51 protein-coding genes and 1 other RNA gene (2 of these 52 running past the window's edge) are annotated in these 57671 nt (G+C 61.7%); 15 read left to right on the forward strand and 37 right to left on the reverse strand.

Translation table 11 applies throughout. The features are described 5' to 3' along the window. Positions 1 to 1986 carry the 5' portion of an RHS repeat protein gene (locus tag KI235_RS24585; RefSeq protein WP_212795343.1) on the reverse strand. It extends 732 nt beyond the left edge of the window, so only the first 1986 of its 2718 coding nucleotides appear in the window; it begins with the start codon at positions 1984 to 1986; its stop codon lies off the left edge, out of view. Between the two features lie 168 nt (positions 1987 to 2154). Between KI235_RS24585 and KI235_RS24590 the strand changes: the two genes are divergently transcribed. Together KI235_RS24590 and KI235_RS24595 are read left to right on the forward strand one after the other, a co-directional pair. After that, complete coding sequence (locus KI235_RS24590) at positions 2155 to 2619, forward strand: multidrug transporter (RefSeq protein WP_212795344.1); 465 nt, start codon at positions 2155 to 2157, stop codon at positions 2617 to 2619. Positions 2620 to 2654: 35 nt separating this feature from the next. After that, on the forward strand, positions 2655 to 3479 hold the full coding sequence (locus tag KI235_RS24595; RefSeq protein WP_013694168.1) for an SDR family oxidoreductase: 825 nt from the start codon (positions 2655 to 2657) through the stop codon (positions 3477 to 3479). Positions 3480 to 3597: 118 nt separating this feature from the next. Here the strand turns inward: KI235_RS24595 and KI235_RS24600 are convergent, their stop codons facing one another. The 4 genes from KI235_RS24600 to KI235_RS24615 are packed head-to-tail and all read right to left on the reverse strand — an operon-like array spanning position 3598 to position 8353. Continuing rightward, entirely contained in the window at positions 3598 to 4461 is an 864-nt protein-coding gene (locus KI235_RS24600) for an HlyD family secretion protein (RefSeq protein ID WP_003205330.1), read from the reverse strand. Between the two features lie 10 nt (positions 4462 to 4471). Then, complete coding sequence (locus KI235_RS24605) at positions 4472 to 4672, reverse strand: DUF1656 domain-containing protein (RefSeq protein WP_003205331.1); 201 nt, start codon at positions 4670 to 4672, stop codon at positions 4472 to 4474. Beyond that, positions 4662 to 6866: an FUSC family protein gene (locus KI235_RS24610; protein WP_212795884.1), complete on the reverse strand. Its 2205-nt coding sequence runs from the start codon at positions 6864 to 6866 to the stop codon at positions 4662 to 4664. The genes KI235_RS24605 and KI235_RS24610 overlap by 11 nt, the downstream gene beginning before the upstream one ends. Before the next feature lie 14 nt (positions 6867 to 6880). Further along, positions 6881 to 8353, reverse strand: coding sequence for an efflux transporter outer membrane subunit (locus tag KI235_RS24615; RefSeq protein ID WP_212795345.1), 1473 nt, complete (start codon positions 8351 to 8353; stop codon positions 6881 to 6883). Between the two features lie 344 nt (positions 8354 to 8697). Here KI235_RS24615 and KI235_RS24620 point away from each other — a divergent pair, with 344 nt between their 5' ends. Next, positions 8698 to 9666 carry a LysR family transcriptional regulator gene (locus KI235_RS24620; protein ID WP_003205334.1) on the forward strand — a complete coding sequence of 323 codons (969 nt, stop codon included), beginning with the start codon at positions 8698 to 8700 and terminating at the stop codon, positions 9664 to 9666. A 27-nt stretch (positions 9667 to 9693) separates the two neighbouring features. Here the strand turns inward: KI235_RS24620 and KI235_RS24625 are convergent, their stop codons facing one another. After that, positions 9694 to 9951, reverse strand: a complete 258-nt coding sequence (locus KI235_RS24625; RefSeq protein ID WP_003205335.1) for a hypothetical protein — start codon at positions 9949 to 9951, stop codon at positions 9694 to 9696. A gap of 236 nt (positions 9952 to 10187) precedes the next feature. Between KI235_RS24625 and KI235_RS24630 the strand changes: the two genes are divergently transcribed. The 5 genes from KI235_RS24630 (at position 10188) to KI235_RS24650 (ending at position 18233) form a co-directional block, all read left to right on the forward strand. Next, positions 10188 to 11345, forward strand: coding sequence for an efflux RND transporter periplasmic adaptor subunit (locus tag KI235_RS24630; RefSeq protein ID WP_003205336.1), 1158 nt, complete (start codon positions 10188 to 10190; stop codon positions 11343 to 11345). Continuing rightward, positions 11342 to 14458: a multidrug efflux RND transporter permease subunit gene (locus KI235_RS24635; protein WP_003205337.1), complete on the forward strand. Its 3117-nt coding sequence runs from the start codon at positions 11342 to 11344 to the stop codon at positions 14456 to 14458. The genes KI235_RS24630 and KI235_RS24635 overlap by 4 nt, the downstream gene beginning before the upstream one ends. 9 nt (positions 14459 to 14467) lie before the next feature. Further along, entirely contained in the window at positions 14468 to 15151 is a 684-nt protein-coding gene (locus KI235_RS24640; RefSeq protein WP_003205338.1) for a heavy metal response regulator transcription factor, read from the forward strand. Next, the gene (locus KI235_RS24645) at positions 15138 to 16505 is read left to right on the forward strand and encodes a heavy metal sensor histidine kinase (RefSeq protein ID WP_003205339.1); all 1368 of its coding nucleotides are present in this window, start codon (positions 15138 to 15140) and stop codon (positions 16503 to 16505) included. Before KI235_RS24640 ends, KI235_RS24645 begins: the two co-directional genes overlap by 14 nt. A 231-nt stretch (positions 16506 to 16736) precedes the next feature. After that, positions 16737 to 18233, forward strand: a complete 1497-nt coding sequence (locus KI235_RS24650; RefSeq protein WP_003205340.1) for a sensor domain-containing diguanylate cyclase — start codon at positions 16737 to 16739, stop codon at positions 18231 to 18233. Positions 18234 to 19000: 767 nt separating this feature from the next. Here KI235_RS24650 and lpxC read toward each other — a convergent pair. The 18 genes from lpxC to rsmI form a co-directional block, all read right to left on the reverse strand. After that, a complete protein-coding gene (gene lpxC, locus KI235_RS24655; protein ID WP_003178240.1) occupies positions 19001 to 19912 on the reverse strand; it encodes a UDP-3-O-acyl-N-acetylglucosamine deacetylase in 912 nt (303 codons plus the stop codon). A gap of 112 nt (positions 19913 to 20024) precedes the next feature. Beyond that, positions 20025 to 21218, reverse strand: coding sequence for a cell division protein FtsZ (ftsZ, locus tag KI235_RS24660; RefSeq protein ID WP_003205341.1), 1194 nt, complete (start codon positions 21216 to 21218; stop codon positions 20025 to 20027). Positions 21219 to 21316: 98 nt separating this feature from the next. Then, positions 21317 to 22576, reverse strand: a complete 1260-nt coding sequence (gene ftsA, locus KI235_RS24665) for a cell division protein FtsA (protein ID WP_003205342.1) — start codon at positions 22574 to 22576, stop codon at positions 21317 to 21319. 15 nt (positions 22577 to 22591) lie between these two features. Beyond that, positions 22592 to 23458, reverse strand: coding sequence for a cell division protein FtsQ/DivIB (locus KI235_RS24670; protein ID WP_013694173.1), 867 nt, complete (start codon positions 23456 to 23458; stop codon positions 22592 to 22594). 3 nt (positions 23459 to 23461) lie between these two features. After that, a complete protein-coding gene (locus KI235_RS24675; RefSeq protein WP_003205344.1) occupies positions 23462 to 24427 on the reverse strand; it encodes a D-alanine--D-alanine ligase in 966 nt (321 codons plus the stop codon). After that, positions 24424 to 25884, reverse strand: a complete 1461-nt coding sequence (gene murC / locus KI235_RS24680) for a UDP-N-acetylmuramate--L-alanine ligase (RefSeq protein ID WP_003205345.1) — start codon at positions 25882 to 25884, stop codon at positions 24424 to 24426. Before murC ends, KI235_RS24675 begins: the two co-directional genes overlap by 4 nt. After that, complete coding sequence (murG, locus tag KI235_RS24685) at positions 25877 to 26947, reverse strand: undecaprenyldiphospho-muramoylpentapeptide beta-N-acetylglucosaminyltransferase (protein WP_003205346.1); 1071 nt, start codon at positions 26945 to 26947, stop codon at positions 25877 to 25879. Before murG ends, murC begins: the two co-directional genes overlap by 8 nt. Continuing rightward, positions 26937 to 28148 carry a putative lipid II flippase FtsW gene (gene ftsW, locus KI235_RS24690; protein WP_172681419.1) on the reverse strand — a complete coding sequence of 404 codons (1212 nt, stop codon included), beginning with the start codon at positions 28146 to 28148 and terminating at the stop codon, positions 26937 to 26939. The genes murG and ftsW overlap by 11 nt, the downstream gene beginning before the upstream one ends. A 2-nt stretch (positions 28149 to 28150) precedes the next feature. Beyond that, positions 28151 to 29497: a UDP-N-acetylmuramoyl-L-alanine--D-glutamate ligase gene (gene murD, locus KI235_RS24695; protein ID WP_003205348.1), complete on the reverse strand. Its 1347-nt coding sequence runs from the start codon at positions 29495 to 29497 to the stop codon at positions 28151 to 28153. A gap of 5 nt (positions 29498 to 29502) precedes the next feature. Next, complete coding sequence (gene mraY / locus KI235_RS24700; protein WP_003205349.1) at positions 29503 to 30585, reverse strand: phospho-N-acetylmuramoyl-pentapeptide-transferase; 1083 nt, start codon at positions 30583 to 30585, stop codon at positions 29503 to 29505. Beyond that, a complete protein-coding gene (gene murF / locus KI235_RS24705; RefSeq protein WP_003205350.1) occupies positions 30585 to 31952 on the reverse strand; it encodes a UDP-N-acetylmuramoyl-tripeptide--D-alanyl-D-alanine ligase in 1368 nt (455 codons plus the stop codon). Before murF ends, mraY begins: the two co-directional genes overlap by 1 nt. Next, complete coding sequence (locus KI235_RS24710) at positions 31945 to 33408, reverse strand: UDP-N-acetylmuramoyl-L-alanyl-D-glutamate--2,6-diaminopimelate ligase (protein ID WP_003205351.1); 1464 nt, start codon at positions 33406 to 33408, stop codon at positions 31945 to 31947. Before KI235_RS24710 ends, murF begins: the two co-directional genes overlap by 8 nt. Continuing rightward, the gene (locus KI235_RS24715; RefSeq protein WP_162893922.1) at positions 33408 to 35147 is read right to left on the reverse strand and encodes a penicillin-binding protein 2; all 1740 of its coding nucleotides are present in this window, start codon (positions 35145 to 35147) and stop codon (positions 33408 to 33410) included. Before KI235_RS24715 ends, KI235_RS24710 begins: the two co-directional genes overlap by 1 nt. Further along, positions 35147 to 35440, reverse strand: a complete 294-nt coding sequence (gene ftsL / locus KI235_RS24720; RefSeq protein WP_003205353.1) for a cell division protein FtsL — start codon at positions 35438 to 35440, stop codon at positions 35147 to 35149. Before ftsL ends, KI235_RS24715 begins: the two co-directional genes overlap by 1 nt. Beyond that, complete coding sequence (gene rsmH, locus KI235_RS24725; protein WP_085983271.1) at positions 35437 to 36378, reverse strand: 16S rRNA (cytosine(1402)-N(4))-methyltransferase RsmH; 942 nt, start codon at positions 36376 to 36378, stop codon at positions 35437 to 35439. The genes ftsL and rsmH overlap by 4 nt, the downstream gene beginning before the upstream one ends. Before the next feature lie 2 nt (positions 36379 to 36380). Then, entirely contained in the window at positions 36381 to 36836 is a 456-nt protein-coding gene (gene mraZ / locus KI235_RS24730) for a division/cell wall cluster transcriptional repressor MraZ (RefSeq protein WP_003205355.1), read from the reverse strand. 309 nt (positions 36837 to 37145) lie between these two features. Further along, positions 37146 to 37499: RNase P RNA component class A (rnpB, locus tag KI235_RS24735), an RNA gene on the reverse strand. A gap of 74 nt (positions 37500 to 37573) precedes the next feature. After that, complete coding sequence (gene rsmI / locus KI235_RS24740; RefSeq protein WP_080561008.1) at positions 37574 to 38479, reverse strand: 16S rRNA (cytidine(1402)-2'-O)-methyltransferase; 906 nt, start codon at positions 38477 to 38479, stop codon at positions 37574 to 37576. Positions 38480 to 38670: 191 nt separating this feature from the next. Between rsmI and KI235_RS24745 the strand changes: the two genes are divergently transcribed. From KI235_RS24745 to KI235_RS24760, 4 genes are all read left to right on the forward strand, one after another. Next, complete coding sequence (locus KI235_RS24745) at positions 38671 to 40482, forward strand: penicillin-binding protein activator (protein ID WP_003205357.1); 1812 nt, start codon at positions 38671 to 38673, stop codon at positions 40480 to 40482. Continuing rightward, a complete protein-coding gene (locus tag KI235_RS24750) occupies positions 40482 to 40844 on the forward strand; it encodes a YraN family protein (protein ID WP_003205358.1) in 363 nt (120 codons plus the stop codon). Before KI235_RS24745 ends, KI235_RS24750 begins: the two co-directional genes overlap by 1 nt. A 102-nt stretch (positions 40845 to 40946) precedes the next feature. Then, positions 40947 to 41540, forward strand: a complete 594-nt coding sequence (locus KI235_RS24755) for a phosphoheptose isomerase (RefSeq protein ID WP_007928463.1) — start codon at positions 40947 to 40949, stop codon at positions 41538 to 41540. Then, entirely contained in the window at positions 41537 to 42115 is a 579-nt protein-coding gene (locus tag KI235_RS24760; RefSeq protein ID WP_003178201.1) for a BON domain-containing protein, read from the forward strand. The genes KI235_RS24755 and KI235_RS24760 overlap by 4 nt, the downstream gene beginning before the upstream one ends. A gap of 244 nt (positions 42116 to 42359) precedes the next feature. Here KI235_RS24760 and KI235_RS24765 read toward each other — a convergent pair whose 3' ends face one another. The 7 genes from KI235_RS24765 to rplM form a co-directional block, all read right to left on the reverse strand. After that, complete coding sequence (locus KI235_RS24765; protein WP_003205360.1) at positions 42360 to 42773, reverse strand: ClpXP protease specificity-enhancing factor; 414 nt, start codon at positions 42771 to 42773, stop codon at positions 42360 to 42362. Positions 42774 to 42789: 16 nt separating this feature from the next. Then, a complete protein-coding gene (locus tag KI235_RS24770; protein WP_003178195.1) occupies positions 42790 to 43407 on the reverse strand; it encodes a glutathione S-transferase N-terminal domain-containing protein in 618 nt (205 codons plus the stop codon). 148 nt (positions 43408 to 43555) lie between these two features. Next, on the reverse strand, positions 43556 to 44335 hold the full coding sequence (locus KI235_RS24775; RefSeq protein ID WP_028236659.1) for a cytochrome c1: 780 nt from the start codon (positions 44333 to 44335) through the stop codon (positions 43556 to 43558). Continuing rightward, positions 44335 to 45546 carry a cytochrome bc complex cytochrome b subunit gene (locus KI235_RS24780; protein WP_028236658.1) on the reverse strand — a complete coding sequence of 404 codons (1212 nt, stop codon included), beginning with the start codon at positions 45544 to 45546 and terminating at the stop codon, positions 44335 to 44337. Before KI235_RS24780 ends, KI235_RS24775 begins: the two co-directional genes overlap by 1 nt. Continuing rightward, positions 45546 to 46139 carry a ubiquinol-cytochrome c reductase iron-sulfur subunit gene (gene petA / locus KI235_RS24785; protein ID WP_003205363.1) on the reverse strand — a complete coding sequence of 198 codons (594 nt, stop codon included), beginning with the start codon at positions 46137 to 46139 and terminating at the stop codon, positions 45546 to 45548. Before petA ends, KI235_RS24780 begins: the two co-directional genes overlap by 1 nt. Positions 46140 to 46395: 256 nt before the next feature. Next, complete coding sequence (rpsI, locus tag KI235_RS24790; RefSeq protein ID WP_003205364.1) at positions 46396 to 46788, reverse strand: 30S ribosomal protein S9; 393 nt, start codon at positions 46786 to 46788, stop codon at positions 46396 to 46398. Positions 46789 to 46802: 14 nt separating this feature from the next. Beyond that, entirely contained in the window at positions 46803 to 47231 is a 429-nt protein-coding gene (gene rplM / locus KI235_RS24795) for a 50S ribosomal protein L13 (RefSeq protein WP_003205365.1), read from the reverse strand. Between the two features lie 245 nt (positions 47232 to 47476). Here rplM and KI235_RS24800 point away from each other — a divergent pair, with 245 nt between their 5' ends. Beyond that, the gene (locus KI235_RS24800; protein WP_003205366.1) at positions 47477 to 48517 is read left to right on the forward strand and encodes an NADP(H)-dependent aldo-keto reductase; all 1041 of its coding nucleotides are present in this window, start codon (positions 47477 to 47479) and stop codon (positions 48515 to 48517) included. A 129-nt stretch (positions 48518 to 48646) separates the two neighbouring features. Here the strand turns inward: KI235_RS24800 and KI235_RS24805 are convergent, their stop codons facing one another. Further along, positions 48647 to 49783, reverse strand: coding sequence for an acyl-CoA dehydrogenase family protein (locus tag KI235_RS24805; RefSeq protein WP_003205367.1), 1137 nt, complete (start codon positions 49781 to 49783; stop codon positions 48647 to 48649). Between the two features lie 244 nt (positions 49784 to 50027). Here KI235_RS24805 and KI235_RS24810 point away from each other — a divergent pair, with 244 nt between their 5' ends. Beyond that, positions 50028 to 50924, forward strand: coding sequence for a GlxA family transcriptional regulator (locus tag KI235_RS24810; protein WP_172681420.1), 897 nt, complete (start codon positions 50028 to 50030; stop codon positions 50922 to 50924). 184 nt (positions 50925 to 51108) lie between these two features. Here KI235_RS24810 and zapE read toward each other — a convergent pair whose 3' ends face one another. The 3 genes from zapE to KI235_RS24825 form a co-directional block, all read right to left on the reverse strand. Further along, positions 51109 to 52203, reverse strand: a complete 1095-nt coding sequence (zapE, locus tag KI235_RS24815) for a cell division protein ZapE (RefSeq protein ID WP_003205369.1) — start codon at positions 52201 to 52203, stop codon at positions 51109 to 51111. A gap of 102 nt (positions 52204 to 52305) precedes the next feature. Then, positions 52306 to 53661 (reverse strand): tryptophan--tRNA ligase, encoded by a 1356-nt coding sequence (locus KI235_RS24820; protein ID WP_003205370.1) that lies wholly within the window; start codon positions 53659 to 53661, stop codon positions 52306 to 52308. A gap of 24 nt (positions 53662 to 53685) precedes the next feature. Beyond that, positions 53686 to 54315 carry an alpha/beta fold hydrolase gene (locus tag KI235_RS24825; RefSeq protein ID WP_003205371.1) on the reverse strand — a complete coding sequence of 210 codons (630 nt, stop codon included), beginning with the start codon at positions 54313 to 54315 and terminating at the stop codon, positions 53686 to 53688. Between the two features lie 147 nt (positions 54316 to 54462). Here KI235_RS24825 and KI235_RS24830 point away from each other — a divergent pair, with 147 nt between their 5' ends. Continuing rightward, positions 54463 to 54900, forward strand: a complete 438-nt coding sequence (locus KI235_RS24830; RefSeq protein WP_003205372.1) for a DUF1043 family protein — start codon at positions 54463 to 54465, stop codon at positions 54898 to 54900. A gap of 177 nt (positions 54901 to 55077) precedes the next feature. On the opposite strand, the gene KI235_RS24835 is transcribed toward KI235_RS24830, so the two are convergent. Both KI235_RS24835 and KI235_RS24840 read right to left on the reverse strand, forming a co-directional pair. Next, positions 55078 to 56463 carry an aspartate aminotransferase family protein gene (locus KI235_RS24835; RefSeq protein WP_038859554.1) on the reverse strand — a complete coding sequence of 462 codons (1386 nt, stop codon included), beginning with the start codon at positions 56461 to 56463 and terminating at the stop codon, positions 55078 to 55080. Beyond that, a protein-coding gene (locus tag KI235_RS24840; RefSeq protein WP_028236655.1) for an NAD-dependent succinate-semialdehyde dehydrogenase crosses the window boundary here: on the reverse strand, positions 56460 to 57671 show its 3' portion. Its footprint extends 276 nt past the window's final position; the window shows 1212 of its 1488 coding nt (coding positions 277-1488); its start codon lies beyond the right edge, outside the window; its stop codon occupies positions 56460 to 56462. Before KI235_RS24840 ends, KI235_RS24835 begins: the two co-directional genes overlap by 4 nt.

Consider the following 57671-nt stretch of genomic DNA (forward strand, 5'->3'; position numbering starts at 1 on the left):
CTTTCCAGTCTTGTTAAGCCCGTCGGCGTCCCGAAAAGTCAGCGGGTTATTGCTCACCATCGCGTAGAGGTTCAGCCCATCGATATCTCCCGCGGGGTCTGGATTGAGCCAGCGCTGCAAGCCAGGCATGTAGTAGCGATAGCCGTAGTAATAGAACCCCGTCGCATCCCTTTCCTTCCCCGAATAACGAACCGTCTTGTAACTGGCCTCGACCCCGTCAGCCCCCGCCAGGTACGCGGTCTCGCCGAAGGGATAGAAGTGCTCCCGGCTGATGATTCGCCCGTCCTGGCCAAGCTCCAGGCTGGTCGAACCCAAATGGTCGGTAAAACTGTATCGATAGAGGTCATTGGCCCCCGCAGGTGGTGGGCTTTCCCAGTGCAATATCCGGACGCTGTTGAGCCCACCCTGGGCGGTGATGACCTGGAGTGACTCTCCGGTGCTGCTGTCGGCACGCAGCTCCAGGCCCGGCAAATAACGCACCTCGGCGGCCAAGCTACGGGCGCCGGTTTGCAGCGTTCGCAGCTTGCGCACACGTTGCCCACCGCCGTCGTAGGCATACACTTCACTGTCGTCAAGCCCCGAGTCGCGTTCAATGGACGTGACCGAACTCAACTGGTTGCGCGAGTCCCAGACCAGGAACCGTTCCGCGTACAGTTCCAAGCAGTTGCCCCGCGCATCGAACGCCGCAGCGATTTCGTCCTCCGTGGGCGGAACACCATTGCGGTACGGAAGGCAGCGATTGCTATAGCGAGCCGCTTGGGTTTCCCGACCATGGTTTTGTGCCCCGACGTGAACCAGCGTCAACAGATTGCCGCCTTCGTCGTAGCGGTAGGTCTGCTGGTAATTGCTGACCGCCGCCGGGCCGTTCTGCCTCAGCGAGTCGGGCCCCTGGTTTGCAGAGCCCGCCTCCCAACCGGTGGCTTTGATCAGTTGATAGAGACTGTCGTAGACAAAGCGGCTGATCGGGTCGATGCGCTGGTTGGCAAAGTAGCGGACCGCCAGGGCTGCGTCCTCGATGCTCAACACGTTGCCCATCGGGTCATAAACGTAGCGCAAGTGTTGCTGTACCTGGCCGGAACGCAGGGCTTGGCGCTCCGCCAGGCGCCCGTCCTCAGGGCTGTAGATAAGGGTGGTTTTCACGCCGTTGCCGGCTATTTCTCCCTCGATCTGTCCAAGGGCATCGTAGCGAATATCACTCACCAGCGTCTGCCAATCGCCCTGCCCCGCCAATAGCAGTTGGCTGCCGGACAGCCGGCCATCGAGCGTAAGGCGTTGGCGTTGTCGATTTCCCCGGGCGTCGACTCGCTCCAGCTCATCGCTCAGCGGGCCGACGCGCCACGTCGAAACGGCACCGCTTCCAGGTTCAAGGAGTTGTTCGCGATCGGGTTCCGGCTCCGGCCAATCGGGCAAAGCCGCATCGAGGATGTAACGGCGGTCCTGCATGAGGTTTTCCCCGCTCAAGGCAAACGACGCCAGTAACAACGTACCCGTCGTGTCGTCGTGACGGATCAGTTGGCCATACTGATTTTGGTTCTGATCGCCCTGGCCCGGATATCCGTAGGTCATGCGCTCGGTACACCGACGCGGCATTCCACCACCTTGCTCGAACACCGCCACGGGGCGAAGCGATTCGTCATAGAGCACATCGCGCAGTGTCCCTCGACTGTCCCAGCCCAGCAGTCCTTCCTCGGCGAGCCCCGGCAGATCGGTCTGCCGGCCGGCATCGACGCTGTCCGTGCGCAGCGTGACGCCGGACAACGAATAAATCGCCGAAAGGTTGCTGGGGGCCAATTCGTCACGGTCCTGCATGGCCCACAACCGCGGATCCCACTGTTTCACCGCGCGGCCGGCGAGGTCAAAGAGGCTGCGGTTGATACGCCGCTGCGCCGGGCCGTTCTCCAGGCTGCGGCAGTATTCGACCGAACGAACCGGCCTGCTTCGCGAGTCGACGGCTATCAACGTTGGCGTTCGATAATCCATGCCCATCTGTAGGAATCCCGTGTAGTGCCAGGGTATCGCGGCCCATCTAACCAACGGGTCTGCAAGGCTGCCAACTGTCAGATATGACAGTGACGACCGACGGTGCAGGACCGGTGAATATCCATCGCCCGCTCCCTTCGGTAGGATGTGGCAACGGGAACGGAGGCTTCCACCATGCTTATCGGCGTCTTGCTGGTCATCACCTGGCTCATCCTGCTGTTGCGCTACCCGGCCAGGGCCTTGCCGGTTTCCCTGGCGGCGTTCATCGGGCTGGGACTGGTCGCTGCGTGGGTGCTCTGGCAGGAAAACCGCGAGACCCGGCAATTGGAGCGCCTGGAAATGCGCATCACCTATTCCCCCGGGCAATGCCCCGCCGACCGACCGCTGTCGCTGAACCTGAAAAACACCAATGACGTGCCACTGATCGAACTGCGCTGGCGGGTCGCGGCCTATGCGCCTGGCGACACCATCAACCTGGCCGACACCCCCTACGACGCACCGCGCTACCGAGGCCCCGGCCAATTGCAGGCCGGCGCTGACTGGCAAGACTGCCTGCCGCTGCCGCCCCTGCGTCCGGGTTATCGCCCGCAGACCATGGAGTTTCGCGCCGAGCGATTGCACGGTAGTTTTTCCAACTGATTGCTCTCCCCCACTTTTTGCACAAGGAATGCGCCATGCCTGTTGCGCTGATTACCGGATGTTCCAGCGGCATTGGCCGCGCCCTCGCCGACGCCTTCAAGACTGCGGGTTATCAGGTCTGGGCCACGGCGCGCAAGGTTGAAGACGTAGCGACACTCAGCGCTGCCGGGTTCACCGCCGTGCAACTGGACGTCAACGACGGCCAGGCCCTGGAACAACTCAACGAACGGATCAACCAGCAGCACGGCGGCCTGGATGTGCTGGTCAACAATGCTGGCTACGGCGCCATGGGCCCGTTGCTGGACGGTGGCGTGCCGGCCATGCAGCGTCAGTTCGAAACCAACGTGTTCGCCATCGTCGGGGTCACCCGGGCGCTGTTCCCGGTGTTGCGCCGGGCCAAGGGGCTGGTGGTGAACATCGGCAGCGTTTCCGGGGTACTGGTCACGCCGTTTGCCGGGGCTTACTGCGCCTCGAAGGCGGCGGTGCATGCCTTGAGCGATGCCTTGCGCATGGAGCTGGCGCCGTTCGGCATCCGCGTGATGGAGGTCCAACCCGGCGCCATCGCCTCCAGCTTCGCCAAGAATGCCGGCCATGAAGCCGAACAACTGATCAGCGAACAATCGCCCTGGTGGCCTCTGCGCGACGGCATCCGCGCCCGGGCCAAGGCCTCCCAGGACAACCCGACCCCGGCCCCCGAATTCGCCGCCGCGCTGCTCAAGGCGGTTCAACAACCCAAGCCACCCCGCTTGCAGCGTCTGGGCAATGGCAGCCGGGCATTGCCATTGATGGCCGGCTTGCTGCCCAAGGGGTTGCTGGAAAAAGGGTTGATGAAGCGGTTTGGGTTGGGTGGGTCACTTTGATAAATAGCGGCCACCCCGAAAACTGTGGGAGCGAGCCTGCTCGCGAAGACACCGGCACAGTCAACATCTTTGCAAACTGACCCACCGCTTTCGCGAGCAAGCTCGCTCCCACAAGGGGTCAGCGCTTGTCGTGGGGTTCTACCACCACCGTGCAAGTCATCCCCGCCGCCAGCAGCACCCCGTCGGGCACTTCGTCCAGATGAATGCGCACCGGCACCCGCTGGGCCAGGCGAACCCAGTTGAAGGTCGGGTTCACGTCGGCGATCAGTTCGCGGCTTTCGGGGTTGTCCCGGTCGTAGATGCCGCGGGAGATGCTTTCCACATGCCCCTTGAGCATCTCACCGCTCATCAACTGCAACTGCGCTGAATCGCCGACCCGCACCTTGGGCAATTTGGTCTCTTCGAAGAAGCCGTAGACCCAGAACGAATTCATGTCCACCACGGCCATCTTCGCCTCGCCGATGCGGGCGTAGTCGCCACGGTGCACGTTGAGGTTGGTGACGTAGCCATCCACCGCCGCGCGGACTTCGGTGCGCGACAGGTTCAGCTCCGCGGCTTCCAATTGCGCCTGGGCCTGCTGATAATCGGCCAGGGCCGAGTCGGCGATGTTGCTGGCGTCGTCGCGGTTTTCCCGGGAGATCACCAGGCTATCCAGGTCGGCACGCCGATGGGCGTTGACCTTGCGCATCTCCCAAGTGGCCTTGCGTGACGCCACCAGGGAGCGAGCCTGCTTCACGGCGATGCGGTAATGCTCAGGATCGATGCGCATCAACAGGTCGCCCTTTTTCACCGATTGGTTGTCGCGCACCGGCACTTCGACCACCTCGCCGCTGACATCGGCGGCCACATTGATGATATCGGCCCGCACCCGGCCATCGCGAGTCCAGGGCTCGTTCATGTAATGGACCCACAACGTACGGCCGATCCACAGCGCCAGGGCCAGAACCAACAGCGTCGCCAGCAGGCTGAAAAACTTTCTCATCGCATCGATCTCAACGGTAGACCGTCAGCGCCAGCGCGCCGAACAGACAGGTAAACAGACTCAGGCGCAGCAACGCCGGGTGCCAGAAGAAGCGGTACAGGTCCAGCCCCGACAGGAAGCGGTCCAAGGCCCAGGCCAGGCCGGCAGCGATGAAAAACATCAAGGTCATGGTGGGCATGTACACGCCATGGAAGGCGATCTCACGGGGCATGTTCAAGTTCCTGGGGAAGCGGTGTGGCGTGCGGCATGGCATAGCCGGCCAAGGGCGATTGCGGGTCGAGCAACGAGGTGCGGATGAAATGCAGATAGCTTTTCACCCGGCGCAGGGCCGAGGTGTCGAAATGCGGGGCGAAGGGTTCGTCGGTGGCCTGCACGCGGCCGATGGCGTGGTCCACCGCCACCAGGGCACGCTCCAGATTGCTCTGGCTCGGTTGGCGGAACAGCCGCACCAGCGCCCGCCCCATCACCCGAATCGCCTGGCGCCACGGCTGGCTTTCGGCATACGCCGGATGCACTGGCAGGATCGCCTGTTCCTTGCGCAGCTCGATAATCGCGTGGCCGACCTCCAGCACCACGAACATCCAGCGCAGCAAGTCCCGTTGCACCCGAGGCTGCCCCGCTGCCAGCCCGTAGGCCTGGTGCAGCAAGTCGCGGGTACCACTTTCGAAGCTCGATGCCAGGCCCTTGAGCTTGCCACTGATGGCAAACACCACTTGCTCGCGCAAATCCTGTTCGAGCCGGCGCCACAACCAGCGGCTGTTGGGCGGCAGAATGATTGCCCCGGCCGCGGCACACACCAGCATGCCGAGGATCATCGCGATGTAATCGTTGATGAAGGCGTAGGGGTTGTAGACCGTCAGGTTGTCCGGCACCGAACCGGTGCTGAAAAAGATCAGCAGCCCCAGCCCGACCCCGGCGTATTTCGGCCGCGAGCTGAGGAACGAACCGAGCATGATCACCGGCGCCAGCATCACGCAGAGCAAAGGGAAGCCGTCGATCAACGGGAAGATGAAGAACATCTCGACAAAGCCGATCAACGCCCCGAACAACGTGCCGCAGGCCATCTGGAAAGCCATGCGCTTGGGGTTCGGCGTCGCGGCCGACAAGCCCACGGTGGCGGCGGCGATCATCGTCATGGTCGCGCCGCTCGGCCAGGCCGTGGCGACCCAGTAACTCCCCAGCACCAACAGGATGAAGGCGGCGCGAACACCCGATGCCGTAGCGGCCAGCCAGTTGGTCTGCGGCACGAACGGTTCGTCCCAGCGCTCACGTTCGTGGCTATGATCGGCCAGGGAGGCGTGGGTCAAGGCATAGCCGTGCAAGTCGTCGACGAATCGATAAAGCAGCTCGTAGGCAGTATGGAAATCCAGTTGCTGCCCATCACTGGGCGCCGTTTCCTGGAACAACGCCCGCAGCCGCCGCACCTGGGCCGGCAGCTCGGCCTTGTACTCGGCCAGCGCCGCCGCCAGACGGGCCGCATCGGCATCGGTCAGGGCGCGGCCACTGAAACCGTCGAGCAGCTCGGCCAACGTTTGCAAGCCCGGCTTGATGGCATTGACCACGTGATCCGCCGCACTGCTGCGCAAGCGCTCCAGCAATTGGTGCAAAGCGTTAAAGCCGGTGGTGATACCCATGAATTCGCTGTTCAAGCGACTGAGCCGGCCGTTGCGTCGACGCATGTGCGGGTCTTCGAAAACGGTCACGCTGCGCAGGCTTTCCAGGCCCACCGCCTCGGCAATGAAGCCCACGTTGCGCGCTTCGAATGCCTCCCGCTTGCTGCGCCCACGCAGGCCATCGGTAACAAACAGGGCAAATACCCCAAAGCGCTGGTACAAGGCATTGCGCATGGCGGCACTGGCGGTTTGCGGCAGGATCGCGGCACTGACCAGGGTGGCGCAGAGAATCCCCAGGGAAATCTCCAGCACCCGCCAGACCGCCGCCATGAACGCGCCTTCCGGATGGGCAAGGGCCGGCAGGCCGATCATCGCCGCGGTGTAGCCGGCCAGCACAAAACCATAGGCCCGGAAGTTGCGATAACGCGCTGCCCCTGCCGAACAGAGACCAACCCAGACCGCCAGGCACGCGAGGAACGGCTCGGTGTTCTGGGCAAACAAGGCGATCAGCGCCACCATCACCACCGAGCCGGCCAGGGTGCCGAGGAAGCGGTAGAAACTCTTGGCGAACACCTGCCCGCTCTGGGGCTGCATGACGATGAACACGGTGATCATGGCCGTGCGCGGTTGCGGCAACTCCAGGCGCATCGCCAGCCACAAGGTCAGGAACGCGGCAAACAGGACCTTGAAGATATAGACCCAGGTCACCCCGTCGCTGCGGGCCCAGTCGAAGAAACCCCGGCGCCATTCAAGACGGTACAGCCAGCGTGCGGGGGCGAGTAAAGACGTCACAGGGGAAATATGGCTCACCGTACGCGGCCCAAGTCAGGACTGTCGTTGCCGGCCTCAAGCCCGCCCCCCAACGCCGTCACCAGGTCGGCATGGGCACTCAGGCGCGCCGCCTGCACTTGCTGTTGCACCTGTTGCTGCTTGAACAACAGGCTTTGGGCGTTGAGCACGTTGAGGTAATCGGTAAGCCCACGCTGGAACGCCACCATTGCGATGTCGTAGGTGCGCTGGGCTGCGGCCACCGATTCGGCGGCGAAGGCCTGCTGCTTGTCCATGGATTGGCGGCGGATCAACTGATCGGAAATGCCCTTGAGGGCGTTCACCAGTGTCTGGTTGTAGTGCGCCACGGCGATGTCATAACCCGCCGCCGCCTCGCCCAATTGCGAACGCAAGCGCCCGCCGTCGAAGATCGGCAACGTGATCGCCGGCCCGACGTTGTAGGTGAGCTTCTTGCCCGTCAAGAACTCCAGCGCCCCACCACCGGTGGCCATGTAGCCAAGGCTACCCACCAGGTCGACGTTTGGATAAAACCCGGCCCGGGCCACATCGATGCCCCGGGCCTGGGCCGCCACTTGCCAACGCCCGGCAACCACATCCGGACGTTGGCCGAGCAGTTCGGCGGGCAAGGCCGACGGCAGCTTCAACGGCGCGTCGAGGGCCAGGGTCGGGCGTTGCAGTTGCGTGCCCTCTCCCGGCCCCTTGCCGGCCAGGGCCGCCAACTGATTGCGGCTCAAGGCGATGGCTTCGTCCAGGGCGTCGAGTTGGCGGTGGGTCTCGGGCAGTGGTGCCTGGGCCTGGCTGACTTCGAAATGGGTGCCGATGCCGCCGTCCAGGCGCTTGTGCGCCAGGTCGAGAATCTGCTCTTGTTGGTGGAGGGTCGCGGCGACGATATCGCGCTGGGCGTAGTGCAGCGAAAACTGGATGTAGGCGCGCACGATGTTGCTCTGCAGTTCCAGTTGCGCCTGGCGCGCCTCAGCGACACTGGCATGGGCCAGGTCAACCGCCCGTTCGCTGGCATTGCGCTCGCGGCCCCACAGATCCAGGGCGTAGCTCAAGCCCAGGGCGGCATTGTTGTCCCAGGTCGTGGTGTCGGCCAGTTCGCCCGGGCCATAGAACTGATCGGTGGGCCAGTTATGGCGCTTGAGGGTCGCCTCGCCATTGATCTGCAGCGACTCGGCGGCCTCGGCAACACCGGCCATGGCCTTGGCCTGGCGCACCCGCGCGGCGGCCATGGCCAGGCTCGGGCTGTCCTGCATGGCCAGATCGACCCAGCGATCCAACTGCTGATCGCCATAGGCTTGCCACCATCGGCGGGTGGGCCAGTGGGCGTCGCGAGCCGCCTCGCGGATGGCGGCATCGGTCGCCAATTGATCGGCCGGCATTACCTGGCTTTGCGGCCCTATCCCGCCTGTCCCGATGCAACCGCTGATGGTTAATGTCAGAACCCAAACACTGAGAGTCTTCAGCTCTCTGCTGATGCAACGCGGCACTTGCGCAAAATTCCTGAGATGGAGCATGACGACGAGGATGGCTGCCTGTTAACGCAAAACTTGTGAGAGCGAGCCTTTGTGGGAGCCGAGCTTGCTCGCGATGGGGACGACACGGTTTAACAGCAGGACCGCGTCATCGTTCATCGCGAGCAAGCTCGGCTCCCACAAGGGCTCCCACAGGAATCAGTGACCCAGGATTGACGGTAATTCTAGGCATCGCCCTACCCGGCGATAAGCCGATCTTTCTGTGAATCTTTGTTACCGTTAACGCGATAATCCATTAGTCGGGTCCCGCTGCTCTGTAACTTCGTGTCACAATTTGCCACCTCCCAAGAGAGCCCTCCATGGACACCTTGCAAAACATGCGCGCGTTCAGTTGTGTTGCCGAAGCTGGCAGTTTCACCGCCGCCGCCGCGCAACTGGACACCACCACGGCCAACATCTCGCGCGCAGTTTCCAACCTGGAAGCCCATCTGCAAACCCGCCTGCTCAACCGCACCACTCGCCGCATTGCCCTGACCGAGGCGGGTAAACGCTACTTGTTGCGTTGCGAGCAGATCCTGGCTTATGTCGAAGAAGCCGAAGCCGAGGCCAGCGACGCCCATGCGCGACCGGCCGGGCAGTTGAAGGTCCACACGATGACCGGTATCGGCCAGCATTTCGTGATCGACGCCATCGCCCGTTACCGCAAGACCCATCCGGATGTGACCTTCGACCTGACCCTGGCCAACCGCGTGCCGGACATCCTCGACGAGGGCTACGACGTCTCAATCGTGCTCGCCAGCGAGTTGCCGGATTCGGGCTTCGTCTCCCAGCGCCTGGGGATCACCTACAGCATCGTCTGCGCATCACCCGCCTACGTGAAAGCCAGCGGCTGCCCGCAAAAACCCGGCGACCTGCTCAACCACGCCTGCCTGCGCCTGGTCAGCCCGGTCATTCCGCTGGAAAAATGGGTGTTCGACGGCCCGGAAGGCCAGGAGATGGTCACCATCAACAGCTCACCGTTCCTGGTGAATTCGGCCGATGCGATGAAAACCGCGATCACCAGCGGCATGGGCGTGGGGGTATTGCCGGTGTACGCGGCCATCGAAGGCTTGCGCAACGGCACGTTGGTGCGGGTCATGCCCAACTACCGCTCCCAGGAACTGAACCTCTACGCCATCTATCCGTCGCGCCAATACCTGGATGCGAAGATCAAGACCTGGGTCGAGTACCTGCGAGGCTCGTTGCCGGAAATCCTCGCGGCGCACCAGTCTGAGCTGGCGGCTTACGAATTGAGTGGAAGCCTGGCAGGCGCACGGGTCGCGAACTGAAGTCGCCCCCGTGCGTGAAGGATGATGTCAGCGCTTGCCCATCGAACGACGCGTGCCGGGAGGCGCGGCACCCGGGGTCTTGGTATGGCCATTCTTCGCGCCGTTCTTGTACCACGGCTGCTGGCCGGCGCCCTTGGCCGCAGCCAGTTCACCGGGTTTGAACGGGAATTTGAAGGCTGGGATCGCCGCCTTGGCGTCCTCGGCGCTGGAAACATCGCTGTCGGACAAGTCGGCCTGTTCGCCGCCGGGGAGTTCATCCGCAGGCGAAAGTGTCGGGGAAGTCATGTAAGGCTCCGGGTCATGCATGCAAGTCGGGCCCGAAGGGCGAGCCGCGAAAGGCGGCAGTATACCTGCCCGATATCACAGCGCGCAGGGCAGTTTCATCTGGCACAACCATTCATCCGACAGCAAGCCAGGACAAAACTGACAAGCCTGTCAGTTAGCCGTCACCTTCCTGACCGGCTCGTAACGCTATATAAGAAAGCTCAAACTCCTGTGTCCCGAACCGGCCCTTCATATCCATGCACACCCAGAAGAAAACCGTCCTGCTCGTCGTGTTGTTGGCTGCCCTGGCGGCCCTCGCCCTCTGGTTTGTGCTCAAGCCCGTGACCGCCAAGCCCAGCGCTCCCGCCGCCGTTCCGGTGCGGGTTGTCAGCGTGGTGCAAAAGGATGTGCCGCGCTTTGCCAGCGGCATCGGTACGGTCCTGTCGTTGCACAGCGTGGTGATCCGGCCGCAGATCGACGGCATTCTCACCCGGCTGCTGGTCAAGGAGGGGCAACTGGTCAAGAAAGGTGACCTGCTGGCGACCATCGACGATCGTTCGATCCGCGCCAGCCTCGACCAGGCCCGGGCCCAGCTCGGCGAGAGCCAGGCGCAGCTGGCGGTGGCCCAGGTCAATCTCAAGCGCTACAAATTGCTGAGCGTCGATGACGGCGTCTCGAAGCAGACCTACGACCAGCAACAGGCGCTGGTCAACCAGCTCAAGGCCACCGCCCAGGGTAACCAGGCGGCCATCGACTCGGCGCAGGTGCAACTGTCCTACACCCAGATCCGCTCCCCGGTGAGCGGTCGCGTCGGCATTCGCAATGTAGATGAAGGCAACTTCCTGCGCACCAGCGACACCGAAGGCCTGTTCACGGTGACCCAGATCGACCCGATCGCCGTGGAGTTCTCCCTGCCCCAGCAAATGCTACCCACCTTGCAACGCTTGATCGCGGCGCCCGAGCAAGCCTTGGTCAAGGCCTATATCGGTGCCGACGGCGCCACCGGGGAACTGCTCGGCGAGGGGCGCCTGAGCCTCATCGACAACCAGATCAACGCCAACACCGGAACCCTGCGGGCCAAGGCTGAATTCAACAACGCCGCGCAACGGCTGTGGCCCGGGCAACTGGTGACGCTGAAGATCCAGACCGCCCTCGACAAGGACGCCCTGGTGGTGCCTCCCACCGTCGTCCAGCGTGGGCTGGAGCAACACTTCGTGTACCGGATCAAGGGCGACAAGGTCGAGAGCGTGCCGGTGGTCATGGTTTACCAGGACAGCGACATGCACATCATCAAGGGGGTGAACGCTGGCGATCAACTGGTGAGCGACGGTCAGTCACGGCTCAAGCCAGGCAGCCACATCCAGGTGCTCAGTGATCCGCCCGCCCTGGCCAAGACCACGGAGCCGCAACCGTGAAGGGCCGCGGCTCGGTTTCGGCGTGGTGCATCGACCACCCCATCGCCACGGTGCTGCTTACGTTTGCCCTGGTACTGCTGGGCGTGATCGCGTTTCCTCGCCTGCCCGTCGCGCCGTTGCCAGAGGCCGAATTCCCAACCATCCAGGTTAACGCGCAGTTGCCTGGGGCCAGTCCCGAAACCATGGCCTCGTCAGTGGCGACGCCGCTGGAAGTGCAATTCAGTGCCATTCCCGGCATCACCCAGATGACCTCCAGCAGTGCCCTGGGCTCGACCAACCTGATCCTGCAATTCAGCCTCGATAAAAGCATCGACACCGCCGCCCAGGAAGTGCAGGCGGCGATCAACACCGCCGCCGGCAAACTGCCCAACGACATGCCGAACCTGCCGACCTGGCGCAAGGTCAATCCCGCCGACAGCCCGGTGTTGATCCTCAGCATCAGCTCCTCCCTGATGCCCGGCACCGAGCTGAGCGACTACGTCGAAACCCTGCTCTCGCGTCAGATCAGCCAGATCGACGGCGTAGGACAAATCTATATCTCCGGCCAACAGCGTCCGGCGATCCGGGTCCAGGCCTCGGCCGACCGGCTCGCCGCCATCGGCCTGACCCTGGCGGACATCCGCCTGGCGCTCCAGCAGGCCAGCCTCAACCTGGCCAAGGGCGCCCTGTACGGCGCTTCGAGCATTTCCACCCTGTCCACCAACGACCAGCTGTTCCAGCCTGAGGAGTACGGTGAGCTGATCGTGTCCTACAAGGACGGCGCACCGGTTCACCTCAAGGACATCGCCAAGGTCGTCAACGGCTCGGAAAACGCCTACGTCCAGGCCTGGTCCGACAGCGAACCAGGGGTCAACCTGGTGATCTTCCGGCAACCGGGAGCGAACATCGTCGAGACCGTCGACCGCATCCAGGCGGCCCTGCCCACCCTGCAAGCCATGTTGCCCGCCGCCGTGCAGGTCAAGGTCCTGATCGACCGCACCCAGACCATCCGCGCCTCGTTGCATGAGGTGGAGATCACCTTGCTGATCGCGGTGCTGCTGGTGGTCGCGGTGATGGCGCTGTTCCTGCGTCAGCTCTCGGCGACCCTGATTGTCTCGGCGGTGCTGGGGGTGTCGCTGACCGCCAGTTTCGCCCTGATGTACGTGATGGGGTTCAGCCTGAACAACCTGACCCTGGTGGCGATCGTCATCTCGGTGGGGTTCGTGGTGGACGATGCGATTGTGGTGGTGGAGAACATCCACCGGCACCTGGAGGCCGGTGACGGCATGCGCGAAGCGGCGATCAAGGGGGCTGGTGAGATCGGCTTCACCGTGGTCTCCATCAGCTTCTCGCTGGTGGCGGCGTTCATCCCACTGCTGTTCATGGGCGGCGTGGTCGGGCGCCTGTTCAAGGAGTTTGCCCTGACCGCCACCTCGACCATCCTGATTTCGGTGGTGGTGTCGCTCACCTTGGCGCCGACCCTGGCCGCGCTGTTCATGCGCGCCCCGGTACATCATGCCCACAGCAAGATGGGATTCGGCGAGCGTCTGCTGGGCTGGTACGAGCACGGCCTGCGTCGGGCCCTGGCCCATCAAAAACTGATGATCGGCGTGTTCGGCCTGACCCTGGCGCTGGCGGTGGTGGGCTACGTGTTCATTCCCAAGGGGTTCTTCCCGGTACAGGACACCGGCCTGGTGCTGGGCACCAGCGAAGCCGCCGCCGATGTGTCGTTCCCGGACATGGTCGCCAAGCACAAGGCCCTGGCCGACATCGTCGCCGCCGACCCGGCGGTGCAGACCTTCTCCCACTCCGTCGGTGTCTCGGGCAACAACCAGACCATCGCCAACGGCCGCTTCTGGATCGCCCTCAAGCCCCGGGGCGAGCGTGACGTGTCGGCCAGCGGCTTCATCGACCGGATCCGCCCGCAATTGCTGAAAATCCCCGGCGTGGTGCTGTACCTCAGGGCCGGCCAGGACATCAACCTCAGCTCCGGCCCCAGCCGCGCCCAATATCAATACGTGCTCAAGAGCAACGACGGGCCGAGCCTCAACGCCTGGACACAAAAACTCACCGACAAGCTGCGTGGCAACCCGGCGTTCCGTGACATCTCCAACGACCTGCAACTGGGCGGCAGCATCACCCACATCAACATCGACCGCAGCGCGGCGGCGCGCTTCGGCCTCACCGCCACCGATGTCGACCAGGCCCTGTACGACGCCTTCGGCCAACGGCAGATCAATGAATTCCAGACCGAGACCAACCAGTACAACGTGATCCTGGAGCTCGACACCCAGCAACGCGGCAAGGCAGAAAGCCTGGCGTATTTCTACCTGCGTTCGCCACTGAGTGGGGAAATGGTACCGCTCTCGGCCCTGGCCCGCTTCGATGCGCCGAGCAACGGCCCGCTGTCGATTGCCCACGATGGCATGTTCCCGGCCGCCAACCTGTCATTCAACCTGGCGCCCGGCGTGGCCCTGGGGGACGCGGTGCGCCTGCTCGACCAGGCGAAGAACGAGATCGGCATGCCCGCCGCCATTACCGGCAACTTCCAGGGCGCGGCCCAGGCCTTCCAGAGCTCCCTGGCCAGCCAGCCATGGCTGATTCTCGCCGCGCTGGTGGCTGTGTACATCATCCTCGGCGTGCTCTACGAGAGTTTCGTGCACCCGTTGACGATCATCTCTACCCTGCCCTCGGCCGGCCTCGGTGCGCTGATCATGCTCTGGCTGCTGGGCCAGGACTTTTCGATCATGGCGCTGATCGGGCTGGTGCTGCTGATCGGGATCGTCAAGAAGAACGGCATCCTGATGATCGACTTCGCCCTCGACGCCCAGCGCAACAAAGGCATGGTGCCCCAGGAGGCGATTTTCCAGGCGTGCCTGACACGCTTCCGGCCGATCATGATGACCACCCTGGCCGCCCTGCTCGGCGCCTTGCCGCTGATGCTCGGCTATGGTCCCGGCGCGGAGCTGCGCCAACCCCTGGGCATCGCGGTGGTGGGCGGCCTGCTGGTGAGCCAGGCGCTGACGCTGTTCACCACACCGGTCATATACTTGTGGCTGGAGCGACTGTTCCATCGACCCGCCCATCAGCCAGGGTCGGCGCCGACGGCGGCGCTGGCGAGCACAGACCACTGAGGCAGGGCCATGCGCGTTCTGATTATCGAAGACGAAGAAAAAACCGCGGACTATCTGCACCGCGGCCTGAGCGAACAGGGTTACACCGTGGACGTGGCGCCGGACGGCATCGAGGGGCTGCACCTGGCCCTGGAAACCGACTACGCGGTGATCGTGCTCGACGTAATGCTACCGGGCCTGGACGGCTTCGGCGTACTGCGAGCCCTGCGCGCCCGCAAGCAGACACCGGTGATCATGCTTACCGCCCGGGAACGGGTCGAGGACCGCATCAAGGGCTTGCGCGACGGCGCCGATGACTACCTGGGCAAGCCCTTCTCCTTCCTCGAACTGGTGGCCCGCCTGCAAGCCCTGACTCGTCGCAGCGGCGGCCATGAACCGGTGCAGGTGAGCATCGCCGACCTGTGGATCGACCTGATCAGCCGCAAGGCCACACGGGCCGGCCAGCGCCTGGACCTGACGGCCAAGGAGTTCTCCCTGCTCAGTGTCCTGGCCCGCCGCCAGGGCGAAATCCTCTCGAAAACCGCCATTGCCGAAATGGTCTGGGACATCAACTTCGACAGTGACGCCAACGTGGTGGAAGTGGCGATCAAACGCTTGCGAGCCAAGCTCGATGGGCCGTTCGAACAGAAGTTGCTGCACACCATTCGCGGCATGGGTTATGTGCTGGAGAGTCGCAGCGATGACCGTCCCTGACAGCATCGCCCTGCGCTTGAGCGGCATGTTCACGCTGGTGGCGGCACTGGTGTTCCTGTTGATCGGGGGCGCTTTATACCAGCAGGTCGCCAAGGGCCTGGGCCTGTTGCCCGAAGCCGAGCTCGATGCCCGCTACAGTGTCCTGGAGTCCACCGTTGGCCGCTACGGCACGCCTGAACACTGGGTGAAGATCAACAACAAGCTGCGATTGCTCGGAGAAGAAGACAAGCGCATCCATTTCTGGATCGTCAGCGACGATCCGCGCTTTGAATACGGCAATCCCGATGCGCAGATCCGTGCCTTTGCCCAAGGCGCCCTGGGTAAGCGCGACCTGACCTTGCCCCAACGACACTACCCGATGAAAGTGCTGGTGAGCCAATTCCCGGCCAAGGACCAGCGCCCGCCGCTGCGCTTCATGATCGGCATCGACACCGAGACCTTCTACCAGACCCAGCATCGCCTGCTGGTGGCACTGGTGAGCCTGGCGATTGTCGGTGTGTTCCTGGCTTCGTTGCTGGGCTACTGGGTCGCACGCATCGGCCTCAAGCCGCTGATAAAGCTGTCCGATGAAGCCCGGCGCCTGGCCCCGCCCCGCCTGTCCGGGCGCTTGCAGCTATCGCCCTTGCCGCCGGAGCTGAGTCAGTTCGTCAGTTCCTTCAACGCCACCCTCGACCGGGTCGAACAGGCTTACTCGCGGCTGGAATCGTTCAACGCCGACGTCGCCCATGAATTACGCTCGCCCCTGACCAACCTGATCGGCCAGACCCAGGTAGCACTGACCCGTGGGCGCTCGGCCGAACACTACTTCGAAGTACTGCAATCGAATCTCGAAGAGTTGGAGCGGCTGCGCTCGATCATCAACGACATGCTGTTCCTGGCCAGCGCCGACCAAGGCAGCAAGGCCACCAAACTGACCAGCACCTCCCTGGCCGGCGAAGTGGCCACCACCCTCGACTACCTGGACTTCATTCTCGAAGACGCCCAGGTCCAGGTCCGGGTCAGCGGCGATGCCCAGGCCAACATCGAGATCGCCCATCTGCGTCGGGCACTGATCAACCTGCTGAGCAACGCCGTACAGCACACCGCGCCCGGGCAAGTGATCGACGTGCACATCGAAGCCCTTGGCGACCAGATCACCCTCGCGGTCACCAACCCCGGCGAACCGATTGCCGGCGAGCACCTGCCGCGCCTGTTCGAACGCTTCTATCGCGTCGATGCCTCGCGCAGCAACAGTGGCGCCAACCATGGGCTGGGTCTGGCCATCGTCAAGGCCATCGCACTGATGCATGGCGGGGACGTATTCGTGCGCAGTGACCAGGGTGCCAACACATTCGGGATCCGCTTGCCAGCCTGAGGCCTCCACAAGGTTCGATCTTTTCCAGCATTGAATGCTGGGCGAAAGCCAACTCGATCAGAATCGACAGACCGCAGCCTTCGGCAGCTCCTACCCATTTATTGCGCAAACACTGATTGCCCGCCCTCACCGATCCAAGCACAATCAGCAAAAGGCCAGCATCTGGTTCATTGCCGGTTTGCAATCCTTTGGGACGGATCCCAGCCACATCACAATGCAGACATCGGACCCATGAGCGCGCGCAGTGCGACACCCGGCAACACCCCGCCTTCGATACGTTCAGAACGGGTACTCGTACTGGCCAGTTCGCTGGTTGTCATTGCCATCCTGAGCATCGTGACTTTCCTGCTGATTCGCGAACATGCCGCCGCACAACAGGCAGCAACACGTGCGGCGAACAATATCGTGCAACTGATTGACGCCGACGTGCTGCGTAACGTGGAGCTCTACGATCTGTCGCTGCAAGGTTTGGTCTCGGCCGCCAAACGCGAAGACCTGAAAGACGTTTCGCCGGCGATTCGCCATCTGGCGCTATTCGACCGCGCCACCGCCGCCCCCTACAAAGGCGACATCCTGCTGCTGGACAAACGCGGCGATGTGATCGCTGACTCCGCCTCGATCACGCCACGTATAGGCAACTATGCCGATCGGGAGTATTTCCAGTCCCATATCCAAGATCCGAACCCGGGCATGATGATCAGCCGCCCGTTCCACTCCAGAAGTCATGGGCATGAATGGCGCATCAGTTTCAGCTATCGATTGAGCGATGAACGGGGTGAGTTCATGGGCGTGGCCGAGGCTGCGATGCGCCTTAGCTACTTCAACCAATTGTTCAAGAGCCTGAACATTGGTCATGGCGGCACGGTCAACCTGGTCAGCCGCGACGGTATCCTCCTGGCACAAGAGCCCCCCTTGGCCGAAGACCTGACAGGCAAGGACTTCAGTCACCGACCGAATTTCATGCGAATCCTGCGCGAAGGCAATGGGAGCTTCACCAGCATTTCCGGCCAGGATCAGAAGCCGCGCCTGTACACTTTTTCCCAGGTGGGCAACCTGCCATTGATCGTCGTGGTGGCGCTCTCCTCTCAAGAGGTGTTCGCGTCATGGCAACGCACGGCATTGCTGGTCAGTGGCGCCACTGGCGCACTCTGCATCGGTTTGCTCTGGCTCACCTGGCTGCTGCGCCGCGAATTGCGACGCCGCTACAGAGCTGAACGGGAATTGGCTCAACTGGCATCCGTCGACTCCCTTACAGGACTGGCCAACCGACGAACACTGGACGAGACGTTGCAACAGGAATGGCTGCGTGCCCAACGTTCGGGGCAACCGTTGTCTGTGCTGATGATCGATGCCGATCACTTCAAGGCATTCAACGACCGTCATGGCCATCAACGGGGTGATGAGGCCTTGCGAACCTTGGCGCAGTTGATCAGCAAGCATGTCCGTCGCCCTGCCGACCTGGCAGCGCGCTACGGTGGTGAAGAGTTCTCGGTTGTGCTGCCCGAGACCACCACCGCTGGCGCGTTCACCATGGCCCAGAACATTCGCGAAGCAGTTGAACAGTTGCTGCCTGTGGCCGAGGGGGAAGCGCCGATGACGGTCAGTATCGGCATCGCCACTTGGGTAAACGGGCCGTATGGCGAGCTCCAACAACTGTTGTTCGCGGCGGACAAGGCGCTGTACCAGGCCAAGTCCAGTGGGCGAAATCGTGTGGTTTGCGCGATGTGACGCTTTCCCTGTGGCTGTTCACTTAGTGTGTATATCCGTTGCTGCGGTAACGGCCACTGGCGGTTCCGCTCTTGCAGCGGCTCACTTTTGAGAAGCCCGGAAGCCGGCCCAGTCAAAAGTAAGCAAAACGCTCATGCCCCACCACTTGGTGCCTCGCTTAGGCTCGGCATGCCTGAACGAAGGCATTGCTCCGTGGGCCGCCGCGAAGGGCCATCCATGGCCCAGCGCGGCTAACGGGGCGCCCGAGATCAACGTCCACCGCGAGGCGGCCTAACAGCCGACCTGGTTCTTGATGGGGAGCGCGTTTCCCCTGTGGGAGCGAGCCTGCTCGCGATGGCGGTGGTTCAGTCACATGGATGCTGGGCTTGCCGGCCTCATCGCGAGCAAGCTTTGCTCCCACAGATCTGACAGGTGTACGACCAGGAGAGCCAGGTCGGCTGTTAGGCCGCCTCGTGGTGGACGTTGATCTCGGGCGCCCCGTTAACCACACGGACCCACGGAGCAATGCCTTCGTTCGGGCACACCGAGCCTAGGCGAGGTGCCGAGCCTAGGCGAGGTGCCGAGCCTAGGCGAGGTGCCGAGTGGTGGGGCAAAGCGCTTTTGGTTACTTTTGGCTGGTCCGGCTCCCGGCTCTTCCAAAAGTGACCCGCCGTAAGGGCGGAACCATAAGCCGCCGTTACCGAAATAACGGATATAAACACCAAGAAAGCGCCCATAAAAAAAGGCCACCCAAAGGCAGCCTTCAAAAACTAGAGAGGTTTTTTTGCCTACACGGCCGCAACAGGGCGCATGTAGGAGATTGGTGCGGTGCTGGCGTCTTCGAACGTCACGACTTCCCAAGCATCTTTCTGCTCAATCAACTTGCGCAGCAGCTGGTTGTTCAGTGCATGGCCGGACTTGAAGCCCTTGAACTCACCAATCAGGCTATTGCCCAGCAGGTAGAGGTCGCCGATTGCATCGAGAATCTTGTGTTTGACGAATTCGTCTTCATAGCGAAGGCCGTCTTCGTTCAATACACCATCGGAATCGACCACGATCGCGTTTTCAACACTGCCGCCGAGTGCGAGGTTGTGCTTGCGCAGGTACTCGATGTCACTCATGAAACCAAAGGTACGGGCGCGGCTGACTTCTTTTACGAACGAAGTGCTGGAAAAATCCACGCTTGCACTCTGGGTGCGGTCACGGAAAACCGGGTGATCGAAATCGATCTCGAAGCTCACCTTGAAACCTTCGAAAGGGACGAAAGTGGCGCGCTTGTCGCCGTCTTCCACTGTCACTTCCCGCAGGATGCGGATGAACTTCTTGGCGGCATCCTGCTCTTCCAGGCCTGCCGATTGAATCAGGAATACGAAGGGTCCGGCACTGCCATCCATGATCGGGACTTCGGACGCGGAGAGCTCGACGTAGGCGTTATCGATGCCCAGGCCAGCCATGGCCGAGAGCAAATGCTCCACCGTATCCACTTTGGTGTCACCGTTGACCAGAGTGGTCGACATAGTGGTTTCACCAACGTTTTCCGCGCGAGCAGGAATCTGCACCACAGGGTCGAGGTCGGCACGACAAAACACAATGCCGGTATCGATAGGCGCGGGCTTGAGGGTCAGGTAGACCTTCTCGCCGGAGTGCAAGCCGACACCTGTGGCACGGATAATATTCTTCAGGGTGCGTTGTTTAATCATGGCATGGGCCGCTTCAGCGCAAATTGCGAACTGGTATCAACAAAGGCTGGCGATGATAGCAGACCAGACCTTTGCTGAACACCAATCACCCGTATCCCCCTGATACATTTCATCAATCGGCCTGACGACGCAGGAAAGCCGGGATGTCCAGGTAATCCAGATCGTCTTGCGGATTCATCTTCGCGGCAGTCGCTGTACCGGCCTGGGCCTGGTTGCGCATGACGGTCGGACGGTCCAGGTCACGGTAGTTCACCGCAGGCGCTTCCTGACGCGAAGCCACTTGTTGTTGCGGTTGCGAAGCCATGGAGGTGTGAACGGTGTTGTCGATGACCTTCACAGGCTTCTCGATTTTCGCGCCCAGACCGGTGGCAACTACGGTAACGTGCAACTCGTCGCGCATGTCCGGATCGATAACGGTACCGACCTTGACCATCGCGTGCTCGGAAGCGAAGGCTTCGATGATGCTACCCACGTCGGAGTACTCACCCAGGGACAGGTCAGGACCGGCGGTGATGTTCACCAGGATGCCGCGTGCACCTTGCAGGTTCACGTCTTCGAGCAACGGGTTGCGGATGGCCGCTTCGGTGGCCTCGCGTGCACGGTTCGGACCGCTGGCGCAGCCAGTGCCCATCATCGCCATGCCCATTTCGCTCATGACAGTCCGTACGTCGGCAAAGTCGACGTTGATCATGCCTGGACGCTTGATGATGTCGGAGATACCGCGAACGGCACCGGCCAGCACGTCGTCAGCCTTGGCGAAAGCCGACAGCAGGCTTGCGTCTTTACCCAGGATGGTCAGCAGCTTCTCGTTGGGAATGGTGATCAACGAGTCGACGCTTTCAGACAGCAGACGGATACCTTCGTCGGCGATCTGCATACGCTTGCGGCCTTCGAAAGGGAACGGACGAGTCACCACCGCAACGGTGAGGATCCCCATTTCCTTGGCCACTTCGGCGATGATCGGCGCCGCACCAGTACCGGTGCCGCCGCCCATGCCCGTGGTGATGAACACCATGTTGGTGCCTTGCAGGACTTCTGCGATGCGCTCACGGTCTTCAAGAGCGGCCTGACGACCGACTTCCGGGTTGGCGCCGGCGCCCAGGCCTTTGGTCACGCCAGTGCCCAATTGCAGGATGGTCCGCGCGCCGATGGATTTCAGCGCTTGGGCATCAGTGTTGGCGCAGATGAATTCAACGCCTTCAATGTTGCTCTTGACCATGTGGTTGACAGCGTTGCCGCCGCCACCGCCGACACCGATTACTTTGATAACCGGGCTAGCGGGGATGTTGTCTACGAGTTCGAACATTTTCCCTCTCCTTTCATTCTCTAGTTTTTTCGCCTACTGCGTTTGCTGCGTCTTCCAGCGCCAAGCCTGAAACCTGCCGCGTGAAGCTTTGAAACTGTTTAAAAGTTGCCTTTGACCCAAGCCTGGAGCCGCTCGAACAGCGGAGCCTTCGGCTCGTCGCTGCTGTAGCTGTCGCGGCTGCCGATGCCTGAGAACGAAATCCCGTCGGACTGCTTCTGCAGGCCGTACATCAACAGGCCCACGCCGGTGGAATAGATCGGGTTGCGGACCACGTCATCCAGGCCCTTGACGCCATGGGGCACGCCCAGGCGCACCGGCATGTGGAAAATCTCTTCGGCCAGCTCGACCGCGCCTTCCATCTTCGACGTACCGCCGGTCAGCACGATGCCGGCCGGGATCAGGTCTTCGTAGCCACTGCGACGCAGTTCGGCCTGGATCAGCGTGAACAGCTCGTCGTAACGCGGCTCGACCACCTCGGCCAAGGCCTGGCGCGACAGCTCGCGCGGTGGACGGTCGCCAACGCTTGGCACCTTGATGGTTTCGCCGGCACCGGCCAGCTTCGCCAGGGCACAGGCGTAACGGATCTTGATTTCCTCGGCGTACTGGGTCGGGGTGCGCAACGCCATGGCGATGTCGTTGGTCACCTGGTCACCGGCAATCGGGATCACCGCCGTGTGGCGAATGGCGCCTTCGGTGAAGATCGCGATGTCGGTGGTGCCGCCGCCGATGTCCACCAGGCACACGCCCAGCTCTTTCTCGTCGTCGGTCAGCACCGAGTAGGCCGAGGCCAGTTGCTCGAGGATGATGTCGTCGATTTCCAGGCCGCAGCGGCGCACGCATTTCTCGATGTTCTGCGCAGCATTCACCGCACAGGTCACCACGTGGACCTTGGCTTCCAGGCGCACGCCGGACATGCCCAGGGGCTCACGCACGCCCTCCTGGTTATCGATCACGTAATCTTGCGGCAGGGTGTGCAGCACACGCTGGTCGGCCGGGATCGCCACGGCCTGGGCCGCGTCGAGCACGCGCTCAAGGTCGGCGGAGCTGACTTCGCGATCACGAATGGCCACGATACCGTGGGAGTTCAGGCTGCGGATGTGATTGCCCGCCACGCCGACGAACGCCGAGTGGATCCGGCAACCGGCCATCAGCTGCGCCTCTTCGATGGCGCGCTGGATCGATTGCACGGTGGACTCGATGTTCACCACCACGCCTTTTTTCAAGCCACGGGACGGGTGTGTACCGATCCCGACGATGACCAGCGTGCCGTCGTCCGCGACTTCGCCTACCAGCGCCACCACCTTGGAAGTGCCGATATCGAGACCGACGATCATTTTCCCGCTTTGCACGTTTGCCATGGGTCCTGCCTCTTCTTAATTCTTCGCGACGGCGGGTACGGCCGTCGTGGGCGCTACAGGTTCCCGCCAGCCAACAGCCAGGCCGTTGGCGTAGCGCAGATCGATGCGCGCAATGTTCGTAATCTGTTCTTTAAGCGTCTTGTCATAGATGGCGATGAAGCGGCGCATCTTTTCCACCAGGTTGCCGCGACCGAGCAACAGCTCGATGCCCGGCCCCGAGCTACCCGCGCCAGTGGTCAGGAACCAACTGCCGCGCTCACGCAATTCCAGGCGCGCGATGGAGAAGCCCAATGGCCGCAACATCTGGCTCAACACCTGGTATTGCTGCATCACTTGCTGCTGGGCCCGCTGTGGGCCGAACAGTTGTGGCAAATGTTCATAGTTGGCCAGTTCCCGCGGCGTAAACGCCTGGCCCTGGTTGTTCAACAACGACTCGTCGCCCCAACGGGCCACCGGCAATTGCTCTTCCAGGCGGATCGACACCTGGTCAGGCCACACCCGGCGGACTTCGGCGTGGGCGATCCAAGGCATCTGCTCCAGTTCCTTGCGCATGCCCGCCAGGTCGATGGTGAAGAAACTCGACGCGACGAACGGAGCGATCCGCTGCTGCACGGCCTGCTGGCTGATGTAGCTCAGGTCGCCCTGGACGTTGATCCGGGCGATCGGCCGGTCGGCATAAGGCAGCAACCGTTGCGCGCCTTCATACGTACCGAACCCCAACGCCACCAGCAGCACCGGCCAGAACAGGCTCTTGAGAAAGCCAAAATTGGCTTTCGGCAAGCGCGCCGACATCGGCTCTTTGGCCACCATTCGGCTGGCACCCCGCGGCACCGGCTTGCGACCGGGTGCGGATGGCTGATGACGAAGCGATGCGCCTTGCATGGCTTAACCTCTTGGCTCTTGATGGCCGACACTGGCGGCCAGGATCGACACCACCAGTTGCTGGAAATCCAGACCGGCGGCGCGCGCCGCCATTGGCACCAGGCTGTGGTCGGTCATGCCAGGCGCGGTGTTGACTTCCAGGAACCAGAACTGCCCATCGGCGTCCTGCATCACGTCTGCCCTGCCCCAACCGGCGATACCCAGCGCCTCACAGGCCTTGGCCGTGAGGTCCATCAGTTCTTTTTCCTTGGCGGCGTCCAGCCCGCAGGGAATGCGGTACTGGGTATCGTTGGCGACGTACTTGGCGTCGTAGTCATAGAACGTGTGGGGCGTGCCCAGCGCAATCGGAGGCAATACCTGGTCACGCAGGGTGGCGATGGTGAACTCGGGACCGGTGATCCATTGTTCGACCAACACTTGCGAATCGTAGGAACTGGCGTCTTTCCATGCCGCGGTCAACTCAGGCAGCGAATTCACTTTCGCCATGCCGATACTTGAACCTTCATGGGCCGGTTTGACGATCAAAGGGAAGCCCAGTTCCGTGGCCGCCGAAATACAATCGGCCTCGGATGCCAGCACGGCGTGACGCGGCGTCGGAATGCCGAGACTGTGCCAGACCTGCTTGGTGCGCAGCTTGTCCATCGCCAGGGCGGAAGCCAGGATGCCGCTGCCGGTGTAGGGAATGCCCAGGCATTCGAGCAGACCTTGCATGCTGCCGTCTTCACCACCGCGACCATGAAGGATGATGAATGCGCGGTCGATCTTTTCGCTCAGCAGGCGCTGCAGGAAGTCGTCGCCCACGTCGATGCCGAATGCGTCGACACCGGCGCTTTGCAGGGCTTGCAGCACGGCATTGCCGGACTTGAGGGACACCTCGCGCTCGGCGCTCTTGCCGCCGAACAGCACGGCAACGCGGCCGAAGGCTTTCGGATCAAGGGTCGAGACCAGGTTGGCGTAGGCAGCAGTCATTTCAGTTTCCCCTCGCTGGAAGCCACGATTGCCCCGGCGAATAACGGACTGTTCAACAGTTTCGGAGCCAGGCCCCCAATGTCACCGGCACCCTGGCACAGCAGGATGTCGCCGGCGCGCAGCAGCGGCTTGACCAGCGGCGCGAGGTCCACGCCGCGTTCGATGTAGATCGGGTCCAACTGGCCGCGCTGGCGAATGCTGTGGCACAGCTGGCGGCTGTCGGCCCCCGGGATCGGCTCTTCACCGGCCGGGTAGACTTCCATCAACAGCAACACGTTGGCGTCGGCCAGCACCTGGACGAAATCGTCATACAGGTCGCGGGTGCGGCTGTAGCGGTGTGGCTGGTAGACCATCACCAGGCGGCGTTCCGGCCAGCCACCGCGCACGGCCTTGATTACCGCCGCGACTTCGGTCGGGTGGTGGCCGTAGTCGTCCACCAGCATCACGTTGCCGCCGTCCACCGGCAGTTCGCCGTAGACCTGGAAACGTCGGCCCACGCCCTGGAACCCGGACAGGCCCTGGACGATGGCTTCATCACTGACGCCTTCGTCGGTGGCGATGCAAATGGTGGCCAAGGCGTTGAGCACGTTGTGGTTGCCGGGCATGTTCACCGACACATCCAATGGCTCGCGATCAGGGCGCAGCACGGTGAAGAACGTCTGCATGCCTTGCTGGCGCACGTTGATGGCGCGCACGTCGGCTTCTTCGCCGAAACCGTAGGTCATGGTCGGACGCTTGATCAGCGGCAGGATTTCGCGCACCACTGGGTCGTCCAGGCACACCACCGCCAAACCGTAGAACGGCAGGTTGTGCAGGAACTCGACAAAGGTTTTCTTCAGTTTGTTGAAGTCGCCGTCGTAGGTCGCCATGTGGTCGGCGTCGATGTTGGTGACCACCGCCACCAGCGGTTGCAGGTGCAGGAAACTCGCATCGCTCTCGTCGGCTTCGGCGATCAGGTAGCGGCTGGTGCCCAGTTGGGCATTGGTGCCCGCGGCGTTCAGGCGACCGCCGATCACGAAAGTCGGGTCCAGGCCACCGGCCGCGAACACCGAGGCGATCAGGCTGGTGGTGGTGGTCTTGCCGTGGGTACCGGCGACGGCGATACCGTGGCGATAGCGCATCAGCTCGGCCAGCATCTCGGCCCGTGGTACCACGGGGATACGGCGCTCCAGGGCGGTGGCGACTTCCGGGTTGGAGGTGTTCACGGCACTGGAAACCACCAGCACGTCGGCATTGGCGGCGTTCTCGGCACGGTGGCCGATAAAGATCTGCGCGCCGAAGGATTCCAGGCGCTCGGTGACCGGGGAGGCCTTCAGGTCGGAACCCGAGACCTGGTAACCCAGGTTCAGCAGCACCTCGGCGATCCCGCACATGCCCACGCCGCCGATACCGACGAAGTGGATGCGGCGGATACGGCGCATTTCCGGTTGCGGCATGGCTTTGCGATTCTCAACCATGGGCCACCTCCAGGCAGGTATCGACCACTTGGGTCGTGGCATCGGGTTTGGCCAGGCGGCGGGCGGCGCGGGCCATGTCTTCAAGTCGTTGCGGCTGCATCAAAACCTCTGTCAGGCGGGCGGCAAGATCCGCGGCGCCAGTCGTTCTTTGCGGCATCAGGAAGGCAGCGCCTTCACGGGCCAAATAATCGGCATTACGGGTCTGGTGATCGTCGATGGCGTGGGGCAAAGGCACCAGCATCGAAGGCAGACCGGCGGCAGCCAGTTCACTGATGGTCAGCGCGCCTGCGCGGCAGACCACCAGGTCGGCCCAGCCATAGGCTTGGGCCATGTCTTTGATGAAAGGCTGCACTTGCGCCTCGACGCCAGCGGCGCGGTAGCGCTCGGCGGTCACTTCATCGTGGTTTTTGCCGGCCTGGTGAAACACTTCCGGGCGCAGTTCGGGGGCGATCTGCGACAGGGCTTCGGGCAGCAATTTGTTCAACGGTTCGGCCCCCAGGCTTCCGCCCAGGACCAGCAAACGCGCCTTGCGTCCAGCCAGGGCCGGGCGCGGTGTATCGAAAAACAGCTCGGTACGCACCGGATTACCGGTGGTGCGGCGGCTGCCCGACAGGGTAAAGGTGTCGGGAAAGGCTTCACAGACCCGGGCGGCCAACGGCACCAGTAACCGATTGGCGGTACCGGCCACGGCGTTCTGCTCGTGAACGATCACCGGCACACCGGCCAATTTCGCCGCAACACCGCCGGGACCGGTCACATAACCGCCAAACCCCACCACGCACACCGGGCGCAACCGACGGATGATCGCCCGCGCCTGCCAGACCGACTTGAGCAGCATCAGCGGCGCCTTGAGCAACGACAACTTGCCCTTGCCCCGCAGGCCGCTGGCGTCGATCCGGTGCAGCTCAAGACCAGCAGCTGGCACCAGTTCGTTCTCGATGCCCCGTGGCGTGCCCAGCCAGTGCACGGTGTAGCCGCGCGCCTGGAACTCCCGGGCACAGGCCAGCGCCGGGAACACGTGCCCGCCGGTACCGCCCGCCATGATCAGCACGTTAGCGCCCATGAGTCGGCTCCTCGGCGAAGTCGCTCTCCTGGAATTCCATCTCTTCGCTGCCCAGGTGGGTTCGACTCTCCCATTCGATGCGCAGCAACAGGCCGAGACAGGCACAGCAGATCACCAGGGAGCTGCCGCCATAACTGAGGAACGGCAGCGTCAGGCCCTTGGTCGGCAACAGGCCGACGTTCACGCCGATGTTGATCAGGAACTGGCCGATCCACAGGAACGACAAGCCATACGCCACGTAGGCGGCAAAAAACTGCTTGGCCTTCTCGGCCCACAAGCCGATGTACATGCCGCGCACGCAGACGAATACGAACAAGGCCACGGTGCACAAGGACCCCACCACGCCCAGCTCTTCGGCCAATACCGAGAACACGAAGTCGGTGTGGGCTTCCGGCAGGTAGAACTGCTTCTGCACGCTGTTGCCCAGGCCTACGCCCAGCCATTCGCCGCGACCGAAGGCGATCAGCGCCTGGGTCAATTGATAGCCGGAACCGAACTGGTCGGCCCACGGGTCGGTGAAAGTGATCAAACGTGCCATCCGATAAGGCTGCGCCTGGACCAACACGGTCACGGCCGCCACTGCCAATGCCACCATCAGGATGAAACGGAACAGCCCGACGCCACCCAGGAACAGCATCGCCGCCGCCGCGCCCATCATCACCACCGTGGCGCCGAAGTCCGGCTCCATCAGCAGCAGGCCCGCCATCGGCAGCAGCACGATGAACGGCTTGAAAAAGCCCATCCAGCTCTCGCGCACTTCTTTCTGGCGACGCACCAGGTAACCGGCGAGAAAAATCACCACGAAGACCTTGGCGATTTCCGAAGGCTGCACGTTGAAGAAACTGAAGCCGATCCAGCGCATGGAGCCGTTGACCTCGCGGCCAATGCCCGGCACCAGCACCATCACCAACAGGCCGAAGGCACCGAGCAGCATCATCCAGCCCAGGCGCTGCCAGGTGGCGATCGGTACCATCATGGTGACGATGCACGCGCCCAGGCCGATCACCAGGTAAACCAAGTGGCGGATCATGTGGTAAAGCGTGTTGCCCGACTGCACGGCGGCCACTTCCGACGACGCGGAGGTGATCATCACCAGGCCAAGGCCCAGCAAGGCCAGGCAACCGGCGAGCATCGGGAAATCCAGGTCGATGCCGCGCCCGGTGATCAGCGGCGACGGGTACGGCTTGATGATATTCATCAGGCTCATGCCAAGTCCTCCGCGGCCCGGGCGAACAACTGCCCACGCTCTTCATAGTTCTTGAACATGTCGAAACTGGCGCAGGCCGGTGACAACAGCACCGCATCGCCCGGGTGCGCGAGAGCGCGGCATTGCTGCACCGCCTCGTCCAGCGAACCGACCCGAACCAGCGGCACGGCGTCGCCGAGGGCCTGGGCGATCAATTCGCGGTCACGGCCCATCAGCACCACGGCACGGCAGTTGGCCGCCACCGGGTCGCGCAGGTCCTTGAAGTCGGCGCCCTTGCCGTCGCCGCCGGCGATCAGCACGAGCTTGCCTTCGATGTCCGCGCCCAGCCCTTCGATGGCCGCCAGTGCGGCACCGACATTGGTGGCCTTGGAGTCGTTGTACCAGGCCACGCCGTCCAGGTCGCGCACCCACTGGCAGCGGTGCTCAAGACCCGCGAAAGTGCGCAGGGCCGAAAGCATGGCGTCGAACGGCAGGCCGACCGCATGGCCCAGGGCCAACGCGGCCAGGGCATTGGCCTGGTTATGGGCACCACGAATCTTCAGTTCGCGCACCGGCATCAGGTTCTGGAATTCGAAGGCCAGGTATTTCTCGCCATTCTCTTCGCGCAGCCCGAAGCCTTTGAAGTCCGGCACGCCCAGGCCGAAGGACCAGCAGGGCATGCCTTCGCCCAACAACGGACGAGTCAGGGCGTCCTGGCGGTTGAACACCACTTGCCGGGCACCACGGAAGATCCGGTGCTTGGCCAGGTGATAAGCCGGCAGGCCGCTGTAGCGGTCCATGTGGTCTTCGCTGACGTTGAGCACGGTCGCCACTTCGGCGCCCAGGTGGTCGGTGGTTTCCAGCTGGAAGCTCGACAGCTCCATCACGTACAGCTCGACGTCGTCACTGAGCAGGTCCAGTGCCGGGGTACCAAGGTTGCCGCCCACGGCGACGCGCTTGCCGGCCGCCGCGGCCATCTCGCCCACCAGGGTGGTGACGGTGCTCTTGGCATTGGAACCGCTGATGGCGATGATCGGCGCCTTGGCGTTACGCGCGAACAGCTCGATGTCGCCGGACAATTTCACGCCACGGGCAGCGGCCGCCTGCAGGGCCGGAGTCGCCAGGGCCAGCCCGGGGCTCACGTAGAGCTCGTCGGCGCGGCACAGGAATTCGACGTCCAGCTCGCCACAACGCACGTCCACCTGCGGATAGTCACGGCGCAGCGTGGCCAGCTCAGGTGGATTTTCCCGCGTATCGGCGACGGCAAACGACACGCCCCGGTTCGCCAGGAAGCGAACCAGGGACATGCCGCTCTTGCCGAGGCCGACAACGATGCGGAAGTGGTCAGAAGCGATCAGGGACACTCGTTCTACCTCAGCTTCAGGGTGGCAAGGCCGATCAGCACCAGAATCACGGTGATGATCCAGAAACGGACGATCACGCGCGGCTCGGGCCAGCCCTTGAGTTCAAAGTGGTGGTGGATCGGCGCCATGCGGAATACGCGGCGGCCGGTCAATTTAAAGGAAGCAACCTGAATGACGACTGACAGGGTCTCCATCACGAACACACCGCCCATGATGAACAGGACGATTTCCTGGCGCACGATGACAGCGATGGTGCCCAGGGCCGCGCCCAGCGCCAGCGCGCCGACGTCGCCCATGAAGACTTGTGCCGGGTAGGTGTTGAACCACAGGAAGCCCAGGCCGGCACCGATCAGCGCACCGCAGAACACGATCAACTCGCCTGCCCCCGGCACATAAGGGATCAGCAGGTACTCAGCGAATTTCACGTTACCCGACAGGTAGCAGAAGATCCCCAGCGCACCGCCGACCATGACCGTGGGCATGATCGCGAGGCCATCAAGGCCGTCGGTGAGGTTGACCGCGTTGCTCGAACCGACGATCACCAGGTAGGTCAGCACGATGAAACCTGCGCCCAGCGGGATGCTGTAGTCCTTGAGCATCGGCAGGATCAGGGTGGTCTCCACCGGCGAGGCGGCGGTCATATAAAGGAAGATCGCCGCGCCGAGGCCGAACACCGACTGCCAGAAATACTTCCAGCGGCTTGGCAGCCCACGGGAGTTCTTCTCGATGACCTTGCGGTAGTCGTCGACCCAGCCGATGGCGCCAAAGAGCAAGGTCACCAGCAGCACGACCCAGACATACCGGTTCGCCAGGTCGGCCCAGAGCAAGGTGCTGATGCCGATGGACGATAGGATCAGCGCGCCGCCCATGGTCGGGGTGCCGGATTTGGACAGGTGCGATTGCGGGCCGTCGTTACGTACCGACTGGCCGATTTGCAGGTTCTGCAGGGTGCGGATCATCCACGGGCCCAGGAACAGCGACAACGACAGCGCGGTCAGCACACCCAGGATCCCGCGCAGGGTCAAGTACTGGAAGACCGCGAAGCCTTTGTGGAACTGTTGCAGGTACTCCGCTAGCAGCAGCAGCATTAATGTTTCTCCGTGGAGGCGCCGCACAGCGCCGCGACGATGTTTTCCATCGCTGCGCTGCGTGAGCCCTTGATCAATAAGGTGGTGTTCGGATCCTGCTCGGCGCCCAGGGCCTGGATCAGTTCGGCCTGAGTGGTGAAATGCCGTGCGTGCTCGCCAAACGCGGCGACCGCATGGGCCATCATCGGGCCGACCGCATACAGCGCGTCGACCTTGCCGCGCGCATAGGCACCGACGTCGTGATGCCCCTGTTGCGCCCACTCGCCCAGTTCACCGATATCCCCCAGCACCAATACGGTACGGCCGGAGAAACCGGCGAGGATATCCACGGCCGCGCACATGGACGACGGGTTGGCGTTATAGGTGTCGTCGATCACGCGCATACCGTTGCTGGCCAGTTGCGCGACGGAGCGCCCCTTGACTGGCTGCACGGCGTTCAACCCGGCGACGATGCCCGGCAGCGACACGCCCAGCGCATGGGCGGCAGCCGCCGCGGCCAGGGCGTTGGCAACGTTATGGGTGCCAAGCAGGTTCAACTGCACCCGCTCGGCGCCATCCGGGCTGTGCAGGTTGAAGGCCGGGCAACCGCGAGCATCGCGGTCCAGGTCGCTGGCGTAGAAATTCGCGGCGAGATTGCTCAGGGCAAAGGTCAGCACCTTGCGCTCGCCCGCCCGGGTCTTCCAGATTTCGAAGGCCTTGTCGTCGAGATTCAGCACGGCGACGCCATCGGCATCCAGCCCCTCGATGATCTCGCCCTTGGCCTCGACGATTTTTTCCGGGCCGCCGAACTCGCCGACGTGAGCAGTCCCGGCGTTGTTGAGCACCGCCACATGAGGCTTGGTCATGCCCACGGTGTAGGCAATCTCGCCGAGCCGCGAAGCGCCCAGTTCGATGACCGCGGCGCTGTGTTCCGGCGCCAGCTCCAGCAGGGTCAGCGGCACCCCAAGGTCATTGTTCAGGTTGCCGCGAGTCGCCAGCACCGGACCACGGGTGCGCAGAATGCTGGCCAGCATTTCCTTGACCGTGGTCTTGCCGCTGGAGCCGGTGATGGCTGCGACCGGGTTGCCATATGCCGCGCGGTTCAGCGCACCGAGCTGGCCCAGGGCCTGGCGGGTGTCGTTGACGAGCAATTGCGGCAGCGTGCTGTTGGTCACTTCGCGCTCGACCAGGGCCGCGACCGCACCTTTGGCGGCGACCTCGTTCAAGTAATCGTGACCATCGAAGCGCGGCCCAGCCAGGGCGACGAACAATTGCCCCGGCGCGATCGCCCGACTGTCGATGCTGACGCCGTCGAACGTGGCGTCCGCGGCGATGAGGCGCGCATTCAGAGCGCTGGTCAGTTCGCTGAGCTTCAGGGCCTTAAGCATGGGCCACCTCCCACGCGGTCAGGGCATGATCGGCTTCCACCAGGTCGGAGAAAGCATGGCGTTCGCCGTTGATTTCCTGATAGTCCTCATGACCCTTGCCGGCCAGGACGATGACATCGTCCGCCGAGGCACTGGCGATCAACTGGGCAATAGCCTGGCCGCGACCAGCCACGAAGGTGACGTTATCCACAGCCATAAAACCGGCGCGGATGTCGTCGAAAATCCGCTGCGGGTCTTCGGTACGAGGGTTGTCGTCGGTGACCAGCACGCCGTCTGCCAGCCGCTCCACCACCTCGGCCATCAGCGGACGCTTGCCGCGATCACGATCGCCACCGCAGCCGAACAGGCACAGCAACTTGCCCTTGGCGTGAGGACGCAGGGCCGTGAGAACTTTTTCCAACGCGTCGGGGGTATGGGCGTAATCGACCACCACCAGTGGTTGAGTCCCACCGCCCAAACGCTGCATGCGACCGGCCGGGCCCTCGAGCTTCGGCAAGACCTTGAGAATTTCGTCCAGCGCGTAGTCCAGGCCGAGCAAGGCACCGATGGCCGCCAATACGTTGCTCAGGTTGAAACGGCCGAGCAAGGTGCTGCGCAAATGGTGCTCGCCCTGGGGCGTGACCAAGGTGGCGCGCACGCCTTCGTCATTGAATTGCGCCTGGCGTACATAAAGATAGGCGCCGGCATCTTCCAGGCTGTAGGTGATCAACCGCGACTCGCGCTTTTCGGCAGCCAGTTGCCGACCGAATTCGTCATCGAGGTTGATGACCCGGCACTTCAGGTCATTCCAGGCAAACAGCTTGGCCTTGGCTTCACCGTAGGCCTGCATGGTGCCGTGATAATCCAGGTGATCCCGGGACAGGTTGGTCAACACCGCGACATCGAACGCCAGCGCGGTCACACGGCCCTGGTCCAAACCATGGGAAGAGACTTCCATCGCAACGGCCTTGGCACCAGCCTTTTTCAGGTCCGCCAGGGTCGCTTGCACGGCAATCGGGTTCGGCGTGGTGTGCAGTCCGCTTTCCAGCGCGCCATGGAAGCCGTTGCCCAGGGTCCCGACAATGCCGCAATGCTGGCCGAGCAGGTCGAGGGCCTGGGCCACCAGTTGGGTCACGCTGGTCTTGCCGTTGGTGCCGGTCACGCCCACCAGGTTCAGGTGACGGCTCGGGTCGCCATAGAATCGCCCGGCGATGTCCGACAGCTGCGCCGCCAGGCCCTTGACCGGAATCAGCGGAACGTCGGTGATCGGCAGCACTGTCGCGCCTTGCACTTCATAAGCCACGGCAGCCGCGCCACGCTTCAGGGCATCGGCAATATGGTCGCGACCATCGAAACGGGCACCCGGCACCGCCAGGAACAAATCCCCGGCGCGGACATTGCGGCTGTCCAGGGCCAGCTCACGAATCAGCAGATCGTGACCGGCGTGGGCAAAAATCTTGTTCAGGCTCAGGGACATCAGCCACGCCCTCCTTCGGCTTTCAAGGGAACGACCGGTGCGGTATTGGCCTGCTGGGTCGGCGGCAGGTTATCCGGGGTAATGTTCATCAGGCGCAGGGTGCCGGACATCACTTTGCTGAACACTGGCGCCGAAACCAGGCCACCGAAGTAGCCTGCCTTGCTCGGTTCATCGATGACCACGACGATGGCATAGCGCGGGTCGCTCATCGGGCCGAAGCCGGCAAACAGCGAACGGTAGGAGTTCTCGGCGTAGCCTTTGGTGCCCACGGAGGTCTTACGGGCCGTACCCGATTTGCCTGCCACGTGATAGGCCGGCACCTGGGCGCGATAGACACCGCGCGGCGCCTCGATCACCTGTTGCAGCATGCCCTGCATGGTCTTGGCGACGTTCTCCGGGATCACTTGGGTGGTCTGCGGCGCCTTGTCGGTCTTGATCAGGGTCAGCGGGGCGATACGGCCATTGTTGGCCAGCGCAGAGAACGCGTGGACCAGTTGGATCGCCGTCACGGAAACACCATAGCCATAGGACAACGTGGCGGTTTCAGCCTTGCGCCAGTCACGGTAGTTCGGCAGGTTGCCGACACGCTCGCCCGGGAAGCCCAGGCCGGTGTCCTGGCCGAGGCCGATTTTCTGGGCCAGGCGATAAATCGTCTCACCGCCGATATCGAAGGCGATCTTGCTCATGCCCACGTTACTGGAGTTGATCAGGATGCCGGTCAGGTCGAGCACCGGGCCTTCGGTCTTGGACACGTCGCGGATGGTGTACTTGCCGATCTGCAGGGTGCCCGGGTACACCTCGACGGTGTCGCTCGGTTTCCAGCGCCCGGTTTCCAGGGCGGCGGCCATGGACACGGCTTTCATGGTCGAACCGGGCTCGAACACGTCGATCATCGCGCGGTTGCGCATCATCGCCGGTTGCAGGTTGCGACGGTTGTTCGGGTTGTAGGTCGGCTGGTTGACCATCGCCAGGATCTCGCCGGTCTTCACGTCCATGATCACCAGGCTGCCGGCCTTGGCACCGTTCTCGACGATGGCATTGCGCAGCTCACGGTTGGCCAGGTATTGCAGGCGCAGATCAATGGACAACGCCAAGGGCTTGCCGGCCTTGGCGTTTTTGGTGACTTGGACATCCTTGATCAGCCTGCCGCGCCGGTCCTTGATGACCTGGCGCTTACCGGCGACCCCGGCGAGCCATTCGTCATAGGCCAGTTCGACACCTTCGCGCCCTCGGTCATCGATGTCGGTAAACCCGACCATGTGGGCCGTGACTTCACCAGCCGGGTAGAAACGCCGGAACTCTTCAATGCCGTAGACACCGGGTACTTTCAGGTCGAGCACGCTCTGGCCCTGCTCGGGCGTCAGGCCGCGCACCAGATAAATGAATTCCTTGTTGGCCTGGGCTTCGAGGCGCTCGGCCAGGGCCTTGGGATCCTGCCCGAGGGCCGCGGCCAGTGCCGGCCATTTTTCCTTGGCCAGCTGCATTTCCTTGGCGTTGGCCCACAAGGTGGTCACCGGGGTGCTCACGGCCAGGGGTTCGCCATTGCGGTCGGTGATCAAGCCTCGGTGAGCCGGGATCGGAATATGCCGGACACTGCGCGCATCGCCCTGACCCTTGAGGAAATCACGGTCGACGACCTGCAGGTCGATGATGCGCCACGAAATCGCCGCCACCATGATCCCGAGCAAACCCAGGACCAGACGAAACCGCCACGGGAACAGCGCCCCTTCGAGTTTCATCATGGCGCCACCATCTGCACTTCGGCGGCGCCGGGAATGCGCATTTTCAGCTGCTCGGTGGCCAATACTTCGATACGGCTATGGGCGGTCCAGGTGCTCTGCTCCAGGATCAACCGGCCCCATTCGGCCTGCGCCTTGTCGCGCACGCTCAGCTCGTTGTAAAGGGAATTGAGAAGCTGCCGGTTCCAGTGCGCGCTATAGGACACGCCGATGGCCGACACGAGCACGCCGATAAACAGCAGCAGCATGAAAAAGCTGCCGCCGGGCAGTGGCTTGGCGAAGAGCTTGCTCACCGCAACTTCTCCGCGACACGCATGACGGCGCTACGGGCACGTGGGTTGGCCTTGAGTTCAGCCTCGGAGGCGAACTGCGCCTTGCCATGGATCTTGATTTTTGGCACGAAGGCTTCGAAACGCACCGGCAGGTTGCGCGGCAGGTTATCGGCTTCGCCCTTGGTGAGTTTGCGCATGAACAGCTTGACGATGCGGTCTTCCAGGGAATGGAAGCTGATCACCACCAGCCGACCGCCAATCTCCAGCGCTTCAAGCGCCGCTTCGAGACCGACTTCCAGATCGCCCAGCTCGTTATTGACGTGGATGCGCAAGCCCTGGAACGCACGGGTCGCCGGGTTCTTGCCCTTTTCCCAAGCCGGATTGGCAACTTTCAGCACCTCGGCCAGGTCGCCGGTGCGCTCAAATGGCTTGATGTCGCGCCGCTCGACCACGGCACGGGCCATACGGCCGGAGAAACGCTCTTCACCGTATTCCTTGAAGACGCGAGCGATTTCTTCCACCGGAGCAGTGTTGACGAATTCGGCGGCGCTGATGCCACGGGACGGGTCCATGCGCATGTCCAGCGGGCCGTCATTGAGGAAACTGAAGCCGCGCTCCGGGTCGTCCAACTGCGGCGAAGACACGCCCAGGTCGAGCAGCACGCCACTGACCTTGCCGGCTAGGCCACGCTCGGCGACTTCCGAAGCCAGCTCGGCAAAGCTGCGTTGCACAATGACAAAGCGGCCGTCTTCGGCCGCCAGCGCTTGCCCGGTGGCAATCGCTTGAGGATCCTTGTCGAACCCCAGCAACCGACCACCCGGACCGAGCTTGCTGAGAATCAACCGGCTGTGTCCGCCACGCCCGAACGTACCGTCCAGATAGCAGCCATCAGGACGTACGGCGAGAGCCTCGACGGCTTCGTCAAGCAGTACGGTGATGTGGTTAAAGCCGCTATCAATAGTCACAGGATCAAATCACGCAGTTCATCAGGCATGGCGCCCGGTTGTTGAATAGCAGCGAGGTCAGCGGCAGAAACCGCATTCCAGGCATCTTCGTCCCACAGCTGGAACTTGTTCAGTTGGCCCACCAGCATCGCGCGCTTGTCCAGCTTGGCGTACTCGCGCAGGCGCGGTGGAACCAGGAAACGACCGCTGCCATCGAGTTCGAGGTCGACGGCATTACCGATCAGCAAGCGTTGCAGACGGCGATTTTCTTCACGCAACGAAGGCAGTGCGCGCAGTTTGGTTTCGATGATTTCCCACTCATCAAGAGGGTAAACACACAAACATGGGTCAACGGCGTCGATCGTGACGATTAACTGCCCCGAACTTCGCGAAACGAGCTCGTCACGATACCGGCTCGGCATGGCGAGACGGCCTTTTGCATCGAGACTGATAGCGTTAGCTCCGCGAAACACGTCTGCGTTTCTCCACTTTTTGGCGTTTTACCTTCAAAAAAACCCACTTCATGCCACTTTCCGCCACTTGCGCACACTATAGGAATGCGCCCACCGCACCGTCAAGGCGCGGATTGAAGGAAAAGCCTTATAGATCGGAGATTTAGGAGCGTTTCAGGAGGGGTAACAAGAATCTGACGTAGGAATTTTCGCCTCAACCCGAATGAGCACAGGAAGCTGCGCGCACAAGTTAAAGTGATTTATTAAGAGTAAGATTTTTTTGGTATTAGGAACTGCGTCTGCCAGTGATTCCGGCAGGGAGGGAAAAAGGTGGAGAGTCGATCTGTAAGCCGGGTTCTGTCTTGAACAGTCATTCGTCTACGATGGCCATCACTGGACATCTTTAGCAACCTACCCGGTCCCAGCGCGGGCCACGCCTTGGGACCCTATTTGGTCTTGCTCCAAGTGGGGTTTACCTAGCCACGAACTGTTGCCAGACGTGCGGTGCGCTCTTACCGCACCTTTTCACCCTTACCGGCGCCGAAGCGCTTAGGCGGTTATTTTCTGTGGCACTTTCCGTAGGCTCACGCCTCCCAGGCATTACCTGGCACTTCGCCCTATGGAGCCCGGACTTTCCTCCCCCCCCTAATTCTCATAGAGGGCAGCGACTGTCCGATCGACTCTCCGCCGCGAAGGTTAACGGTAGAGCGCTTGAAGAACAAGCGCTAAAAGCCTTGGGCCAGCCCTGCGTCCCGCTTTCACTGATCCTTCTGTTTTTCCAGTGCGACCTGGTACAGCACATTCTTGCGCTCGCCAGTGATCTGCGCCGCAAGGGCCGCAGCACGCTTGAGCGGCATTTCTTCGAGTAGCAGGTTCAGGATGCGCATCGCTTCGCTGCTGACAGCGTCTTCACTTTCCGGGGCTGTCCACCCGGCCACCAGCACGACACACTCGCCGCGCTGCTGGTTGCTGTCGCTTTCGACAAACGCCCGCAGCTCTGCCAACGGCAACCCCTTGAGGGTTTCGAAGGTCTTGGTCAACTCACGAGCCAGCAACGCCGGGCGCTCGGCGCCGAACACCAGCTCCATGTCTTGCAGGCATTCCAGAATGCGGTGCGGCGCCTCATAGAAGATCAGCGTGCGTGGTTCTTCCTTTATAGCCTCCAGGCGCGCCCGTCGCCCCACCGCCTTGGCTGGCAGGAAACCCTCGAAGATGAAACGGTCCGACGGCAGACCCGCCGCCGACAGCGCTGCGATCAATGCACAAGCCCCTGGCACCGGCACCACGCTGATGCCCGCCGCCCGGGCCTGGCGCACCAGATGATAGCCAGGGTCGGAAATCAGTGGCGTACCGGCATCGGAAATCAGCGCGACGTTATCGCCCGCCAGCAGCCGGGTAATGAAACGACTGCCTTCATCCCGTTCATTGTGTTCATGACAGGCCGCCAACGGCGTGGAAATGCCGAAATGCTGCAGCAGGCGCTGGGAGTGACGCGTGTCTTCGGCTGCGATCAAAGCAACTTCCTGCAGGATTTTCAGCGCCCGGGCACTGATATCGTCCAGGTTGCCGATGGGCGTCGCCACCACATAAAGCGAGCCGGCAGCGGAATTCAAAGCACCTGGAGCAGTCAAGACACATACCTCATGATCGGTAAAAACCGCCATTGTAGCGTGTAGCGGCGGTCTCGGCTGTTCGTCCTTGAGCGACGACAGTGCAGGACGCTCTGACGGCCTTTTGTGTTGCCCCGCACTCTTTGAAATACCTAAATTGATCGATTCACACCACTAACATCGCGCCCCGGCCAGTGCTTGGGTACAATTCGACGCTAATTTGATCTCGTATCAGGAACACTTACATGATCGCTTGCCTGCGGCTGCTCTCCGCCCTCTGCCTCGCTGCCCTCCTGGCGGCTTGCGCCAGCTCGCCCTCGTCCAGCCTTGGCGAACTTCCACGCACCCCGGATGCCAGTATCGAGCAGTTGCTCGAACAGGCCACTCAAAGCAAAAATCCGGAAAAAGCCGCCCTGCTGCGCCTGAGCGCTGCCGACCTGGCCTACCGTCAGGGCAATGCCGGCCAGTCCGCACAGATCCTGCAACAAGTGCCGATGGAACAACTCAAGCCCGGCCAGCAGATTTTCGCCAGCACGCTGTCGGCTGAACTGGCGATGACCCGCAACCAGCCCAAGGCGGCACTGACCGCCCTGAGCCACCCAAGCCTGCAACACCTGAGCGAAATGCCGGTGGAGCAACAGGTTCGCACCGGTACCGTCCGCGCCCGCGCCCTGGAGGCCGATGGCCAGACCCTGGCCGCCGCCAAGGAGCGCATTTTCATCGCGCCCCTGTTGGAAAACGACGCTGCGGCAAAAAACCACGAAGCCATCTGGTCGTTGATCGCCTCGCTGCCCACCGACCAGTTGCAGCCAAGCTCCAACGACGACCTTGGCGGCTGGCTGAGCCTGGCCCAGGCCGTCAAGACCGCCGGCACCCTGGAACAACAGCAGGCGGCCATCGACCACTGGCGCGAACAGAACCCGAAGCACCCTGCCGCCCTGCAACTGCCGACACCCCTGGTCAAGCTCAAGGAGCTGGCGAGCCAGCCGCTGAGCAAGATCGCCCTGCTGCTGCCACAGAATGGCCAGTTGGCTGCGGTTGCCAAGGCCTTGCGTGAGGGCTTCATGGCCGCGCACTACCAGGCCCAACAGGCCGGTCAGAAGCCGCCAAGCATCCAGTTCTATGACAGCTCCAGCCTGACCTCCATGGACGAGTTCTATCGCAAGGCCCAGGCCGACGGCGTGCAACTGGTAGTCGGACCGCTGGAAAAACCCCTGGTCAAGCAGATCAGCACCCGCCCGCAACTGCCGATCACCACCCTGGCGCTGAACTACAGCGAAGGCGAACAAGGGCCACCGCAACTGTTCCAGTTCGGCCTGGCCCCCGAGGATGAAGCCCGCGAAGTCTCCCGTCGCGCCCGCGCCGATGGCCTGCATCGCGCCGCCGCCATGGTACCGAAGGGTGAATGGGGCGATCGCGTCCTGAAAGCCTTCAGCCAGGACTGGCAGGCCAATGGCGGCACCATCATCGCAATCGAACGGGTCGACCAGCCGGTGCAACTGGCCCAGCAGATCGCCGACATGTTCCAACTGCGCCAGAGCGAAGGTCGCGCCAAGAGCCTGCAAAGCACCGTCGGCACCACGGTCGCGGCCCAGCCGTCCCGTCGCCAGGACATCGAGTTCATCTTCCTGGCCTCGACGCCGCAACAGGCCCAGCAGATCAAGCCGACCCTGAACTTCCAGTACGCGGGTGATGTGCCGGTCTACGCGACGTCTTCAGTGTTCAGCGCCAGCGGCGACCAGAACCAGTACAACGACATGAGCGGTATCCGCTTCTGCGAAACCCCTTGGCTGCTCGACGCCAATGACCCGCTGCGCAAGCAGGTCACCGCACAGTGGCCACAGGCGGGTAGCAGCCTGGGCCGGTTGTACGCGATGGGTGTAGACGCCTATCGCCTGGCACCACGCCTGGGCCAGCTCAAGACGTTGCCGGACAGCCGCATCGAAGGCCTGTCGGGCAGCCTGGCAGTGTCTCCAACCCAGCGCGTACAGCGTCAACTGCCTTGGGCCGAGTTCGTCAATGGCCAGGTGCAGCGCCTGCCGGATACCCAGCGCTGATGCCCGACCGATCACGCCAGCAAAGCGGACGGGATGCCGAGGGCCAAGCCCTCGCGCATCTCCAGCAACAAGGCCTGCGGCTGGTGGCGCAGAACTGGTTGTGCAAACGCGGCGAGCTTGATCTGGTCATGCTTGACGGCGATACAGTAGTATTCGTCGAAGTCCGCTACAGAAAAAATACTCAATGGGGTGGCGCGCTCGACAGCATTGACGAGCGCAAGCGCCAGAAGCTGGTTTTCGCCGCGCAGTATTTTCTGCAACGCGAGCCTCGCTGGGCCGATCATCCCTGCCGCTTCGACGTGGTTGCCATCGACAGCAACGCCGCCCAGTTGAACTGGCTGCAGAACGCCTTCGACAGTTGAGCGCCCATGCCGAACCGGACACCTTCACCTAACTTTTTTGCTCTTTGCTTTGCGCGCCGCACATGTTTGTGCCGATAAGCCGCGCTACTTAAGGTCACACAGATGGACATGCAATCGCGAATTCGCCAGCTTTTTCAGGCCAGTATCGACACCAAGCAACAGGCGATGGACGTACTTGCACCGCACATCGAGCAAGCCAGCCAAGTGATGGTCAACGCCCTGCTCAACGAGGGCAAGATGCTTTCGTGCGGCAATGGCGGCTCGGCCGGCGACGCCCAGCACTTCTCTTCGGAACTGCTCAACCGCTTCGAACGCGAGCGCCCGAGCCTGCCGGCGATCGCCCTGACCACAGACAGCTCGACGATCACCTCGATCGCCAACGACTACAGCTACAACGAAGTATTCTCCAAACAGATCCGCGCCCTGGGCCAACCCGGCGATGTGCTGCTGGCGATTTCCACCAGCGGTAACTCGGCCAATATTATTCAAGCGATCCAGGCCGCACATGATCGCGAAATGATTGTCGTAGCATTGACCGGTCGTGACGGCGGCGGCATGGCGTCCCTGCTATTGCCAGAAGACGTCGAGATCCGCGTACCGGCCAATGTCACCGCACGTATCCAGGAAGTCCACCTGCTGGCGATCCACTGTCTTTGCGACTTGATCGACAGCCAACTGTTCGGGAGTGAAGAATGACCCCTAATCGCCTAGGCCTTCTGGCCCTGACCCTGTGCCTCGGCATCAGCGGCTGCACATCGGTGGTTAACGCCAGCCGGGAAAAGCCGATTGAAGACGATCGCGGCACCCGCACCTTCGGCAGCAAGATCGACGACTCCCTGATTGAAACCAAGGTCGGCGTGAACATTGCCAAGGCCGACCCGGACCTGGACAACAACTCGCACATCGTCGTCACCAGCTTCAACGGCGTCGTACTGCTGGCCGGCCAGACCCCACGCGCCGACCTCAAGGCCAAGGCCGAACAGGAAGCCAGCGCCGTGCAACGGGTCAAGACCGTGCATAACGAACTGCAGGTCCTGCAACCCTCCTCGCTGCTGGCGCGCCAGAACGACGCCTGGCTGACCACCAAGATCAAGACCCAGATGCTCACCGACGCCAGCATTCCCGGCTCGCGTATCAAGGTAGTGACTGAGAATGGCATTGTCTATTTGCTGGGGTTGTTGACCAAGAAAGAGGCTGCGCAGGCGACCAACTTGGTGCAGGGTGTGTCCGGGGTGCAGAAAATCGTCAAGTTGTTTGAGTACATTGACTGATATAAATGCAGGTACAAGAACGGCGCTTTTTCCTGGAAAGGAAGGCGCCGTTTTTTTATCGCTTCGTTTTGGTTGGTTGGTTGGTTGGTTGGTTGGTTGGTTGGTTGGTGTGTATATCCGTTACCGCAGAAACGGATATACACACCAACCATGACACAAAAAAAATGCCCACATCTCACGATACGGGCATTTTCTTAACCAGGTCACCAAGCTTTCAAACAGCCTGTATCTGGCACATATCTCCCTACTTCACCACTTTCAGACTCGGCCGCCCGCTAGGACGCGGCGGCTCGTCATCCGGTGGCGGCAGGTCATCATCCGGCTCGAACTCTTCTTCGCCATCAAGCGGCGCTTCCAGCTCAAACACCATGCCCTGGCCATTCTCCCGAGCATAAATCCCCAGGATCGCAGCAATAGGCACGTACAAAGTGTGCGGCACGCCACCGAAGCGCCCTTCGAAGCTGACGGCGTCGTTATCCATATGCAAGTGACGCACAGCGGCTGGCGACACGTTCAAGACAATTTGCCCGTCATTGGCAAAACCCTGCGGCACCTGCACCGACGGAAACTCGGCGTTGACCAGCATGTGCGGGGTGCAATCGTTGTCCACAATCCACTCGTAGAGCGCGCGGACCAGATAAGGTCGACTGGAGTTCATAGCGGCTCCCTAAGCCTTAGCGCATGTCACGTTCGACGCCAGACAGACTCGCCTGGAAAGCCTCACGCGCGAATTGGCGCTCCATATAATCAAGCAGCGGCTTGGCAGGCCGCGGCAGTTCGATACCCAGAATCGGCAAACGCCAGAGTATGGGCAATAGGCAGCAATCCACCAGACTTTGTTCCTCACTGAGGAAAAACGGCTTATCGACGAATAGCGGCGATACGCCAGTCAGGCTTTCACGCAATTCCTTGCGTGCCACGACCCGCGCCGGCTCCTTGGTCCGAGAATCCAGGATCAGATCCACCAACCCGCACCAGTCACGCTGGATGCGATGGATCAGCAAACGGCTGTTGGCCCGCGCGACAGGGTACACCGGCAGTAAAGGTGGATGCGGATAACGCTCATCCAGATATTCCATCACCACGGTCGACTCCCACAACGCCAGGTCACGATCGACCAGTGTGGGCAGGCTGCCATAAGGGTTCACCTCGATCAGCTTCGGCGGCTGACGGCCCGCTTCGACGTAAATGATCTCGGCGCTGACACCCTTCTCTGCCAGTACGATGCGTACCCGGTGGGAATAGTGGTCGGCGGGGTCGGAGTAACAGGCCAACCGATTGGTCACGCCCATGGCGATCCTCCTCGCTTGTTGAAATTATCGAAAAACGGAAAAACGAGCGCGCCCAGAGGGCATCTCCCGTAACACCTGGCTGGCCAGGCTCGTTACATTAGAGACGCCCTTGGGCGCGCACGATTAACAGCAACGGCTTACAGCTTTATCAATGCACGTCTTTCCAGTATTCACGCTTGAGCAGGTAAGCGAATACGAAGAAGAACGCCAGGTACAGCAATACATAGGTACCGATGCGCTGATGCTCCAGCTTCACCGGGTTGGCCGAGTAGGCCAGGAAGGTCACAAGGTTCTTGACCTTCTCGTCGAACTGCTCCGGAGTCAGGCTGCCGGTGTTCGGCAATACAGTCAGCTGGTCGCAGGCTTCATGAGTCAAAGCGGTGCCGGTCAGCGGATCGAATTGCTTTTTACCGCCCTCAACGATCTGAACCTGTTTGCAGCCTACCACCTGGCGCCCTTGGAGGCCGACCAGTACGTTAGGCATGCCGACGTTCGGGAAGACCTTGTTGTTCACGCCCCATGGACGCGCAGGATCTTCGTAGAACGAACGCAGGTAACCGTAGAGCCAGTCAGTACCACGCACACGCGCCACCAGGGTCAGGTCTGGCGGCGCGGCGCCGAACCAGGTCTTGGCGTCTGCCGGCCGCATGCCGATCTCCATGTGATCACCGATTTTGGCACCAGTGAATATCAGATGGCTCTGCATGATATCTGCGGGGATATCCAAATCTTTGGCTACGCGCTCATAGCGCTGGAACTTCGTGCTGTGACAGCCCATGCAATAGTTGGCAAATGTACGCGCACCATCTTGCAAGGCGGCCTTATCAGCGACGTCAATTTCAACCTTTTCAAGCTCAGGCTCAAGCGTGTTGGCAAAAGAGACAGCAGGAAGCACAGTCAGAATCAAAACTGCAAATAACTTTTTCATCAGCCAGTCACCCTTTCCGGAACCGGTTTGGTCTTCTCGAGCCTGGTGTAGAACGGCATCAGAATGAAGTAGGCGAAATACAGGAACGTGCAGACCTGCGAGAGCAGCGTACGCTCCGGCGTCGGAGCCAGCACCCCAAGCACACCCAGGATCACGAACGAGATGCAGAATACCCAAAGCCAGATCTTGCTCAGCCAGCCTTTGTAGCGCATCGACTTGACCGGACTGCGATCCAACCACGGCAAGACGAACAGCACGGCGATGGCTGCGCCCATGGCGATAACACCCATCAGCTTGTCCGGAATAGCCCGAAGGATCGCGTAGAACGGCGTGAAATACCAAACTGGAGCAATATGCGCAGGCGTCTTGAACGCGTTCGCCTGCTCGAAGTTCGGCTTCTCGAGGAAGTAACCACCCATTTCCGGGAAGAAGAACACGATGGAGCAGAAGATGAACAGGAAGACCACCACGCCGACGATATCTTTCACGGTGTAGTACGGGTGGAAGGCGATGCCATCCAGCGGTACGCCGTTCTCGTCCTTGTGCTTCTTGATGTCCACGCCATCCGGGTTGTTCGAGCCAACTTCGTGCAAGGCCAGGATGTGCAACACCACCAGGCCGAGGATCACGATCGGCAGCGCGACCACGTGCAGGGCGAAGAAGCGGTTCAGGGTAATGCCCGAGATCAGGTAGTCACCACGAATCCACTGGGTCAGGTCGTCACCGATGACCGGGATCGCACCGAACAGCGAGATGATCACCTGGGCACCCCAGTAGGACATCTGGCCCCACGGCAGCAGGTAGCCCATGAAGGCCTCGGCCATCAGCGCCAGGTAGATCAGCATGCCGAAGACCCACACCAGCTCACGAGGCTTCTGGTACGAACCGTAGAGCAGGCCACGGAACATGTGCAGGTAGACCACGATGAAGAACGCCGAAGCGCCGGTAGAGTGCAGCAGACGCAGGATCGAGCCGTACTCGACGTCGCGCATGATGTATTCGACGGAAGCAAACGCTTCTTCCGCCGACGGGGTGTAGCTCATGGTCAGCCAGACACCGGTAACGATCTGGTTGACCAGAACGAGCAGCGCCAGGGAGCCAAAGAAGTAGAAGAAGTTGAAGTTCTTCGGAGCGTAATACTTGCTGAGATGGTCTTCCCACATTTTGGTCGCGGGAAAGCGCGCATCAACCCAATCCATGAATTTGCTCATCACGCTTTCTCCGTATCGACGCCGATGACAATGATGTCGTCGGTCTCATAGGAATGCGGGGGAACTGGCAGGTTCAGAGGTGCAGGCTGCGACTTGTAGACGCGACCAGCCAGGTCGTAGTGGGAGCCGTGGCAAGGGCAGAAATAACCACCGACCCAGTCCTTGCCCAGATCGGCAGGAGCCACTTCAGGACGGAACGTTGGCGAGCAACCCAGGTGCGTACAGATCCCGATCAGCAGCAAAACCTCTGGCTTGATCGAACGCGTTTCAGGATTGACGTACTCCGGTTGGACCGAGTTCTTGGAGGAAGGGTCGGACAACTGACCCTCGATCTTCTTCAGATTCCCCAGGATTTCCTCTGTACGGCGGACGATGAACACCGGCTGGCCGCGCCACTCAGCAATCATCTGCTGGCCTGGCTCGATCTTGCTGACATTCACTTTCACCGGTGCACCTGCGGCTTTCGCCTTGGCACTGGGAAACCATGACCCCACGAACGGGACCGCAGCCCCCACCGCTCCTGCAGCACCCACCACGGATGTGGCTGCTACCAGGAAGCGACGCCGGCCTGCATTCACGCCGTCATTGCTCATTCAGTCCTCTCCCATCAGCTTTGTGGCCTGTTAGATCAGGCGTCTACTAAGTAAAAATCTGAACTTATAAAAATTTTGCCGAATGGTAATGAAAAGCCCCAATTCTGACAAGGTAATTACCAAGCGGCCAAACCGCCAAGCCTTGTAGTATAGGGGCTCTACGAATGTGGCAAGTTGTCACAGAGCAATTCTTTTGCCCATAAAAAAACGCCCAGCTCCGTGAGGAACTGGGCGCCTTTTGAAAGCGGAAGCGAAATTAACGCTTCGAGTACTGCGGACGCTTACGCGCTTTACGCAGACCGACTTTCTTACGTTCAACTTCGCGAGCATCGCGAGTTACGAAGCCGGCTTTGCGCAGAGCACCACGCAGAGTCTCGTCGTAATCCATCAGGGCGCGAGTGATGCCGTGGCGGATTGCGCCAGCCTGACCACTTACACCACCACCGATAACAGTGACGTAGATGTCGAATTTTTCGACGGTCTCGGTCAGTTCCAGCGGCTGACGAACTACCATGCGGGCAGTTTCGCGGCCGAAGAAGTTATCCAGGGAGCGGTTGTTGATGGAGATGTTACCAGTGCCCGGACGCAGGAAAACGCGTGCGGTTGCAGTCTTGCGACGGCCAGTGCCGTAATTTTGAGTCGCCGACATAATGAACTATTCCGTTAAAACTTCAGTTCTTGGGGCTGCTGAGCAGTATGAGGGTGAGCAGCGCCCGCATAAACCTTCAGCTTACGATACATGTCGCGACCCAGTGGGTTTTTAGGCAGCATGCCTTTAACCGCGGTCTCGATCACGCGCTCAGGGGCTTTGGCGATCAGCTTTTCAAAGTTGATCGACTTGATGCCGCCAGGAAAACCGGAGTGGGAGTAGTACATTTTGTCAGTGGTTTTAGCGCCAGTAACACGTACTTGCTCAGCGTTGATCACGACGATGTAGTCACCGGTGTCAACGTGAGGGGTGTACTCAGGCTTGTGCTTGCCACGCAGACGGCTCGCGATTTCGGTGGCCAGACGACCCAGGGTCTGACCAGCAGCGTCGACGACAAACCAGTCGCGCTTTACTGTTTCCGGTTTAGCAGTAAAAGTTTTCATTCTTTATAGCCTCAGGGGCCGCCCTGTAAATTAGACGGCGGATCTTACTGAATAGTGCGTACTTTGACAAGTCAAAGGCAGCCGGATACAGACGCTTTCGGGGGCTCGGGTCGGCGCGTCCGTTCAACGGCAAGATTCTTCGGCGGCGGCGCATCACTTCCACTGCAGAAAGAGGTGCGCAATTATGCAGATTGCGAAAAATATTTCAACCTGCTTTTATGATTGTTTTGCCCAAGGAGTTCCCGATGGACTATCGCCCGCTAGGCCGTACCGACCTGAACGTGAGTGCCCTGTGCCTCGGAACCATGACCTGGGGTGAGCAGAACAGCGAGGCCGAGGCCTTCGCCCAGATCGAACGCGCCAAGGCTGCCGGCATCAATTTCATCGACACCGCCGAGATGTACCCGGTGCCACCCAAGGCCGAAACCTACGCCACCACCGAGCGCTACATCGGCAATTACTTCAAGAGTCGCGGCGATCGTGCCGACTGGATCCTGGCGAGCAAGATCGCCGGCCCCGGCAACACCATCGACTACATCCGCGACAAGAACCTCAAGCACAACCGCCGCCACATCGTCGAAGCCGTGGACGCCAGCCTCAAGCGCCTGCAGACCGACTGGATCGATCTCTACCAGCTGCATTGGCCGGAGCGCAGCACCAACTTCTTTGGTCAACTGGGCTACCAGCACAATGCCGACGAAACGTTCACCCCGCTGGAGGAAACCCTCGAAGCCCTGGACGAACAGGTTCGCGCCGGCAAGATCCGCCATATCGGCCTGTCCAACGAAACGCCGTGGGGCACCATGAAGTTCCTTGCCCTGGCCGAGGCCCGTGGCTGGCCGCGGGCGGTGTCGATCCAGAACCCGTACAACCTGCTCAACCGCAGCTTCGAGATCGGCCTGTCGGAAATCGCCATTCGCGAGCAATGCGGCTTGCTGGCTTATTCGCCGCTGGCGTTCGGCTTTCTGTCGGGCAAATACGAAAACGGCGCACGGCCAGCCAAGGGCCGCCTGACGCTGTACAGCCGCTTCATGCGTTACTTCAACCCGCAATCGGAAGCGGCGTGCAGCCGTTATGTGGCCCTGGCCCGCGAACATGGCCTGGACCCGGCGCAGATGGCCCTGGCGTTCGTCACCCGGCAGCCGTTCGTGACCAGCAACATCATTGGCGCCACTACGCTGGAGCAACTGGACAGCAATATCGCCAGCTTCGACCTGAAACTGTCGGATGAAGTGCTGGCGGGGATCGAGGCGATTCACAAGGATCAGCCGAACCCGGCGCCTTGATCCGTAGGCCTCATCGCGAGCAAGCTCGCTCCCACAGGGGTTCGATGTTGATCACAAAATAGCGATCAGACACGACTCCCCTGTGGGAGCGAGCTTGCTCGCGATAGCGGACCCAAGCTCACCACTGCATCAAAGCGACCGCGCAATGATCTCCTTCATGATCTCATTGGTCCCGGCATAGATCCGCTGCACCCGCGCATCCGCCCACGCCCGGGCAATCGGGTATTCCCACATGAAGCCGTAGCCGCCATGCAACTGCACGCACTCGTCGAGCACCTTGCATTGCAGGTCGGTGCCCCAGTACTTGGCCATCGCCGCCGTCGGCACGTCCAGCTTGCCTTGCAGGTGCAATTCCAGGCAACGGTCGACGAAGACCCGGCCGATCTGGATTTCGGTGGCCATTTCCGCGAGCTTGAAACGGGTGTTCTGGAAGTCTGCGATGGATTTGCCGAACGCCTTGCGCTCGCGGGTGTAGTCCAGGGTCCATTGCAGCGCCGCTTCGGCCGAAGCCAGGCCGCCGATGGCGACGGTCAGGCGCTCCTGGGGCAGCTCCTGCATCAAGTAGGCGAAGCCCATGCCGGCCTGCCCGAGCAGGTTCTCCTTCGGCACGCGGACATCCTGGAAGAACAGTTCCGACGTGTCCTGGGCCTTCATGCCGACTTTTTCCAGGCGCTTGCCCTTTTCAAAGCCCGGCGTACCCGCCTCCACCAGGAACAGGCTGGTGCCCTTGGCGCCGGCCTTCGGATCGGTCTTGGCGACCACGATCACCAGGTCTGCCAGGAAGCCGTTGGTGATGAAGGTCTTCGAGCCATTGATGACATATTCATCGCCGTCCAGCACCGCCGTGGTCTTCACCCCTTGCAGGTCGGAACCGGCGCCCGGCTCGGTCATGGCGATGGCCGTGACCATTTCGCCAGACACCAGCTTCGGCAGGTACTTATGTTTCAACGCTTCGCTGCCGTAATGCAGGATGTACGGTGCGACGATGTCGGAATGCAGCGAGAAGCCAATCCCTGTCAGCCCCAGGCGGCCGATCTCCTCGATCACCACCGTGCTGTAGAGAAAATCTGCGTCCAGCCCCCCATAGGCTTCCGGGAGGTGCGAGCACAACATGCCCGCCTCCCCTGCCTTGTTCCAGAGCTGGCGATCGACATGCCCCTGTTTTTCCCACTGGCTGTGGTACGGCACGGCTTCTTTTTCAAGGAAGGTTCGTACGCTGTCGCGAAACAACTCGTGCTCGGGACTGAACAGTGTTCTTGGGATCATGGCGCACCTTTGGTTATTGTTGGGCGTGGTTATCCGACAGAGCCTAAGCCTGCAGGGTACGACAGGACACTGGACACATCCGACAAAAAATAAGACGATCCAGCCGTCTGTTGACCACTTTCCCCTATAAAAATAAAGATGAATTATGTCTATGCACGCCTCCACGCCCTTGCGGCGCGTCAGCATCCTGGCAATCGACCGGGTCTTCGCCTCCACCCTCATGCAAGCCAAGGATTTTTTCCACCTGGCCAGCCTGCGCTATGGCAAACAACTGGGCCACGGCCTGACGCCGGCGTTTGAAACCCGGCTGGTCAGCCCCGATGGCAAACCGGTGAACAGCTTCAGCGATGTGATCATGCCGGTGGACGGCGGCCTGGAAAACACCGATGTCATCATCCTGCCGGCCTTCTGGGACGATTTCGCCACCCTCTGCCAACGTTATCCCCAGGTCCTGCCTTGGCTGCGCGAACAACACGCGCGCGGTGCGGTACTCTGCGGCGAAGCCACCGGGGTGTTCTGGCTGGCGGAGGCCGGGCTGCTCGACGGCAAGGAAGCCACCACCTACTGGCGTTTCTTCAATGCCTTCAAGGAGCGCTTCCCCCAGGTATACCTGAACCAGGACAAGCACCTGACCGACGCCGACAACCTGTTCTGCGCCGGCGGCACGACCTCAGCCTGCGACCTCTACATTTACCTCATCGAACGCTTCTGTGGCGCCAACGTCGCCCAGGCCGTGGCGCGGGACATCCTGTATGAGGTGCAACGCAGCTATTCGCCTGGGCGGATCGGCTTCGGCGGGCAGAAACTGCACCAGGACGTGATCATCCTGCAGATCCAGCAATGGCTCGAAGAGCACTTCGCCGATAAATTCCGCTTCGAGGACGTTGCCCGGGAACATGGCATGAGCATCCGCAACTTCATGCGCCGCTTCCAGACCGCCACTGGCGACAAACCGCTGCATTACCTGCAACGGCTGCGGATCGAAACCGCCAAGGGCCTGCTCTCCGGCAGCCGCAAGAGCATCAAGACCATCAGCTATGAAGTCGGCTACGACGACGCGAGCTTTTTCGCCCGGCTGTTCCGGCAACATACCGACCTGTCGCCGAACCAGTATCGGCAGCAGTTCCAGCAGGCGGCGTAGCCCGAGGGCTTGGCAACGATCCACTGTGGGAGCGAGCTTGCTCGCGATGGCGGTGGTTCAGCAGCACTGATGTTGACTGACACGACGCCATCGCGAGCAGGCTCGCTCCCACAGGCTCAGATGGGGAATATGCACATACAAAAAAGGCCCGCAATCGCAGGCCCTTTTTTGTGCTCCGAATCCCCTACGGCTTATGCGCCCGCGCCAGGAATTCGTGGGACTGCATCTCCAGCAAGCGACTCAAGGTCCGCTGGAATTCGAAGGTCAGGCGACCGCCGGTGTAGAGGTCCTTGAGTTCGACTTCGGCCGAAATGATCAGCTTCACGTTACGGTCGTAGAACTCGTCGACCATGTTGATGAAGCGACGGGCGATGTCGTCGGTGGTGACGCTCATCTGCTCGACGTTGCTCAGCAGCACGGCGTGGAAGATCTTGCCCAGTTCGATGTAGTCGTTCTGGCTGCGAGGGCCGTCGCACAGTTCGCGAAAGTCGAACCAGGCCACGTCATCGCACGTACGCACAGCGCGGATTTCGCGATTTTCGATGACCAATACATCATTTTCCACAGCCTGGGTGCATTCCGGCGTCAGGGCGCGGAAGCTCTTGCGCAGGCTCTCCTGGGCAGCGGCATCCAACGGGAAGTGGAACAGCTCCGCTTGTTCGAGGTGACGCAGGCGGTAGTCGACGCCGCTGTCGACGTTGACGATTTCAGTGTGTTCCTTGATCAGCGCGATGGCCGGCAGGAAACGCGCCCGCTGCAGGCCGTCCTTGTACAGGCCGTCCGGCACGATGTTCGAGGTGGCGACCAGGGTCACGCCGTTCTTGAACAGCTCTTCCATCAAGGTGCCGAGGATCATGGCGTCGGTGATGTCGGAAACGAAGAACTCATCGAAGCAGATCACCCGGGTCTCGTCGGAAAAACGCTTGGCGATGATGGTCAGCGGGTTCTTCTCGCCGCCCAGGGTCTTCATTTCCTCGTGCACGCGCTTCATGAAGCGGTGGAAGTGCGTCCGTGTCTTCTCCTTGAACGGCAACGCTTCGAAGAAGGTGTCCACCAGGTAGGTCTTGCCACGGCCCACGCCGCCCCAGAAATACAGGCCCTTGACCGGTGTCTGGTCTTTTTTGCCGAACAGTTTGCCCAACAGGCCGGGCTTGTTGTTCGCCGCCGCGACCAGGTCGTCGTACAGGCGTTGCAAATGCCGCACCGCCGTTTCCTGGGCTGCGTCGTGGAAGAACTCCGGGCGTTTCAGATCAGCTTGATATCGTTCTAGGGGCGTCATATTCGTTAGCAAGGCAACAAAAACGGGCCGTCACTGTAGCGACGGCCCAGAGGAATGGCAATCGGCCCTTATTCGGGCCGATGGTCGGGTGACGTGCCCGGATCAGTCCTGGGCAGGCGTCAGGGCAACGCGCAACGCATCGATGGCTGCATCCCGGGCGGCGCTGTTGGCGAAGGCCGGGCTGTTCGCCACGCACTCGCCTTCGAGCCAGACGCTGAAACTCAGGTCGTCGCTGCGTAAGTCCAAGGGCTGGCCGGACTGCAATTGCTTGGTCACCTGCCCTGCGGTCTTGCCGTCGGCAAAATTGTTCGACAGCAACAGTTGCTCGCCGTCGGCGGCCAGTAGACGGAAGCGGAAACTGCCGTCGTCTTCGCGGAAGCTGACGAAGCGTGCTGCCTTGGCGGCTTTTTTCTTGGTGCTGGCGGCCACCTGGACCTGGCTGACAAACGAACGCAGGCCAACGGCCTCGCGCAGTTCGTTGAGGAACGGCGTCGCCACGGCCCGGGCTTTTTTCGCGCCCAGTTGCAGGATGTCTTCAAGGTCCGATGGACGCTCGATGAACTGGTGATAACGCTCGCGCGCTTCACCCAGCTCGCTGTCGAGCAATTGGAACAGGCGGTTCTTGGCTTCGCCCCAACCCAGGCCTTGCAGCAGTTCGCTGCGGAACTCGGCGGACTGTTCGGCAGTGGCGAAGGCCTGGAACAGGGTGAACAGGTGCGAATTGTCCGGATCCTTGGCTTCGCCCGGGGCACGCGAGTCGGTAACGATCCGCGAGATCGCGTCCTTCATGTCCTTGGCGCTGCTGAACAACGGGATGGTGTTGTCATAGCTCTTGGACATCTTGCGGCCATCGAGGCCCGGCAACGTGGCGACGCTTTCCTCGATCAGCGCCTCGGGCATGGTGAAGAACTCCTTGCCCTGGCCGAACAGATGATTGAAGCGCTGACCGATGTCGCGGGCCATTTCCACGTGCTGGATCTGGTCGCGACCGACCGGCACCTTGTGGGCGTTGAACATCAGGATATCGGCGGCCATCAACACCGGGTAGCTGTACAGCCCCATGGTGATGCCGGCGTCCGGGTCTTCACCGGCCTCGACGTTCTTGTCCACCGACGCCTTGTAGGCGTGGGCACGGTTGAGCAGGCCCTTGGCGGCGACGCAGGTCAGCAGCCAGGTCAGCTCCGGGATCTCGGGAATATCGGACTGGCGATAGAACGTCACGCGGTCCACATCCAGGCCGCCGGCCAGCCACGTGGCGGCGATTTCCAGGCGCGAACGCTGGATACGCAGCGGGTCATCGCACTTGATCAGGGCGTGGTAGTCGGCCAGGAAGTAGAACGAATCGGCGTTGCTGTCGCGGCTGGCGAGGATCGCCGGACGGATGGCGCCGGCATAGTTGCCCAGGTGCGGGGTGCCGGTGGTGGTGATGCCGGTCAGGATACGGGTACGCGTCGTCATGGGTTATCGCTTGTCAGACTGCTGTCAATTCGAGAGGCGCGGCAGGATCAGATCCTTGAGATCGGTCAGCTTGCCATGAAAAAAGTGTCCGCATTCTGCCACTTTCAGCAGCTCATGGGGACGTTGGAGCGTGTCGGACCATTCGTAAACCAGTTGCGGATCGACCACTTCGTCGGTTTCCGGCTGGATCACCGTCAACTCGCCGCTCATCGGCAAGGGCGACTGCTCGTCCAGGCGCATTACCGCCGGGGCCACCATGAACAGGTGCTTGACCGGTTGACCCTGGGCTTCCAGGCGCCCGCCCAGGCTGGCGGCGACAAAGCCGCCAAAGGAAAAACCGAACAGGGTCAGAGGCAATTGCGGGTATTTTTCCCGCAGCCATTGGGCGACCGCCTGGGCGTCATCCACTTCGCCAGTGCCCATGTCGTGACTGCCGGCACTGGCCCCCACGCCACGATAATTGAAACGCAACGTAACCAGGCCAGCATCGCGGGCAGTGCGTTGCAGGGTCGAGACCACTTTGTTGAGCATGGTCCCGCCCTGCACCGGGTTCGGGTGGCAGATCAGCGCCAGGCCACGGGGGGCCTCGTTGTCCAGGTACAAGGCTTCCAGTTGGCCCACCGGGCCATCGATGACTACAGGGGTTTCGCGCATAAGCAAGGGAAAGAACTCCGTGACCTCGAATTGGGTCGACTCGTCTAGCTAAAGTCTGTGCCTGGCATGATTGCGATGTTCTTCGCGGTATACAGCGCAGGTCCGAGCCGTTAACGTAAAGCAAAGCCGTTTATAGAGGAAGGACTCGTGGAACACTCGCTCTTAGTTTGGTTGTTGCCGACTCTTGCCCTGGTTGCCGGTGTCGCCATTGGATTCCTGCTTGCCCGACTGCTGCCCAACGCGGTGCCCAACAGCACGCAACGTCAGCTGGACGACATCCAGGAACGTTTCGACAGTTATCAGAATGAAGTGGTCACTCACTTCAACAGCACCGCTTCTCTGGTGAAAAAACTCACCCAGAGCTACCAGGACGTCCAGGATCATTTGTCCGAGGGTGCCAATCGCCTGGCCCTGGACGAGCAGACTCGCCAGCGCCTGCTGGCCGCCCTGCAAGCCGATGCGGCACAGACTCCACGGGAACGCCTGACCCCACCGAAAGGGATCCAGGAACCGCCGCGGGACTACGCCCCCAAGGCCCCGAATTCACCCGGCATGCTCGATGAGCATTACGGTTTGAAGAAGTAATCGCCAAGCCACAACCAAAAGCCCGCCCGATCACATGATCGGGCGGGCTTTTTTATTGCCTCAGGAAAATCCCCCCTGTGGGAGCGAGCCTGCTCGCGATGAGGCCAGCACATCCAACATTACCGTCTCAGGCAGACCGCTATCGCGAGCAGGCTCGCTCCCACATTTAAAGCGGGCTTAAGCCAACACCTCACCCGCCACCTGATCGATAGCCCCTTTGGTGATGTCGACGATCAGGTCCGCATCCTCGCGAGTCAGGATCAGGGGCGGGGCGAAGCCCAGGATGTCGCCGTGGGGCATGGCACGGGCGATCATGCCGCGTTCCAGGCAGGCGGCCGAGACCTTCGGGCCGACTTTCAGTGCCGGGTCGAATGCCGTGCGCTGTTCACGGTCGGCCATGAACTCCACCGCCGCCAGCATGCCGTCACCACGCACCTCTCCCACCAACGGATGACCTTCAAGGGTTTCACGCAGGCGACGATTCAGGTAGCCACCCACGTCCTCGGCGTTGGCCGTGAGGTTTTCCCGTTCAAGAATGTCGAGGTTCGCCAGTGCCGCCGCCGCGCAAATCGGGTGCCCGGAATAGGTCCAGCCATGGCCCATGGCCCCTTCGGCCTGGGAGGCTTTTTCAATCACGCTCCAGACCTTTTCCCCGATGATCACCGCTGACAGGGGCGCATAGGCACTGGTCAGGCCTTTGGCGGTGGTGATCAGGTCCGGCTTCATGCCGTAGCGCTGGCTGCCCATCTTCGAACCCAGGCGGCCGAACGCGCAGACCACTTCATCGGCAATCAGCAGCACGTCGTATTTTTTCAGCACGGCCTGGATCGCATCCCAATAACCGGCAGGGGGAACGATTATGCCCCCGGTGCCCATCAACGGTTCGCCAATGAACGCCGCCACGGTATCCGGGCCTTCGGCGAGGATCATTTTTTCCAGCTCATCAGCGCAATACCGGACGAAGGCCGCTTCATCCATGCCCGTCGGGGCCTTGCGATACCAGTGTGGGCACACGGTGTGCTTGACCCCTTCGACCGGCAGGTCGAAATGCTGGTGGAAGGTCGCAAGCCCAGTGAGGCTGCCGGTCATGATGCCCGAGCCATGGTAGCCACGGTCCCGTGAAATGATTTTCTTCTTCAGCGGCCGGCCCAGTACGTTGTTGTAGTAGCGCACCAGCTTGACCTGGGTTTCGTTGGCATCGGAGCCGGACAAACCGTAGTAGACCTTCTTCATCCCTTCCGGCGCCCAGTCCATGATGCGACTGGACAGCTCGATGATCGCCTCGCTCGAATGGCCGACGTAGGTGTGGTAGTAGGCCAGTTCCTTGGCCTGTTTATAGATGGCGTCAGCCACCTCGGTGCGGCCGTAACCGATGTTCACGCAGTAGAGGCCGGCAAAGGCATCGATGAACTCACGGCCTTCATGGTCGCGAATGCGAATGCCTGACGCACTCTTGATGATCCGGCCCCTGAGCGCGCCGCTGGCGTGGTCGTGGGCGTGGGTCGAGGGGTGCATGAAATGCGCACGGTCTTGTTCGAACAGCGTGTTGAGTTCTTGGCTCATGCGGGCTCTCCTGGGAACTGGCCTTGATGGTGCAGGCAAAAATATTTGGTTTCGACAAAGGGCTCGAAGCCCTCGCTGCCACCCTCGCGACCGAGGCCCGAGGCTTTCATGCCACCGAAGGGAATCGGGTGGCCGGTGAACTTGACGCCGTTGACCGCGACCATGGCGTGGTCGAGACGGCGGATCAGCGGATAAATGAGGTCCAGGCGATTGGAACAAATATAGGCCGCCAACCCATACTCGGTGTCGTTGGCCATTTCGATGGCTTCGTCCAGGGTGTCGAACGGCATCACCCCGGCAATGGGCGCGAAGTTTTCTTCACGGTAGATGCGCATCTGCGGCGTGACGTCGGCCAGCACCGTGGGTTGATAAAACAACCCGCCCAAGGCATGGGCCTCACCGCCCACCAGGCGTTGAGCGCCAAGGGCCAGGGCATCGGCGATGCGGTCAGCGGTCGCATCGAATGCCGCCTGATGCATCAACGGCCCGACCTCCACGTCCTGCTCCTGTTGATCGACCATTGCCGGCCCGACGCGCAAGGCGCGCACCGCAGCGGCGAAACGACTGAGGAACGCCTGGTACACCGAGCGCTGCACCATGATCCGGTTAGCCGCACAGCAGTCCTGCCCCGAGGTCTGGAATTTCGCCTCCACGGCGACTTTTACCGCCAAGGCCAGGTCGGCATCGGCGCAGACAATGAACGGCGCGTTGCCGCCCAGTTCCAGTGCGACTTTCTTCACGTCATGGGCTGCCGTCTGCAACACCAGCTTGCCCACCCGGGTCGAACCGGTGAAGCTCACTGAGCGTACGCGACGATCCTTGACCAGGGTTTCCATGGCCATTTGCGGCTCGCCCAATACCACGTTGAAGACCCCGGCGGGAAAACCGGCTTCCTCGGCCAATTGCGCCAGCGCCAAGGCCGAGTAAGGCGTTTCGTGGGCCGGCTTGATCACCACGGTGCAACCGGCGGCCAGGGCAGCGGCGGCCTTGCGGGTGATCATCGCCGACGGGAAATTCCACGGTGTGAGCAGCGCGCAGACGCCCACCGGTTCCTTGATCGTACCCAGGTGCGCATTCGGGATATGGCTGGGGATGTTCTGACCGTACAGGCGCCGGGCTTGCTCGGCGAACCACGGGATGAAGCTGGCAGCGTAGGCGATTTCGCCACGGGACTCGGCCAATGGCTTGCCCTGCTCCAGGCTGAGAAT

It is taken from the genome of Pseudomonas sp. St386, assembly GCF_018325865.1.
Classification (GTDB): Bacteria; Pseudomonadota; Gammaproteobacteria; order Pseudomonadales; family Pseudomonadaceae; genus Aquipseudomonas; species Aquipseudomonas brassicacearum.

What these genes read in the sequence shown, in the direction of transcription:
- KI235_RS24605 (WP_003205331.1), bottom strand. Translation starts at nt 4,672, where the DNA reads ATGCCCCGTGAGATCGCCTTCCATGGCGTGTACATGCCCACCATGACC.
- mraY (WP_003205349.1), bottom strand. Translation starts at nt 30,585, where the DNA reads ATGCTGCTGCTGCTAGCGGAGTACCTGCAACAGTTCCACAAAGGCTTC.
- rsmI (WP_080561008.1), bottom strand. Translation starts at nt 38,479, where the DNA reads ATGGCGGTTTTTACCGATCATGAGGTATGTGTCTTGACTGCTCCAGGT.
- KI235_RS24630 (WP_003205336.1), top strand. Translation starts at nt 10,188, where the DNA reads ATGCACACCCAGAAGAAAACCGTCCTGCTCGTCGTGTTGTTGGCTGCC.
- KI235_RS24765 (WP_003205360.1), bottom strand. Translation starts at nt 42,773, where the DNA reads ATGAACTCCAGTCGACCTTATCTGGTCCGCGCGCTCTACGAGTGGATT.
- KI235_RS24835 (WP_038859554.1), bottom strand. Translation starts at nt 56,463, where the DNA reads ATGAGCCAAGAACTCAACACGCTGTTCGAACAAGACCGTGCGCATTTC.
- KI235_RS24825 (WP_003205371.1), bottom strand. Translation starts at nt 54,315, where the DNA reads ATGCGCGAAACCCCTGTAGTCATCGATGGCCCGGTGGGCCAACTGGAA.
- KI235_RS24780 (WP_028236658.1), bottom strand. Translation starts at nt 45,546, where the DNA reads ATGAGCAAATTCATGGATTGGGTTGATGCGCGCTTTCCCGCGACCAAA.
- murG (WP_003205346.1), bottom strand. Translation starts at nt 26,947, where the DNA reads ATGGGCGCTAACGTGCTGATCATGGCGGGCGGTACCGGCGGGCACGTG.
- KI235_RS24675 (WP_003205344.1), bottom strand. Translation starts at nt 24,427, where the DNA reads ATGACTGCTGCCTACGCCAACCTGGTCTCGACCCTTGATCCGAAAGCC.
- rpsI (WP_003205364.1), bottom strand. Translation starts at nt 46,788, where the DNA reads ATGTCGGCGACTCAAAATTACGGCACTGGCCGTCGCAAGACTGCAACC.
- KI235_RS24590 (WP_212795344.1), top strand. Translation starts at nt 2,155, where the DNA reads ATGCTTATCGGCGTCTTGCTGGTCATCACCTGGCTCATCCTGCTGTTG.
- KI235_RS24805 (WP_003205367.1), bottom strand. Translation starts at nt 49,783, where the DNA reads ATGATCCCAAGAACACTGTTCAGTCCCGAGCACGAGTTGTTTCGCGAC.
- lpxC (WP_003178240.1), bottom strand. Translation starts at nt 19,912, where the DNA reads ATGATTAAACAACGCACCCTGAAGAATATTATCCGTGCCACAGGTGTC.
- KI235_RS24750 (WP_003205358.1), top strand. Translation starts at nt 40,482, where the DNA reads ATGCCCGACCGATCACGCCAGCAAAGCGGACGGGATGCCGAGGGCCAA.
- KI235_RS24820 (WP_003205370.1), bottom strand. Translation starts at nt 53,661, where the DNA reads ATGACGACGCGTACCCGTATCCTGACCGGCATCACCACCACCGGCACC.
- KI235_RS24760 (WP_003178201.1), top strand. Translation starts at nt 41,537, where the DNA reads ATGACCCCTAATCGCCTAGGCCTTCTGGCCCTGACCCTGTGCCTCGGC.
- KI235_RS24715 (WP_162893922.1), bottom strand. Translation starts at nt 35,147, where the DNA reads ATGAAACTCGAAGGGGCGCTGTTCCCGTGGCGGTTTCGTCTGGTCCTG.
- KI235_RS24770 (WP_003178195.1), bottom strand. Translation starts at nt 43,407, where the DNA reads ATGGGCGTGACCAATCGGTTGGCCTGTTACTCCGACCCCGCCGACCAC.
- KI235_RS24670 (WP_013694173.1), bottom strand. Translation starts at nt 23,458, where the DNA reads ATGCAAGGCGCATCGCTTCGTCATCAGCCATCCGCACCCGGTCGCAAG.
- rplM (WP_003205365.1), bottom strand. Translation starts at nt 47,231, where the DNA reads ATGAAAACTTTTACTGCTAAACCGGAAACAGTAAAGCGCGACTGGTTT.
- KI235_RS24775 (WP_028236659.1), bottom strand. Translation starts at nt 44,335, where the DNA reads ATGAAAAAGTTATTTGCAGTTTTGATTCTGACTGTGCTTCCTGCTGTC.
- KI235_RS24650 (WP_003205340.1), top strand. Translation starts at nt 16,737, where the DNA reads ATGAGCGCGCGCAGTGCGACACCCGGCAACACCCCGCCTTCGATACGT.
- murF (WP_003205350.1), bottom strand. Translation starts at nt 31,952, where the DNA reads ATGCTTAAGGCCCTGAAGCTCAGCGAACTGACCAGCGCTCTGAATGCG.
- KI235_RS24640 (WP_003205338.1), top strand. Translation starts at nt 14,468, where the DNA reads ATGCGCGTTCTGATTATCGAAGACGAAGAAAAAACCGCGGACTATCTG.
- KI235_RS24800 (WP_003205366.1), top strand. Translation starts at nt 47,477, where the DNA reads ATGGACTATCGCCCGCTAGGCCGTACCGACCTGAACGTGAGTGCCCTG.
- murC (WP_003205345.1), bottom strand. Translation starts at nt 25,884, where the DNA reads ATGGTTGAGAATCGCAAAGCCATGCCGCAACCGGAAATGCGCCGTATC.
- petA (WP_003205363.1), bottom strand. Translation starts at nt 46,139, where the DNA reads ATGAGCAATGACGGCGTGAATGCAGGCCGGCGTCGCTTCCTGGTAGCA.
- KI235_RS24755 (WP_007928463.1), top strand. Translation starts at nt 40,947, where the DNA reads ATGGACATGCAATCGCGAATTCGCCAGCTTTTTCAGGCCAGTATCGAC.
- KI235_RS24745 (WP_003205357.1), top strand. Translation starts at nt 38,671, where the DNA reads ATGATCGCTTGCCTGCGGCTGCTCTCCGCCCTCTGCCTCGCTGCCCTC.
- ftsA (WP_003205342.1), bottom strand. Translation starts at nt 22,576, where the DNA reads ATGGCAAACGTGCAAAGCGGGAAAATGATCGTCGGTCTCGATATCGGC.
- KI235_RS24595 (WP_013694168.1), top strand. Translation starts at nt 2,655, where the DNA reads ATGCCTGTTGCGCTGATTACCGGATGTTCCAGCGGCATTGGCCGCGCC.
- KI235_RS24620 (WP_003205334.1), top strand. Translation starts at nt 8,698, where the DNA reads ATGGACACCTTGCAAAACATGCGCGCGTTCAGTTGTGTTGCCGAAGCT.
- KI235_RS24600 (WP_003205330.1), bottom strand. Translation starts at nt 4,461, where the DNA reads ATGAGAAAGTTTTTCAGCCTGCTGGCGACGCTGTTGGTTCTGGCCCTG.
- ftsZ (WP_003205341.1), bottom strand. Translation starts at nt 21,218, where the DNA reads ATGTTCGAACTCGTAGACAACATCCCCGCTAGCCCGGTTATCAAAGTA.
- zapE (WP_003205369.1), bottom strand. Translation starts at nt 52,203, where the DNA reads ATGACGCCCCTAGAACGATATCAAGCTGATCTGAAACGCCCGGAGTTC.
- KI235_RS24710 (WP_003205351.1), bottom strand. Translation starts at nt 33,408, where the DNA reads ATGTCCCTGAGCCTGAACAAGATTTTTGCCCACGCCGGTCACGATCTG.
- KI235_RS24625 (WP_003205335.1), bottom strand. Translation starts at nt 9,951, where the DNA reads ATGACTTCCCCGACACTTTCGCCTGCGGATGAACTCCCCGGCGGCGAA.
- KI235_RS24645 (WP_003205339.1), top strand. Translation starts at nt 15,138, where the DNA reads ATGACCGTCCCTGACAGCATCGCCCTGCGCTTGAGCGGCATGTTCACG.